We start from the raw sequence: 57,671 nt of genomic DNA, 5'->3' as shown, positions 1-57,671 counted from the left end.
ACCTAGAGAAAATTTTAGAATTGGAGATAGAATTAAAGGTCTTCTTTTTTCTATAAAAGTAGTATTACGTGGCCCTCAACTATTTATTAGTAGATCAAAAATTAAAATGTTAATTGAATTATTTAAAATTGAAGTTCCTGAAATAAATGAAGGATTAATTGAAATTATAGCTGCGGCAAGAGATCCTGGTTATAGAGCAAAAATAGCAGTAAAAACTAATGATAAACGTATAGATCCTGTAGGTGCATGTGTTGGAATGAGAGGTGCTAGAGTACAAGCTATATCTAATGAATTAAATGGAGAAAGAATTGATATTGTTTTATGGGATCAAAATCCAGCTCAATTTGTTATTAATGCTATGTCTCCAGCTGATGTATCATCAATAGTAGTGGATGAAGATAATCATGCCATTGATATTGCTGTAGAAGAGGAAAATCTGGCAAAAGCTATTGGTCGTAATGGTCAAAATATTCGTTTAGCTTCACAATTAAGCGGCTGGGAATTAAATGTTATGACTAATAATGAATTACAAAACAAACATAAAGAAGAAAATAATGCTATTGTAAATATGTTTATAAAAAATTTAAAAATTGATAAAAATTTAGCTATGCAATTAGTTGCATCAGGTTTTTCTACTATAGAAGAATTAACATATATACCTATTAATGAATTATATAAATTAACTAATAAGTTTAATTTATCTATAGATAAATTGAAAAAAATACAAGAATTAGCTAAATATAATTTACAAAATTTATCTTTAATAAATAATATACAATATAATAAACAGTTAGATAAAAATTTATTAAATATTGAAGGAATGAATAAAAAATTAGCTATTTTATTAAAGGTTAAAGGAATACTCTCTATAGAAGATTTAGCTGAACAAAGTATTGAAGATTTATCTGATATAAATAGTTTAAAAAAAGAACAAGCAGGGAAAATAATTATGTCTGCTCGTAATATTTGTTGGTTTAATAAAAAAAATAATGTATAACTAAATTACTTTTTTAAATAGAGGAGTAAACAGCATGATAGTTAATAATATAACTGTAAAATCTTTAGCTGTTGAAATTCAAATGTCAGTAAAAGATTTAATTCAAAAATTTTATGATATTGGTATTATTAAGTTAGAAAACGATTTTATAAATCAAAAAGAACAAGAAAAGTTACTTTTATATTTAAATAATATAGAAAATAAATTTATTAAAAAATTAACTTTACGAAAAAAAACACATAGTATTTTAAATATACAAAATAATAAAGGTCAAAATAAAACTGTAAAAGTTGAAATACGTAAAAAAAAATATTTCTTAAAAAATACTAAAATGGCAGCTCATGCTGAGAGTAATATAAAAAATATTATTGAAAACAAAGAAATTAAATCTATTGATAAAAAAAATAACTTGATAATAGAAAAAAAACAACAAATATCAAAAATTGATATACAAAAAAAAAATAAAATAAATTTTCAAAATAACATTCAACATAAAAAAAATAATACAATAAATAACAAAATAGAAAATAAGTTTAAAATAAATAATAGAAAATATTCTTTTGTAAAAAATTCTTATAATAAACAAAATTCAAATGAAAAAAATAAAAATTTAAATTATCATATGCAAAGTAATAAAATTACTCGTAAAAAAAAATTTTATAAAAACAATAAGATAGATAAAGAAAATCAAAAAATTTATTCTAATATTAGAAATATTACTAAAAATAAAAATAATTCTCATATTTTATATCAAAATTTTTATAAACCTACTAAAAATATAAATCGAGATGTTATTATTAATGAAACTATTAGCATAATAAAATTAGCTAATAAGATGGCTGTTAAAAGTTCACAAATTATAAAAACTATGATAGACATAGGAGAAAAATCATTAGATATTAACCAATTTTTAAATCAAAAAACTGCTAAATTAATAGCAGAAAAAATGGGTCATAAAGTTATATTACATAATGAAAATGATTTAGAAACTTCATTAATTAATGATCGTAATAATATAAATGAAATACCAATTACTAGAGCTCCTATAGTTACTATTATGGGACATGTAGATCATGGAAAAACTTCTTTATTAGATTATATTCGTTCTAGTAAAATAGTTTCTAATGAAATTGGAGGTATAACACAAAATATAGGAGCTTATCAAGTCCAATTAAAAAATAATAAAAATATTACATTTATAGATACTCCTGGACATTCTGCTTTTACCTTAATGAGATCAAGAGGAACACAAATTACAGATATTATAATTTTGGTAGTAGCAGCTGATGATGGTGTTATGCCACAAACTATAGAAGCTATTCAACATGCTAAATTAGCTCAAGTTCCAATAATTATTGCTATTAATAAAATAGATAAAACTACATCAAATATCGAAAATATTAAAAATCAATTAAGTAAACATAATATTATCTCTGAATCATGGGGTGGTAATAATATATTTATTAATATTTCTGCAAGATTAGGAACAGGAATTGATGATTTATTAAATGCTATTTTATTACAAGCAGAAATTTTAGAATTAAAAGCTATTAATAAGGGTATGGCCAAAGGTGTAGTTATTGAATCTTATTTAGATAAAGGAAGAGGATCTATAGCTAATATCTTAGTTAGAGAAGGTATTTTAAATAAAGGTGATATTGTATTATGTGGTTTTGAATATGGACGTATAAGAGGACTACGTAATGAAAAAGGAATAGAAGTATTACAAGCTGGTCCTTCGACTCCTATAGAAATTTTAGGTTTATCTGGTATGCCTTTTGCAGGAGAAACTTTAATAGTAGTTCAAAATGAGAAAAAAGCTAAAGAAGTTGCTATATATAGAAAAAATAAATCACGTGAATTTAAAATAGCTAATCAACAAAAAAAATTTAAAAATATTTTTTTAGAATTAGATAAAAATAAAATTTGTGAATTAAATATATTATTGAAAGGAAATTCACAAGGAACAGTAGAAGTTATTAAAGATATATTAATAAATTTATCTAATGATAAAATAAACATAAAAATTATTAGTTCAGGTGTAGGTTCAATTACTGAAACAGATGTTGCTTTAGCACTAGCGACATCAAATAATGTTATGATTATTGGTTTTAATGTAAAAGCTAATAATAGTGCTTGTAATATAATTAAAACAGAAAATATAAATATCAGATATTTTTCTATAATTTATAATTTAATTGATGAAATACAAAAATCTATAAATAATATTTTATCTCCTGAATATAAATATAAATTATTAGGATCAGCAAAAGTAAAAAATGTTTTTAAAATTACAAAAATTGGAGTAATTGCAGGATGCACTGTGTCAAAAGGAATAATTAAACGTCATAATTTAATACATTTAATAAGAAATAATAATATTATCCATAAAGGGATATTAGAATCTTTAAAAAGATTTAAAGATAATGTAAATGAAGTTCGTAATGGAATGGAGTGTGGTATTAGTATTAAACATTATAATGATATTTGTATAGGAGATAATATAGAGGCATATGAAAACATTGAAGTTAAATAAAATAGTTAATTAAATATTATAATAAAGGTAATATAAATAATGATAGAATATCTATATCGTCAATCAAGAATTTCTAAAGAACTAAAAAAAAAAATATCTGATATTTTACAACAAAATATTTCTGATCCTCGTATAAATAAATTTATAACTATTACCGATTTATTAATATCAAAAGATTTGTCTTTTGCAAAGATATTTATAATGTTACCATATAGAGATGAAATAAATAATAATTTTAAAAAAACAATTTATTACTTAAATAATATTACAGGTTATATTAGATACATTTTGAAAAAAAAAATAATATTACGTAATATACCAAAATTAATATTTCTTCCTGATTTTTCTTTAGAAAAAGGAAGACATATTATTAATATTATTAATAATATTAATATGCAAAAAATATAATATATTTAGATTTTTTACAATATGAAAAAAGTTATAAACAAACGCCATATTAATGGTTTATTATTATTAGATAAACCTATAGGATATACATCAAATAAAATTCTCCAATATATAAAATATATATATAAAGCTAAAAAAGCAGGACATACAGGAACTTTAGATCCATTAGCTAGTGGGTTGCTTCCTATATGTTTAGGAGAAACAACTAAATTTACAAGTTATTTAATTAATTCGGATAAAATATATATTGTTAAAGCTCGATTAGGTGAAAAAACAAATACTGCTGATAAAGATGGTATTATTATAAAAAAAAAAAAATTAAATTTTCTCAAAAAAAATTAGAAGATGTTTTATCTTTATTTCGAGGAAAAATAAAACAAATTCCAACTATGTATTCTGCAATAAAATATAAAGGTATTCCTCTTTATAAATATGCTAGAGCTGGAATTAATATATCATTAAATGAACGTGAGGTAACTATTTATCAGTTACAATTGATTTCTTTTAAATCAAATGAGATAAAATTAAAAATACATTGTTCTAAAGGAACTTATATTCGTACTATTATTGATAATATAGGAGATCAATTAAATTGTGGAGCACATGTAGTTACATTACGTAGAATTAAAATATCTCATTTTACTATTTTTAATAAAAATATTGTTACAATAGGAATATTAGATAATTTAATAAAAAATTGTAATAATATTTTATTATTAGATAAATTATTATTACCTACAGATTATATATTAAATAATTTTCCAAAGTTAATATTATCTGAAAATTTAATTGATAATCTTAAAAATGGTAAAAAAATGAAAATAAATATTAATATTAATAATAATAATATTTTTCGTATTTATAATAAATATAGATTTTTAGGAATTTGTAAAATTGATAATAACAATTACATAATAAAATATAAATTAATGAATATTAAAAATTAATTTTAATATGAATAGTTATTCATTTATAAATAATTTAATGGAGTTAGGTTATGTCTTTAAATAAAGAAAAAAAGATAAAAATTATTAAAAAATATGGAAATCATCATAATGATAAAGGATCAACGAAAATACAAATAGCTTTATTAACATTTAAAATTAACTATTTACAAAAACATTTTTTAATACATAAAAAAGATCATCATAGTCGTCATGGACTTTTAAATATGATTTCACATAGAAGAAAATTGTTAGATTATTTTAAAAAAAAGAATTTAATCAAGTATAACTTATTAATTGAAAATTTAAGCTTAAGAAAATAAATAATTTATTAATAATTATTAATATTTTTTTAAATTAAAATTTTTATATCTATAATAAAAAATTATTTTTAAGGATATTTATTTTGTTAAATCCAATTATTCATAGATTTCAATATGGTAATAATATTGTAACTATTGAAACAGGAATGATAGCACGACAAGCTACTTCTGCAGTAATGATAAGTATTGATGATACAACTGTTTTTGTTACTTTAATGGTAAATGAAAATATAAAATCAGATCAAGATTTTTTTCCATTATCTGTAAATTATCAAGAAAGATCATATGCAGCTGGACGTATTCCAGGTTCTTTTTTTAGAAGAGAAGGCAGACAAAGTGAAGGAGAAATATTAACTTCTCGTTTAATTGACAGATCTATAAGACCGTTATTTGTAAAAAATTTTTTCAATGAAGTTCAGATTACTGCGACTGTTATGTCTGTAGATCCATCTATTTACCCTGATATAGTAGCTATTATTGGTACATCAGTTGTTTTATCTTTATCTGGTATACCATTTAATGGACTTCTTGGTAGTTCAAGAGTTGGATATATTAATAATCAATATGTTTTAAACCCTACTACAGAAAATATGAAACATAGTCAATTAGATTTAGTTGTTAGTGTTACTAAAAATGAAATTTTAATGGTTGAAGCTCAAGCTTCTTCATTAAATGAAGATCAAATATTAAATGCAATAATATTTGGACATAATAAACAACAAATATTAATAAATAATATTCAAAAATTTATAGATAAAAATAATAAAAAGCATTTTGAATGTAAATTTACTAAAATTGATAAAGAAATAGAAAAAAAAATTATTTTTCTTTCTAAAAAATCTTTAAAAAATGCTTATTCTATTAAAGAAAAGAAAAATAGAATTAATGAAATTAATTCAATTAAATTAAATATAAATACATTAATACAAACTGAATACAATAATATTTCTAATAATCATATTAATGGAGTTTTTTATGAATTAGAAAGAGATATTCTTAAAAAGAAATTATTTAATGATGATTTACGTATTGATGGACGAAAACATGATATGATTCGTGATTTAGATGTACGTACAGGAATATTACCTCGTACTCATGGTTCTGCTTTATTTACAAGAGGTGAAACACAATCTTTAGTTAGTGCTACTTTAGGAACAACAAGAGATGCACAAATTTTAGATGATTTACTAGGAGATAGAACAAATAATTTTATTTTTCACTATAATTTTCCTTCTTATGCTGTAGGTGAAATTGGAATATTAGGATCGCCTAAAAGACGTGAAATTGGTCATGGACATTTAGCTAAAAAAGCAATAATTCCAGTTATGCCAAATATAGAAGAATTTCCTTATACAATAAGAGTTGTATCAGAAATAACAGAATCTAATGGATCTTCTTCTATGGCATCAGTATGTGGTGCATCATTAGCAATGATGGATGCAGGAATACCTATAAAAAATGCAGTTGCTGGTATATCTATGGGATTATTTAAAAATAAAAATAATTTTATTATATTATCAGATATATTAGGTGATGAAGATCATTTAGGAGATATGGATTTTAAAGTTGCTGGAACATATGAAGGAATTACAGCACTACAAATGGATATTAAAATTGCTGGTGTTACCTATGAAATAATTAAATTAGCATTAATTAAAGCTAAAATAGCTAGATTACATATTTTAGAAATTATGAAACAAGTAATTTCCTTACCTAAAAAAAATATATCAGAATTTGCCCCTAGAATACATACTGTAAAAATTAATCCAGAAAAAATTAAAGATATGATAGGTAAGGGAGGATCTGTGATTAGAGCTTTAACTGAAGAAACAGATACAATTATAGAAATTGAAGATAGTGGTATTATTAAAATAGCTGCTAAAAATAATTCACAAATTCAATTTGCTATTCGTCGTATAAAAGAAATTACAGCAGATATAGAAGTAGGTAAAATTTATAATGGTAAAGTAATACGTATTGTAGATTTTGGTGCTTTTATTGCTATAGGTAATGGTAAAGAAGGATTAGTTCATATATCACAAATTACCAATAAACATGTTACTAAAATTAGCGATTATTTAAAATTATCGCAAAAAGTTTTTGTAAAAGTTATGGAAATTGATAGACAAGGACGTATAAGATTAAGTATGAAAGCAGCTACAGAAAAAATCTAATATTAAAATAATAATTTATAAAATTATTATTTATAATAGATAATAATAATTATTTAATAATAATTATTATTTAAATAATTATTATTTAAATCAATAATAATTATATTATCATTTAATTTTATATTAATAATTTGAAATATTTGTGATTATGTTTTTATTTTTAATAACATAATTACAAATTATATTTTCAATTTTATTATTTTGAATATAAAAATTGTTATTTTATAAATTAATATATTTTTACAAAATAATTTATTTTTCATTATTTATTAAAAAAATAGTTTTTATTTATATTTTTTTTATATTATAAATTTAAGAGGCATGTGTATTACATGACTAATGTTGAAATTACTTTCGCTAAACTGGGTTTAAATAATTATCTCTTAAAAGCATTAAATACAATAGGATATATTAAACCATCTCCTATACAAAAAGAATGTATTCCTCCTTTACTTTTTAAAAAAGATGTATTAGGAATAGCACAAACTGGAAGTGGTAAAACAGCAGCTTTTTCTTTACCATTATTACATAATATTAATGTATCTAATAAAAATACTCAAATTTTGATTTTAGCTCCTACTAGAGAGCTAGCAATGCAAGTGTCAAAAGCTATATCTTTATTTAGTAAATTTATGATTGGAGTACATGTATTAGTGTTGTATGGAGGCCAATCATACAGTATTCAATTAAGAGGATTAAGATTGGGACCACAAATAATTGTTGCTACTCCTGGACGTTTATTAGATCATATAAAAAGAGGTACTGTAAATTTATCAAATTTAAAAAGTTTGGTTTTAGATGAAGCAGATGAAATGTTGAGAATGGGTTTCATTGAAGATGTAGAGTATATAATATCTATTATACCTAAAGGATATCAAATTGCATTATTTTCTGCAACTATGCCAATACAAATTAAAAACATTACAAAAAAATTCATGAATAATCCTCATGAAGTTAAAATAGCATCAAATATTAATACTATACCAGACATTAATCAAAATTATTGGACTGTTTATGGAAGGAAAATAGATGCTCTTAAAAAATTTCTTGAAACTGAAGATTTTGATGCAGCGTTAATTTTTGTACGTACTAAATATGCAACTATTGAAGTTTCTGAAATACTAAAAAATTCTGGTTATAATAGTGCAGCTTTAAATGGAGATATGAATCAAAAAATTAGAGAACAAACATTAGATAAATTTAAAAATGGTAATTTAGATATTTTAATTGCTACTGATATTGCTGCAAGAGGATTAGATGTAGAAAGAATATCTTTAGTTATCAATTATGATATTCCAATAGATGTAGAATCTTATGTACATCGTATAGGAAGAACTGGACGTGCTGGAAGAACAGGGAAAGCTTTAATGTTTGTAGAAAATAGAGAAAAAAGATTTTTAAGAAATATTGAACATAAAATAAAATTTCATATTTCAGAAGTATCTTTACCTAATGCTAGGTTATTAACAGAAAAAAGACTAATAAAATTTGGTATAAAAATAAATAAACAATTAGAATCTAATGATTTAGATAAATATAAAATAATTTTATCTAAATTACAATCTAAAAATAATTTAGATCAAGAAAAATTATCAATAGCTTTATTAAAAATTGCACAAGGTCTCAGACCTTTAATTGTGCCTCCTGATCCTATCTTTACTCAAAAAAAGATATTTTATAATAAACAATCAAGATTTATTAAATTTAATAGTAAATTAAAAAATAAAAATATTATATATAAAAAAAAATATAGAAATAAAAATAAAGATATGAAATTATATAGAATAAATATTGGCAAAAAAGATGGCGTTGAAATTCGTCATATTGTTGGAGCTATGATTAATGAAGGAGAAATTAATAGTCATTATATTGGTAATATAAAATTATTTTCTTTATATTCTACAATTGAATTATCTAAAGTTTTAAATAAAAATTTTAAAAAAATTAGAATTTTGAATAAAATTATATATATAAAATCATTAAACTAAAATTCTAAATTAGAATTGATAATATTTTAATAAAAATAAATTAATTTTTAAAAAGATTATTAATAAATTTAATTCTCAATAATATTATATTTTTATATATAAAAATATAATATTATTAAATAGTTTAAAAATTTTTAATAGTTTTTTAAAAAAAATTCTTTAATTTTTTTTAAAAAATCATTAATATTATATTTTTATGATATAGATAAATTTTTATAAAAATTTAATTTATTTTAAAGTTTTTATTTTAAATAAATATAAGATTAATTTAATTTATTAAATGATTTATAAAAATTTATTAATCCATTAGTTGAACTATCATAATTAGTTGTTTTTTTAATATTATCTAAATCTGATATTAATAAATTAGCCATTTTTTTTCCTAATTCAACTCCCCATTGATCAAAAGAAAAAATATTTAAAATTACTCCTTGCATAAAAATTTTATGTTCATATAAAGCAATTAATGATCCTAAATTATGTGGTGTTATTTCTCTTAAAAAAATTGAATTGCTAGGATGATTACCTGAACATAATTTATATATATTATTTTCTATATTTATACTAATATCATTTTTATTACCAAAAGCTAATGCTTGTGTTTGTGCTATATAATTAGATATTAATTTGTTATGATAATTATTTAAATAATTATGAGTAAGTATTGGTGCTATAAAATCACATGGAATAAATTTTGTACCTTGATGTAACATTTGAAAAAATGAATGTTGACTATTAGTACCTATATCACCCCATATAATTGGACTAGTTTGATAACTTATTATTTTACCATTTCTATCTATAGATTTACCATTAGATTCCATATTTAATTGTTGTAAATATTTTGGAAAATACCTCATATAATAATCATAAAGTATTACTGCTTCTGTTTCTGATTTCCAAAAATTATTATACCAAATACTTATTAAAGACATGATAATAGGCATATTATATCTAATAGGGTTATAAAAAAAATGATTATCCATTTTCTCTGCACCTTTTAATAACTTTTGAAAATTATTAAAACCAAGAGATAATGATATTGGCAAACCTATAGACGACCATAAAGAAAAACGACCACCTATCCAATCATATAATGGTAATATATTATCCTTATTTATTCCAAATTTTTGTGCATAATTAATATTAGCTGTTACAGCAATAAAATGTTTTGCTACATTATCATTAAAATTTATATTAAAAGTATTTTCTATAAACCATTCTTTTACACTTTTTGCATTAGAAATAGTTTCTTGAGTAGTAAAAGTTTTAGAAGAAATAATAAATAAACTATTTTCTGGTTTAATTTTTTTTAAAACATCTAGTAATTGATTACTGTCAATATTTGATATAAAATATAATTTTAAATGATTTTTATAAGATTTTAGTGCTTCTGTTACCATTAATGGACCTAAATTAGATCCTCCAATACCTATATTTATAATATTTTTTATTGTATGATTTTGATATCCTTTCCATTTTCCTGAAATTATATCATCAGAAATCTGTTTGATTTTTTTTAAATTAATAATTATATTGTTATATATATTTTCATTATTTAAAAAAGTACTTGTGCTATATTGATTACGTAATGCAATATGTAAAACTGGTTTTTTTTCTGTTATATTAATATCTTCACCATAGAACATAGAATTAATAGCATTATTATAATCAGTTTCTTTAGCTAAATTAATTAAATTTTTAATTGTTTCTTCATTAATTATATTCTTTGAAAAATCAAAAAGAATTTCGTTTTCAAAATTGATAGAAAATTTAGAGAATCTTTTTTTATCTTTTTTAAATAAATCAGTAAGTGTTATTTTTTTCATTTCTTGAAAGTGTTCTGCTAATATTTTCCAAGAAATTGTTTTAGTAGGATTTATGTTTTTCATAAAAAATATTATTTTTTTAATTATACGTTTTATTATGTGAATTAAATAATATTTTAATAAATTTTAATATTTTTATATTTAATAATAACTTAATATAATTAATATATAAATATTTATTTATTTTTAAAATAATATATATTTTAATATATCTTATATATTTTAAAATTTTAATTTAAATAGAATAAATTATAATATGATTCTAAATTACTCCATTATTCCTATAAATAATTTTAATCCCAAAATACATAGAACTATTATTACAATTCACGGATTATTTGGTAATATATGTAGTCTACATTATATTGCTAAAATTTTAAATAAAAAATTAAAATACAAAATTATTGAGATTGATGTAAGAAATCATGGTTTATCTCCTACTAATAATAGTATGGATTATATAATGATGGCTCAAGATATTTTAGATACACTTAAATATATTGGTATTAAAAAAAATATTATTATTATAGGACATTCTATGGGTGGTAAAATTGCTATGATTATGACTAAATTAATTCCTAATTACATAAAAAAAATTATTATTCTTGATATAGCTCCTGTTCATTATTATTTTAATAATAAAAATATTTTTTTTATATTAAATAAAATTAATAAATTAAAAATATTTACTAAAATAAAAGCTTTTGAAATAATGAGTTTTTATATAAAAAAAAAACATATAATTAAATTTCTTTTAAATTCTTTTTCTAATGGTGAATGGAAATTTAATTTACCTATATTAAGTAATGAATATAATACAATATTAAAATGGGAAACAATACCTTCATGGTTAGGAGAATCATTATTTTTAAAAGGAGAAAAATCACTTTATATTAATCATATATATTATGAAAAATTATTTAATCAATTTCCATTAGCTAAAATATATAATATTTCTGCTGGTCATTTTTTACATATTGAAAAAACTAATATAGTCATAAATAAAATATTTAATTTTTGTTTGAAATAAAATTATTTAAGGTAAATAATTCATATGTCTAAAATAGGTATTTTTTTTGGTAGTGATACAGGTCATACAGAAAACGTTGCATTAAAAATTCAAAAAGAATTAGTTAACTTTAATACTAAAATTTTTGATATTTCTAAAAGTAGTAAAAAAGATATTGAAAATTTTCCAATACTTTTATTTGGTATATCAACTTGGTATTATGGTGAAGCTCAATGTGATTGGGATGATTTTTTTCCTACTTTAAGAACAATAAACTTTCAAAATAAAATTGTAGCTTTATTTGGATGTGGTGATCAAGAAGATTATGGAGATTATTTTTGTGATGCAATTAGTTTAATTTATAAAATTATTAAAAAAAATAAAGCAAAAATAATAGGATATTGGCCTACTTTAGGCTATTATTTTGAAAATACTAAAAGTTTAAAAAATAAAGATTTTTTTTTAGGATTAACTATAGATGAAGATAGACAATCTCATTTAACTTCCTTGCGTATTAAACAATGGACTAAACAAATATCTAAAAAATTTTAACTTTTAAAAAATCAATTATATTATTTAATATAATTGATTTTTTATAAATAAATTTAAAATTATATTTTAAATTTATTTTTTAATGATGTTATTTGATTAAAAATTAACATTTTTTCATTAGAATCTTTTGTGTCTAAGCAGAAATAACCTTCTCTTTCAAATTGAAATGATTTATTTTGTTTTTTTTTTAAAATATTTTTTTCAATAAAACCATTATATATTAATAATGATTTTTTATTTATAAAATTAAAAATATTATTAATATTAATATTATCAATATTTTTTTTTGTAAATAAATTATTATATATTCGAAAGATAGCTGGAATAGAATGAGAAATTGATAACCAATGAATAACTCCTTTTACATTTCGATCTTTGTTTAATTTTTTACCTAATGTATTAGAATCATAAGTACAATATACACAAATAATTTTTCCTTTATTATTTTTTAAAATTTTATTAGCTTTTATTACAAAAGAATATCTTAATCGTATTTCTTTTTTTAAGGTCAATTTTTTATTATTTTCTGTATCTTTTTCAATAAAATCTGATTTATTTATATATATTTCTTTAGTAAAAAAAATATCTCTAAAACCCATAATCCTATTATTAGGATGATTAGGAGCAATAATTTGAATTTTTTCTTTTGTCATAGGAAAATTTGTAATAATTATTTTTAAAGGTTTTAATATAGCCATAATTCTATGAGCATTTTTATTTAATTCATCTCTAATACAAGATTCAAGAGATGCCATCTCTATCATATTATTTTGTTTTGTAACACCAATACGATAACAAAATTCTTTTAAAGATGATGCAGTATAACCTCTTTTTCGCAATCCTGAAATAGTTAACATTCTAGGATCATTCCAGTTATTTATAATTTTATTATTTATTAATAAATTCATTTTTCTTTTTGAGAGTATAGAATACTCTATATTTAACCTAGAAAATTCATACTGTTTAGGATGATGATTTATACTTATATGATTAATAATCCAATCATATAATAATCTATTATCTTGAAACTCTAATGTACATAATGAATGTGTAATTTCCTCAAGAGCATCTGCAATACAATGAGCAAAATCATACATAGGATATATACACCATTTATCTCCTGTTTGATGGTGTTGAATAAATTTAATTCGATATAAAACAGGATCTCGCAAAATAATAGTTTTAGATTGCATATTTATTTTTGCTCTTAAAGATGCACTACCTTCTGGAAATTTACCTAATTTCATTTTATTGAATAATTTTAAATTTTCTTTTATACTTCTATTTCGATATGGACTATTTTTGCCAGGGATTAATAAAGTTCCTCTATAATCACGTATTTCTTCTGATGTTAATTCATCAACATATGCCAATCCTTTATTAATTAATTCTATAGCATATTTATATAATTGATCGAAATAGTCTGATGAATATTTAATATTATTTGACCATTGAAAATTTAACCAAATTAAATCTTTTTTTATAGATTCTATATATTTAATATTTTCTTTAACAGGGTTAGTATCATCAATTCTTAAATTACATTTACCATTAAAATCTTTTGCTATTGTAAAATTTAAACATATCGATTTAATATGTCCAATGTGTAAATAACCATTAGGTTCCGGAGGAAATCTTGTATATATCATACCGTATTTTTTATTTTTTAAATCATTATTGATAATTTGATAAATAAAATTATTTTTATAAGTATTATTTTTTTTATACATAAGTTAAATACCATTTTTTTATAATATAGTTCATAAAAAATATTCATTTAAAGTAATAAATTAGTTGACGTTCTAATTTTATATTTACATAATATACTTATATAATTTTAGCTACGTAGCTCAGATGGTTAGAGCACAGCACTCATAACGCTGAGGTCATGGGTTCAATTCCCATCGTAGCTATAAAAATTTTAGCGGAAGTGGCGGAATTGGAAGACGCACCAGATTTAGATTCTGGAATTATTATAATATACGAGTTCAAGTCTCGTCTTCCGCAAATTTTTGTTTTATATATTTTTTGGGGTATAGCCAAGAGGTTAAGGCACCGGTTTTTGATACCGGCATCCCTGGTTCAAATCCAGGTACCCCAGTAATATTTTTTTAAAATAACTCTTATTTATATATATTTTATATATAAAATTAATAATAAATTCTTATGTTAAACAATAAATTATATATTAAAACTTGGGGCTGTCAAATGAATGAATATGATTCATCTAAGATAGCTGATTTGATGGTAAAAGAATTAAATTGTAAACTTACTCAAACTATAAATAATGCTAATATAATTATATTAAATACATGCTCTATTAGAGAAAAAGCACAAGAAAAATTATTTCATCAATTAGGAAGATGGAAAAATTTAAAAAAAATAAATCCTAACATTATTATTGGTGTTGGAGGATGTGTTGCTGTACAAGAAGGTAAAAAAATACTAAATAGAGCTAATCATGTAGATATTATTTTTGGTCCACAAACTTTACATAGAATTCCTATGATGGTTAAAAAAATTCGTATATTTAAAAAATATTTAATTGATATTAGTTTTCCAAAAATAGAAAAATTTAATTATTTTCCATTACCAAAAAAAAAGAATATTAGTGAATTTATTTCTATAATAGAAGGTTGCAATAAATATTGCACGTATTGTATTGTACCACATACAAGAGGAAAAGAAGTTAGTAGACCTTATCAAGATATTATTAAAGAAATAAAAATTTTATCTAAACAAGGAGTTAAAGAAATTCATTTATTAGGACAAAATGTTAATGCTTATAAATATACAGATTTAGAAAATAATGTATGTAATTTTTCCGAATTATTAAGAAAAGTTTCTAAAATTAAAGATATTAAGAGAATTAGATTTACTACCAGTCATCCACAAAATTTTTCTGATGAATTAATTCAAACATATTATAAAATACCTCAATTAGTTAGTTTTGTTCATTTACCTGTACAAAGTGGTTCTAATAAAATTTTATCATTAATGAAAAGAAGATATAATATTATTGAATATAAAAATATTATAAAAAAATTAAGAGTTGTTAGACCTAATATACAAATTAGTTCAGATTTTATTGTAGGTTTTCCTGGAGAAACACAAAATGATTTTTATCAAACTATTTCATTAATATTAGATATTAATTTTGATATGAGTTTTAGTTTTATATATTCTCCTAGACCAGGGACTCCAGCAAGTAAATTAACTGATAACATTAGTGAATATGAAAAAAAACAGAGATTATATATCTTACAATATTATATCAAAAAACAAATAAAAAAAAATAGTAAAAAAATGTTAAATACTATACAAACTATTTTAGTTGAAGGAATATCACCTCAAAATGAACAATTTTTTTTCGGTAGAACAGAAAATAATCGAGTTGTTTTTTTTCTAAATAAATATAATTTTATTGGAAAATTAGTTAATGTAAAAATTACTGCTTTTTATTTATATTCATTACATGGTAAATTTATTTCTTTAAATGACAATTAATATTAATAATTTATATTAATTTAAATAAATAAATAACTTTAAATATTATATATTTATTTGGTAAATAATAAATGAAAAAAATTATATTAAATTATAATAATTATTGTAAAAATAAAAATAATTTACCTTCAAAGAATAATTTATATAATTGGTTGTATATTATTTTTAATAATTATAAAAAAAAATTTGTAATAAATGTTAGTTTTGTAGAAAAGACAATAATTAAAAAACTTAATATTAAATTTTTAAATATTAATAAAACAACTAATGTTTTATGTTTTCCTTATGAAGATTACTTATTTAAAAAATTTTTCTTAGGAGATATTATTTTATGTAAAGATATTATTGAATATGAAGCTTATATATATAATAAAAAAATAGAAGAATATTGGGCACATATGATTATACATTCCAGTTTACATTTATTAAAATTTGATCATTTTAACAAAAATAAAAAAAAAATAATGCAATTAGAAGAAATTAAGTTACTTACTATTCTTGGATATTCTAATCCTTATAAATAATTTTTTATATATAAATTTATATTATATAAAAATAATATGTAAATATTAATTTATATAAAAAAATTTTTTATTATATAAATATAATTTGATATTATTAATAATTATTTTATTTTAAAAAATTAAATATTTATATTTAAAAATTAATAATATTAAATATCTTTATTACATATGTTATTTATTTCAAATAATTTTATTATTTTTATACAAAAAATGACATATTATACTTATAAAAAACAATACTTATTTATTAATAAGTAGTCTAAATAAAATAGATAAGGTATTCATAAATATGAAAAAAGAATATTTACCTGAAGAAATAGAATTGTATGTACAAAAAATATGGGATATAAATAAAACATTTAAGGCTACTGAAGATAAACATAAAAAAAAATTTTATTGTCTTTCTATGTTACCTTATCCTTCAGGAAAATTACATATGGGACATGTACGTAATTATACGATTGGAGATGTGATTGCTAGATATCAACGTATGTTAGGTAAAAATGTTTTACATCCTATAGGTTGGGATGCTTTTGGTTTGCCTGCAGAAACAGCAGCTATGAATAATAATATTAGACCAGACGTATGGACTAATAATAATATTAACTATATGAAAAAACAACTAAAATTATTAGGTTTTAGTTTTGATTGGGATAGAGAAATAACAACTTGTCATTCTGATTATTATCGTTGGGAACAATGGTTTTTTTTAAAATTATATAATCATGGATTAGTTTATAAAAAAATTTCACCTGTAAATTGGTGTCCAATAGATCAAACTGTATTAGCTAATGAACAAGTACATAATAATCGTTGTTGGAGATGTAATAGTAAAGTTATAAAAAAATCTATTTCTCAATGGTTTCTTAAAATTACTAATTATGCTGAAGAATTGTTAAATTCATTAAAAAAATTACATGGTTGGCCACAAAAAGTTAAAACTATGCAAATTAATTGGATAGGTAAAATAGAAGGATTAGAAGTAAATTTTAATATTTTTAATAGTAATGATAAAATTCAAGTTTTTATAAAAAATATTTATTTTTATATAAATATTTGTTTTATAAAAATATTATTTAATCATTCTTTATTTTCAAAAATTTCTTATGTAAATACTAAAATTAATAATTTTATAAAATTATGTAATTTGTCATTACAAATTAATTCTATTGAAGAAAAATCTATTAACAGTGAATTATTTGCTATTGATTCAGTGACAAAAAAAAAAATACCAATATTAATTGTTAATAAAATTTCTAATCATTATGATATTCAAGCTAGTATTGGAATGCCTACACATAATAAACCAGATCTAATATTAGCTAAAAAATATAATATACCTATTATTATAAATAAAAATATAAATTTAACAATTAATAATTTTAATTATAATAAAAATAATATTCAATTATTAATACAATATTTAATTAAACATAATATAATAAAAAAAAAAAATTATTATCGCTTAAAAGATTGGAGTATTTCAAGACAACGTTTATGGGGTACACCTATACCTGTTATTATATTAAATAATAAAAAAATTCTTCCTTTAACAGAAAAAGATTTACCAATATCATTTCCTAGTAGAATATTTAGTAATAATACACAACAAAATTATAATAAAAAAATTAATGATAATTTAAATTGGTTTAAATACAATTTAAATGGCAAAAAAGGAATTAGAGAAATAAATACTTTTGACACTTTTATAGAATCTTCTTGGTATTATGCAAGATATACCTGTCCTAAAAATAATAAAGAAATGTTAAATAAATCTTCAGTAAAATACTGGCTACCAGTTGATCAATATATAGGTGGTATAGAACATGCTACTATGCATTTAATATATTTTAGATTTTTTCATAAATTAATGAGAGATTTTAATTTATTAGAAAATGATGAACCTGTAAAAAATTTATTATGTCAAGGTATGGTATTAGCTGATTCATTTTATTATATAGATCAAAATAATAAATATCATTGGATATCACCTGATAAAGTTATTATAAAAAAAAGAGATAAAAATAATAATATCATTGATGTTGAGGATAATACAGGTAAAAAACTAATATACAATGGTATGATTAAAATGTCTAAATCTAAAAATAATGGTATAGATCCAAAAAATATCATAAAAAAATATGGTGCTGATGTTTTACGTATTTTTATAATGTTTGCTGCTCCTCCTAGTATATCTTTAAAATGGAAAGAATCAGGAATTAAAGGAATGTCTAGATTTTTAAAAAAAATATGGAAATTTATATTTCAACATAATAAATTTAATTGTAATATAGAAAATATAAATAAAAAAGTTTTTTATTCAAAAATAAATTTAAAACAAAAATTGTTACAAGAATATATAAATAAAATAATAATTAAAGTTTCAAATGATATCGAAAAAAAACAAATTTTTAATACAGCAATCTCATCAATAATGTTATTAGTTAATAAAATAATAAAATATAAAATTTCTTCTTTAGAAGATCATATTATTATTCATGATGCATTAATGGTTATAATTAAAATGTTATATCCATTTACACCACATTTTTCTTTTGTATTATGGAAATATATTGGAAATAATAATGATATCGATCACGAAACATGGCCTACAGTTATTAATACTCAACTTGATATGAAAAATTCATTTAATATTGTTGTACAACTTAATGGAAAAAAAAAATATATAATAAATATACCCTATAGTTATAAAAATTCTAAAGATAATATCAAAAAATATATATTTAATCATGATAAAATATCAAAATTTATACTAAATTATAATGTAATTAAAACAATTTATATACCAAATAAAATATTTAATATTGTTACAAAAAAATAAAATATTAATAATATTTTTTGTTATATTTTTTTATTAATGATATTATTAAAATAATTAGAATTATTCAATTTTTAAAATAATAAATAATATTTTTTATGAATCAAATTTTAATAAAAAATATAGATATTGAGATTTATCAAAATAAATATAATTGCTATATATTAGCTGGTAATGAACCTTTTTTTATAAAAAAAACTATTATTACATTACGTAATAAAATGAAAACATTAGGTTTTATAGAATATAATTCTATTATTATAGATAATAATACTGAATGGAATAATATTTTTCATAAGTTTTTAGAAAGAAATATTTTTTATAAAAATGAAATAATAAATTTTATTTTTCTTGATAAAAAAATATTTATTAATTGTAAAAAAAAAATAATTAATCTTTTTAAAATTATTAATATCGATATTATTCTTATTTTAGAAATTCATACAGATATTGCTATTTCTTCTAGTTTTATATTTAAAATCATCAATAATCAATGTATTTTTTTAGGAATATGTAATAAACTAAATAATATTCAATTAATTAATTGGTTATTTATTGAAATTAAAAAATTAAATTTATTATTAAATCATTCTTGTTGTAAATTATTGTGTTATTTATATGAAGATAATTTAACGTTTTTATATCAAACACTTAAGGATATATCTTTATTATATCCTAAAAAAAGTAATATTAATGTAAAATTTATTTTAGATATTACAAATAATTTTTTATTTATAAAATATTATGATTTAATTGATTTAATATTTTTAGAAAAAACACAACATAGTATTAATATAATAAAAAAATTAAAATATGAAGAAATAAGTCCTTATTTAATATTATCTAAAATAGAAAAAAATATTTTTTTACTTTTAATCTTAAAAAGAAATATGAATAAAGATAATTTTTATTATTTATTAAAAAAATCTTTAATACCTAAAAATAGATATTTTATTATAAAAAAAATTTTAAAAAAAATTACTCACAATCAATTATATTTGTCAATTAAATTATTATTAGAAATAGAAATAAATATAAAATCATTTATAATTAATGATTATATAAAAAAATATTTTTGGATAGATTTAGAAAAATTAATTTTGTTATTTTTATAAAAATAATTATTAATTATAAATTTTAGTTTTTTTATTTAAAAAAGGAAATAATTATATAATGACATTAGATTCTAATATTATTCAAAATAATATTAAAAAAACTCAAAAATTTTTTCGAAGAATTATATTATTACTAATAATTATTATATTACTTTTATCTGTTTTATTATTTAATTTATATAATTTACAAATAACAAAATTTAATTTTTATGAAAGAAAAGCTAAAAAAAATTATGTTAAATTATTACCTTTAGAACCTACGAGAGGATTAATTTATGATAGAAACGGAATATTATTAGCTATGAATAAAACTTATTATAAACTAGCTTTTCTACCTTTTCAAAATAAAGATGTTGTAAAAAAAATAATAACGATACGATCTATAATACATATATCTGATAAAAATATTAAGTTTTTTTTAAAAAGATTACAAAAAGATACAATTCATCCAATAATTGTAAAATCAAATTTAACTGATATTGAAGTAGCAAGATTTTTTTTAAATAAATATAAACTTTCAGGTTTTTTTTTACAATCTTATGAAAAAAGATTTTATCCTTATAGTAGAATATGTGCTCATTTTCTTGGATATATGTCAGGAATTAGTGTTGAAGATTTACGTAAATTAATAAAAGAAAAACAAAGAAAAAACTATATTTATAGTCAAAATATCGGTAAATCTGGAGTTGAAAAATATTATGAAAACGTTTTACATGGTATTACTGGATATAAAAAAGTAGAAGTAGATAATAGAAGACATATTATAAGTCAAATTTCTCAAAAAAATCCGTATGCAGGTTATGATATTTTTTTAACTATAGATATTAAATTACAAAGATATATTACATCATTAATACCTCATAATGTGCGTTCTGCTCTTATTGTTTTAAATTCTAAAGATGGTAGTATTTTAGCTATAGTTTCTACACCAAGTTTTAATCCAAATTTATTTTCACGTAAAATTACTTACAACGTTTTAAATCATTTATTAAAAAATAAAAATAAACCATTTATTAATCGTGCTATTCAAGGAATATATCCACCGGCATCAACAGTTAAACCATATATGTCTATAGCTGCTTTGCAATTAGGATTAATAGATGAAAAAACTATTATTTTTGATCCTGGATGGTGGGAAATACCAAAATATCATAAACGTTATAAAGATTGGAAAAAAACAGGACATGGTTATTTAGATCTTATTAAATCATTAGAAGAATCTGCTGATACTTTTTTTTATCAAATAGCTTTTAATATGGGAATTAATAAAATACATCATTGGATGAAAAAATTTGGTTATGGAGAACTTACAGATGTTGATTTAGCTCATGAAAAATTAGGTAATTTACCAACAAAACAATGGAAGTTAAACAATAGACAAGATTCTTGGTATGTAGGAGACACTATATCAGTAGGTATAGGACAGAGTTATTGGTATACAACACCTATACAAATAGCTAAAGCATTAATAATATTAATTAATAATGGAATTGTAAAACAACCTCATATTTTGAAACAGATAAAAATAAATGATAAATATTATCCTTTTAAATCTAAACATTATACTTCAATTAAAAATGTATCTAGTCAATATTGGAAATTAGTAAAAAGAGGAATGTATGGAGTAGCTAATCATAAAAATGGTACTGCCTATAAAAATTTATCATTTGCAAAATATATAATAGCAGCTAAATCTGGTACAGCACAAGTCTATAATTTAAATAATAAAAAAAAATCTAATATTCATGTAATAAAAGATAATTTAAGGGATCATAAACTTATGATAGCTTATACTCCTTATAAAAATCCGCAAATAGCTATTGTAATTATTATTGAAAATAACAAAGATTTAGTAATAGGAGATATTATGAGAAAAATTTTTGATTATATTTTTTCACATGATAAAGATTTTTTAAAAAAATAATATATTTATAAAAATGAAAATATGAAAAATAAAAAATTTTTTAATAATTTTTTTGTTACAAAATTACATATTGATATAATATTATTAATATGTATTATGTTAATTTTATCTTTAAGTATTATAGTTACATGGAGTGCTACTGGAGGAAATGAGTATATATTTCAAAACAAATTAATACAAATATTATTAGGATTTATTATAATGGTAATATTTACTCAAATACCTCCAAAGTATTATGAGAAATATGCATTTATATTATATTTTTTTTGTATTTTTTCATTAATAATTGTGTATATCATAGGACATGTTAGTAAAGGTGCACAAAGATGGTTAGATTTAGGATTTATAAAATTTCAGCCATCAGAAATAATAAAAATAGCCATGCCTTTAGTTTTAGCTAAAATAATAAATAAAAGTATTCATCCTATGTCTCTAAAAACATACTTTCAAATAATGGTTTTAATTATTATTCCTACTATCTTAGTAATTAATGAACCTGATTTAGGAAATGGTGTTTTAATTTTTATTTCTGGATTGTGTATTTTATTCTTATCAGGTTTGTCATGGAAAATTATTATTAATAATTTATTAATAATATTATTATTCATGCCTGTGTTATGGTTTGGATTTATTCATGAATATCAAAAAGAAAGAATTTTAATGTTATTTCATCCTGAAAGTGATCCATTAAATAAAGGATATCATATTATTCAGTCTAAAATAGCTATTGGATCAGGCGGATTGATAGGTAAAGGATGGTTAAATGGCACTCAGAATCAATTAAATTTTTTACCAGAAAAATATACAGATTTTATCTTTGCTGTTTTAGCAGAAGAATTTGGATTTATAGGAGTGGTATTATTAATAATTTTATATACAATATTAATATTTAGAGGAATGACTTTAGCTTTAAAAGCAGAAAATTTTTTTGGAAAAATTATAATTAGTGGTATAATGTCGTCATTATTTTTTTATATTTTTGTTAATATTGGTATGGTTAGTGGTTTATTACCTGTTGTTGGTATACCTTTACCTTTATTTAGTTATGGTGGTTCTTCTCTTATAGTTGTTTTTGCTAGTTTTGGTATTATAATGTCCATTTATACTCATAAAAAAAATTATACCTAAAAAATATACCTAAAAAATATTATTTAAATATAATATATATATTAACAATATTAAATTTTATGGATATTATTAATGAAAAAAATATTCAATTTTAGTCCAGGTCCAGCAATTTTACCTCATCAAGTATTATTAAAAGCACAAAATGAATTAATTAATTGGAATAATTTAAATTTTTCAGTCATGGAAATTAGTCATCGTAGTAAATATTTTATAAATTTAGTTGAAGAATTTGAAAATAATTTACGTATATTAATGAATATACCTAATACATATAAAATATTATTTTTTCAAGGAGGAGCAAGAACACAATTTTCTGCTATTCCAATGAATTTACTTAATTATAATCAAAAAGCTGATTATGTAAATATTGGTTATTGGTCTTATAAAGCAATGGAAGAAGCCAAAAAATATTGTAAACCTAATATTATTCATGTTAGAAAAATAATTAATAATATTTTATATATAAAACCCATTAATGAATGGGTATTAGATAATAAATCAATATATGTTCATTATTGTTCTAATGAAACTATAGAAGGTATAGCTATCAATGAAGATCCTAATCTTAAAAATACAATTGTTGTTGCAGACTTATCTTCTACTATACTTACAAAAAAAATTAATATAGCAAATTATGGGATAATATATGCTAGTACTCAAAAAAATGTTGGTCCGTCTGGATTAACTATTGTAATAATTAGAGATGATTTAATTATTAAAAATAGTTATCGTAAAGAACTACCATCTGTTTTAAATTATAAAATTATTTCTGATAATAATTCAATGTATAATACACCACCAACATTTTCATTATATTTATCTAGTTTAGTTGTCAAATGGTTAAAAAAAAAAGGAGGAATAAAATATATTAGTAAAGTAAATCAAAAAAAAGCAAAATTATTATATTCTACTATAGATAATAGTAAAATATATATAAATAACATATCTATTAAAAATAGATCTCTAACAAATATTGTTTTTAAAATTAATAAAAAAAATATAGAAAATATATTTTTACAAGAAGCAGAAAAACAAGGATTATATTTTCTTAAAGGACATAGTGTCATAGGTGGTATAAGAGCTTCAATATACAATGCTATGCCCCTAGAAGGGGTACAAGCATTAATAAAATTTATGAATAATTTTGAAAAAAAATATACATAAAAATATTAATAACAATATAATTTTCTATAAAAAGAATAATTTATTATGAAAAATATTTTAACTTTAAATCCTATTAATAAAATTAATGGTTGTATTCAATTGCCAGGATCCAAAAGTATTTCTAATAGGGCATTATTATTATCTGCATTATCAAAAGGACACACTAGATTAATTAATTTATTAAATAGTGATGATATTAATTATATGCTTAATGCATTAAAATTATTAGGTATTAAATATTACTTATCTAGTAATAATACTATTTGTGATATTATAGGAAATAATGAATTTTTCAAATGTAATAAAAAATTAACATTGTTTTTAGGAAATGCAGGAACAGTTATAAGACCATTAACTGCTCTTTTATCTTTAAATAAAAATTGTAATATTACATTAACTGGTGAACCCCGTATGTTAGAAAGACCCATTGGACATCTTGTTGAATCTTTACGTATGGGTGGTGCTAAAATAGAATATTTAAATAATAAAAATTATCCTCCTATTCATTTAAAAGGAGGTTTTACTGGAATAAATAATATTGAGATAGATGGATCAATATCTAGTCAATTTTTAACATCATTATTAATGATTAGTCCTTTATTAAAAATAAATACATCAATTTTTATAAAAAATACTTTAGTTTCTAAACCATATATTGATGTAACAATTAAATTAATGAAAATTTTTGGTGTAACTGTATATAATAATAATTATAATAATTTTATTATTAATGGTAACCAAAATTATTTTTCTCCTGGAGAATATATAATTGAAGGAGATGCATCATCTGCTTCTTATTTTTTAGCAGCAGCTGCTATTAAAGGAGGAAAAATTAAATTAATTAATATTAATAAAAAAAGTATCCAAGGAGATATTAAATTTATTGATGTACTAAAATATATGGGCGCAAAAATACATAATGGAAAAAATTATATTTCTTGTTCTCGTAATCAATTAAATTCTATTAATATGGATATGAATCATATTCCTGATGCCGCTATGACTATAGCAGTAACTAGCTTGTTTGCTAATGGTATAACTACTATTAAAAATATTTACAATTGGCGTGTTAAAGAAACTGATCGTATTTCTGCTATGGTTACCGAATTACGTAAAACTGGAGCTTTTATAATAGAAGGTCAAGATTTTATTACTATAATTCCTCCAAAAAATATACAAAGTACTATCATTGAAACTTATAATGATCACAGAATAGCAATGTGTTTTTCGTTATTATCACTATCTAATAAACCAGTAAGTATTATCAATCCTAATTGTATTAGTAAAACATATCCTAATTATTTTGAAGATTTTAAAAAAATTAGTTATTATTAAATAATAATTTAGAACATTTCTTACTCATATAATTAAAAAAATTAAATTACAAATTAATCATTATATGTATAGTTGCAGTTAAATAATATTAATGTTAGATTTAAATAAATATATAAATATATATAATATATTTTAATATTTTTTTCTATAATTCTAATTAACTTCTCATAATATGGATTATATGAGTTTTTTAAAAAAATAATACTTAATAGGATTTAAGTGGATATTTATTTTATATAGTTAAAGTTATCAATATGACTGAATGTTTTGCTCAATTATTTGAAAAATCTTTAAAAAGTAATATTAATATAGGTTCTATAATTACTGGAATTATAATTTCTATTGAAAAAGATATGGTATTGGTAGATGCTGGTTTAAAATCAGAATCTTATATTCCTATAGAACAATTTAAAAATTCTCAAGGTAATATTGAAATTAAAATAGGAGATAAAATAGATGTTGCATTAGATGCTATAGAAGATGGATTTGGAGAAACTATATTATCTAGAGAAAAAGCTAAAAGACATGAATCATGGTTAATATTAGAAAAATCATATAATAATATTAGTAACATTACTGGTATTATTACTGGTAAAGTCAAAGGAGGTTTTACTGTTGATTTAAATGGAATTAGAGCTTTTTTACCTGGTTCTTTAGTCGATATTAGACCAATAAGAGATACTTTTCATTTAGAAGGGAAAGAATTAGATTTTAAAGTTATTAAATTAGATCAGAAACGTAATAACGTAGTTGTTTCTAGAAAAGCAGTAATAGAATCTGAAAATAGTGCTGAAAGAAATCAATTATTAGATAATTTACATGAAGGTATAAAAATTAAAGGATTAGTTAAAAATCTTACTGATTATGGTGCGTTTGTAGATTTAGGTGGAGTTGATGGATTATTGCATATTACTGATATGGCATGGAAAAGAGTAAAACATCCTAGCGAAATTGTTAATATAGGGGAAGAAATTTTTGTAAAAGTATTAAAATTTGATAGAGAAAAAATTAGGGTTTCATTAGGATTAAAACAATTAGGAGAAGATCCTTGGATATCTATTTCTCAACGTTATCCTGAAAATCAAAAAGCATTAGGAAGAGTAACTAATTTAACAGACTATGGATGTTTTGTTGAAATAGAAGAAGGAGTTGAAGGATTAGTACATATATCTGAAATGGATTGGACTAATAAAAATATTCATCCTTCAAAAGTAGTGAATGTTAATGATAAAGTAGAAGTTATGGTATTAGATATTGATGAAGAAAGAAGAAGAATTTCTTTAGGACTAAAACAATGTACTATTAATCCATGGCTAGAGTTTTCAAAAAACCATCATAAAGGAGATAAAGTTAAAGGTAAGATAAAATCTATAACAGATTTTGGTATTTTTATTGGTTTAAGTGGAGGTATTGATGGTTTAGTTCATTTATCTGATTTGTCTTGGATTAATAATGGTGAAGAAGAAGTACATAATTATAAAAAAGGGAACGAAATTACAGCTGTAGTTCTTCAAGTAGACTCTGAAAGAGAAAGAATATCTTTAGGGATTAAACAATTAAAAGATGATCCATTAAATAATTATATTATAGCACAAAAAAAAGGTTATATTATTAATGGTATTATTACTAATGTTGATCCTAAAATAATAACTATAAAATTTTCAGATGGTATATTAGGTAATATAAAATTATCTGATCAAGTAAATTGTAAAATTGAAAATTTTATGAAATATTTTAAGGAAAACAATAGTATTGAAGGTAAAATAATTAATATTGATAGAAAAAATAGATTAGTAAATCTTACTTTAAAAATTAAAGAAGTAGAAAAAAAAATTTTTAAGAAAAATAAAAAAGAATCATCTTTTGATAATGCTATGACAGAAGCTTTTAAAGCGGCAAAATGCGAATAAAATTTTATTTTAATAAAAAACTATATCAAAAATTTTTAATATAAAAATGGTGTATATTAATGAATAACTCTGAATTAATTAATAAATTAATATCAGAAAACAAAAATAATAAAATTCCGACTAATATTATTAAAAATGTAGTAAGAGAAATATTATATTATATGAATATAAATCTTTCTCAAGGACATAAAATAGAAATTAGAGGTTTTGGAAGTTTTTCTTTATATTATAAAGCTTCAAGAATATGTCTACATCCTAAAACTGGTAATGTATTAAAATTAAAATCTCAATATATCACATATTTTAAACCAGGAAAACAATTAGAGATAAAATAAATATTAAATAAATTTATAATATATATTATTTTATAATACATAATGAATTATATAATTATACCCGTAACAGATTTTTATCAGAATTGTTGTATAATATGGTGTCCTATTACTTTACATGCAGCAGTAATTGATCCTGGTGGAGAACACTATAAAATTATAGATAATATTATTAAATATAATTTATCTTTAAAAAAAATATTAATAACTCATGGACATTTAGATCATATTGGTTCTGCATATATATTATCTAATATATATAAAATACCTATTTTAGGACCTCATAAAAAAGATGATTTTTGGATAAAAAATATTGAATTTCAAAAAAATATTTTTCAATTACCTAATTGTGTTTTTAAAAATAATCAATGGTTAAAAAATAACGATCAAATTACAATAGGTAATATCTTACTAACTGTATATCATTGTCCAGGTCATACTCCTGGACATATAGTATTTTTTAATAGATCAAATAATATTTTATTATCAGGAGATATAATTTTTAAAAAAAGTATTGGTAGAACTGATTTTCCATTAAGTAATTATAATATTTTATTATACTCGATAAAAAATAAAATAATAACATTAGGCAATAATGTTATTATTATTCCGGGACACGGATCTATAACTACTATAGGATCTGAAATATCAAATAATCCTTTTTTAAAATAAAATTTTTATTTTTAATGAAATAAATAAAATAAAATACTAACTAACTATCTATCTATCTATTAATAATATTTAGATAGTTAATTAATATTTATAAATTTTTTAAAAATAAAAAATTAATTACTTTAATTAAAAATGATATGTTAATCCACAACCTACCATATCATCATGTGGTATATAAGTACTTACTACATAATCTGTAAGATTTAAAAAATTAATTTTATAGCCTACATAAGCTAAGAAATTTTTACCTAAAGAATATGTAGTGCCAATAGTTAAATATTTAGCTAAATCAATTCTTCCAGCAGGATAATCAATTCCAGCAGGTATATTATACCCTTGCGATTGTAAATAAGATATTGAAGCTTTTACATTATCATTAAAAGTGTATTGACCTAAAATTTCTAAGCTTTTAGTTTGATTAGCTAATAAAATATTATTATTAGCAATATATTTCATTGAATGATTAGTTTCACTAAAAACTGTTGATAAATAAATATTTTCTTTATTATATTTTATACCTAATGCATAAGCATTAGCATTATCATTAGATATTTTTTTATCATCAGGTTCAATTTTAATCTTTTTATTTTTCTCATCTTTATCAAGAAAAAATTTATGAAATAATGATTTATTATGAATACTAGGAGTTCTATAAGAAGAAAAATAAGATCCAATAATATTGATTCCAAAACCTAAATTATATTCAATTGATGATCCCCATCCTTCACCATTTTGTTCTATTTTTTTAGAAAAATCATTATTTCCTTGATATTGTAAAGCAACATTTAATCCATTTACTAATCCAAAAAAATTTTTATTTCTATATGTTATTAAATTATTTGCTCTACCAAACATAAAATTATCATTAAAATAATATATTCCATCATTTAAAACAGGAAATTTATTTATATATGAAATAGTATCGTATAATATACCATAATTTCTACCATAACTTATAGTTGTATTATAGTATTGCAAACCTAAAAATCCTAAATGTATTATAGGATAATTAGTTTGAGATTCAGTTTTATTTATTTTTATAGTATATTCAAACTGTCCAAATGCTTTCAAATCACTATTAATTTTTGTTGTGCCTTTTAAACCTAAATCAAAATTATATTGTCTATTATGTTTAACTGGTTTATTATTTTTTTTAGCAAAAACATCATAAACGTTTAAATTACCATATAAATCTAATGTATGATCTTTTTTATCATAAATTTCATTAGCATATACAGTATTAAATAATAATAAAAATGGTATTAATAATTTCAATATATTAAATTTCATAATTATCCTCAATAATACATTATTTATAATATTTTTAATTATTTATATATAATATTACTTTATTTTTTTATTTCAGAAAACTAATTTTAACATTATTTATAATTCTTTCAATTAAAACTTAGCATTATATGGAGTTCTTGGAAAAGGAATAACATCTTTAATATTACACGATCCTGTAATATATGCTATAAACCTTTCAAAACCCAAACCAAAACCAGAATGTATAACAGTTCCGTATTTTCTTAAATCACGATACCACCAATAATCTTTCTTATTTAATTTTAATTCATTAATTCTATTATCTAATATATTAATTCTATGTTCTCGTTGAGAACCACCTATAATCTCTCCTATATCTGGAAATAAAACATCCATAGAAGAAACTGTTTTTTTATCTTTATTAAGATACATATAAAAAGCTTTTATTTCTTTTGGATAATTATATACAATTACTGGTGCATCAAAATAATCATTAGTTAAATATTTTTCATGTTCTATAGATAAATCTTTACCCCATAAAATTTGATTATTAAATTTTTTTTTATTTCTTATTAAAATATTAATAGCATTAGTATAATCAATAATTATAAATTTATTTTTAATAATTTTATTGATTTTATCAAATAAATTAATGTTATTTTTTTTTGATAAAAAATTAATTTCATCTATATGATTATTTAAAATTTTTTTACATAAATATTTTAATAATTTTTCTGCTAAACGCATAATAATTTTTAAATTTGCAAATGACATTTCTATTTCTAACATCCAAAATTCAGCTAAATGACGATTAGTATTAGAATTTTCTGCCCGAAAAGTAGGGCCAAAAGTATATACTTTAGACATAGAACACGCATATGATTCTAGATTTAATTGTCCAGATACAGTTAAAAAAGCTTCTTTACCAAAGAAATCATTTTTAAAATCTATTTTTTTTTCTTTATTTAAAGATAAATTTTTAGAATTAAGAGTAGAAACTCTAAACATTTTTCCTGAACCTTCAGTATCTAAAGTAGTAATCAATGGAGTATTTATCCAAAAAAAATTATTTTTATGAAAAAAATTATGAATATATAAAAATATATTATGTTTTATTCTGGTAATGCTGCTGATTAATTTAGTACGTGAACGTAAATGAGATACTTCTCTTAAATATTCTAAACTATGTTTTTTAGGTGAAATAGGATATTTCTCAGGATTTTTAACCCATCCTAATATTTTTATCTGTGAAGCACATATTTCATATTTTTGTAATTTTTTAGGAGATTTTAATAATTTTCCTGTAACTGTTAAAGAACAACCACTGGTTACTAATAATATTTCTTTTTTATAATTATCTAATGATGAATATGCTATTATTTGAATATCATTAATATTTGAACCATCATATAAACTAATAAAAGCTATTCCTGCTTTAGAAATTCTTTTTGTACGAACCCATCCACTTATAGTTATTTCACTATTAATTTTAATTTTATCTTTTATTAATTGAGAGATACTAGAAACTAAAATCATAATTTTTCTCTTTATTTAAATATTTTTTTATAAGACTAAAATCTATAAAAATTAAATTTTAAAATATTACAAATATTTATTATATTATTTTTTCTTTTTTCAAATAATAAAAAAAGAATTATTTTCTATTAAAAATAATTTTTAAAATTAATTTAATATTATTTATTTAGTTTTTTAAAATGGAGAAATAATTTTTAATTAAAAATTAAAAATATTATAGTAATATAAAAATATAAATATAAATAAATTTAATGTTAATTGAATATTAAATTTAAATAATAAATCTTTATAAAAATTTACTATTTAATAATAAATTTAATTTTACTCAGAACAAATATTCTTTTATTTCTAAAAAAATATAATAAATATTATTCAATATTCTTTTTCTTATAAAAAAAGATAAAAAATGATATTAATCGTTTTCTATATATTTTTTACTTATTTTATTAACTACTTCAATACCTAAATTTCTAAAATTTTCTGCTTGAGAAATAATATTACCTTTTCCTGTAAATAATTTTTTTTTTACTGAATTATAATTATCTTGTAATTTATTTAAACTTTTTTCAATATTATATATATCGTCTATAAAAAGTCTAATTTTATCATATAATTTTGCAGCTTTATTAGCTATAATTAAAGAGTTTTTATTTTGTTTGTCAAAACGCCATAAATTACTAATAGTTCTAAGAGTAACCATTAATGTTGTTGGACTAACTAACATAATATTTTGTTTTAATGCTTCATTTAGTAATGAAGGTTTATAACCTATAGCTATTAAAAATGCAGGTTCTATAGGAATGAACATAATAATATAATCTAATGATTTCATATTAGGTAAATTTTGATAATTTTTACTACTTAATAAACGCAAATGATTTCTAATAGCTAAAATATGTTCATCTAAAGCTTTATTTTTCATTTTATTATCATCAGAATTAAAATAACGTTCATAAGCTACTAAAGTCATTTTAGAATCAATTATTATATTTTTATTATGAGGTAATTTTATTATTATATCGGGTTGTATTTTTTTTTGTTTATCTTTTAATCTAATAATTTTTTGAATTTCATATTCATGTCCTTTTCTTAATCCTGATGATTCTAATATTTTATTTAAAATTAGTTCACCCCAATTTCCTTGAATTTTATTATTCCCTTTTAAAGCATTTGTTAAATTAATTGCTTCTTGAGAAAGATGATTATTTAATTTTTGTAAAGTACGTAATTCATAAGTTAATATATTTCTTTCAGAAGATTCTTGATTTAAATTATTTTGAAGTTGATTTTTAAAATCATTTAATTCATTTTTTAGTGGATTAATTATATTTTTTATATTTTTATTATTATTTTCATTAATACGTTTTTCATTGTTTTCAAATATTTTATTAGCTAAATTTATAAATTCAGAATTTAAATATTTTTTATTTTTCGTTATTAATATATCTTTTTTTTCAGAATAAATAATTGAGTCTTGTAATTGAGTTTTAACTTTACTTATTTCAGATTTTAAATCAGATATAATTTCTAATTGATTTAAAATTTGTATTTTTAAATCATTATTTTCTAATTTTAAAAATTTTAAGTTATTATTTTTTTCTATTGTAAGAACTAATTGAATTTCTAATTTTTTTAAATTATTATTTAAATAATCTTTTAAATGTAAATTTTTTTTTAATTTAATATGTAATTTGATATTTTCTTTTATTTTGTGTTCTAAAGTTTTTTCAGTAATTTTAATTTTTAAGTTTAATTTATTAACTTTTTTTATATATAAAAATATAAAACTAAAAAGTAATACAAATTCTAAAAATATAAATATATTATAATATAACATATAATCTTATTTCATATAATAAATAAATAATAATTATTTTATAATAAATGAAATAAATATTTTTTTAAAATAATTAAAATATTTTATTTGACTTTTGATATAAATATGAATAAATTATTTAATAGTTAATAGGCTTGTAGCTCAGATGGTTTAGAGCACACCCCTGATAAGGGTGAGGTCGGTGGTTCAAATCCACTCAAGCCTAAAAAAGGGGCTATAGCTCAGATGGTAGAGCATCTGCTTTGCACGCAGAGGGTCAGCGGTTCGATCCCGCTTAGCTCCAATAAGTTTATCAATGTTTCATAAAAAGAAAATATATCATATTTTTTTTTAAAAAATTGAAATGTTTTTCATTTATCATATTTAAATTATTTTCATTAATTAATTTAGTTTGTTTAATTAACCATTGATTCCATGCTTCTTGAGATATTTGATTAAAAATAATTTCACCTATGTATTCAGGATATATATGATAATCTAATCCTTTCATTTCGCATTGGTAAAATATACAAAAAATTTTTCTAGACATATAAAATATTTCCAAATATGGGATTTTATTATTTTATTTAATATAATTTAAATTATTTAATTAAATTTAAAAAAAAATTTACTATATAATATATAAATATAACAAAAATCATTAAAATGAAAAATAATATTAAAAGTTTTATTTGTCGTTATAGAAAATTAAGTCAATTACAAAAAAAAATATTAGAAAAATATTCATGTATATTTAATATTAAATTTCAAACAATTCCTATAAATTTTCATTTAATATTTCATAATAATTTACCTGTTATAATTGATATTGGTTTTGGAACAGGAGAATTACTTATTAATATTGCTATGAATAATCCTCAATACAATTTTATTGGTATTGAAGTATATATACCAGGAATAATTCATTGTTTGAAAAACATTAGTATAAATAAAATAAAAAATTTAAAATTAATTAATTATAATGCTGTAGATGTTTTACAAAAAATGATTCCTCATAACTTAATAAAATTAATTCAAATATATTTTCCTGATCCTTGGCCAAAACTAAAACATAAAAAAAGGAGATTATTAAATAATCATTTTCTAAAACAAATATTTTTGTTATTACAAAATAAAGGAATATTATATATTAATACAGATGATACACAATATAAAGACAACATAATAATTAATATTAATAATATTAATTATAATAATTATATTATTCCATCAAATAAATTTAAAAAAATATATAAAAATTTTCATAATTTGCTGTCAACTAAATTTTCGAATAAAGCAAAAAAAAAAAATAGACAAATATGGATTTTAGAATATACAAAAATTAGTTAATTTAACTAAATAAAGATTTCCAATAAATTATTTAAAAATAAATAACCTTTTTTAGTAATTATTAAATAATTTTTATTATGTTTCATATATCCTAATTTTATTGATTTTTCTATATTAGAATTGATAGAATTTATTTTTATTCCTGTAGTTAAAGTAAAATCTTTTTTAGAAATTTTTTCAAATAAACGAAATCTATTTAAAAAAAATTCTAATATTTTATCACAATCTTTAACTTTTTTATGAGTAAATAAATAATTGCCATCCATATATTTTATAATATTATTATTTTTAATAGTACGAATAATACTACCATCATTCATAGTAAATTTTCCATGAGCAGAACAACCTATACCAATATAATCTCCAAAATTCCAATAATTTAAATTATGTTTACATTTAAAAATATCTTCTTTTACAAAAGAAGATATTTCATAATTTATATATCCATATTCTTTTAAAATTTTTTTTCCTTCTTTAAAAATTTTCCATAAAGTATTAAATTTTGGTAAATTTATTGGTTTATATTTATTAAAAATTGTATTTGGTTCTATTGTAAGTTGATACCATGATATATGCTTAGGATTAAATAATAATGTTTGGTATAAATCATTTTTTGCTTCTTTTAAAGATTGTCCTGGTATACCATACATTAAATCTATATTAAAATTTATAAAACCATTATCAATTACTGTGTTAATAGAATTAATGGCATCTTGAGCGGAATGAATTCTTCCTAACAATTTTAAACTAATATCATGAAAACTTTGAACACCTATAGAAACACGATTAATGCCACTTTTTTTATATTCTAAAATATTTTTTTTATTAATAGATGAAGGATTTGTTTCTATAGTAATTTCAGCTGATTTTTTTATATATACTTTTTTATTTATTTCATTTAATAAATAATCAATTAATTTTCCATTTATTAAACTAGGTGTTCCTCCACCAAAAAAGATACTTTTAATATAAATATATTTTTCTTTTAAAAAAAACAAATCATTTTCTAAATCAAATAATAAATTATTTATATATTTTTTTTTTATATTTTCACTAGAATTATTATTAGAAATAATCAAAGAATAAAAATCACAATAAGGACATTTTTTTAAACACCAAGGAATATGAATATATAAACTATAATATTTTTTTTTCATATGTTATAAATTATATTGTTGACCAAAATGAAGGAAACATATCTTGACCTAGATAATATAATAAATATAAAAAAATACTGAGTATAAAAGGTGACATATCAATATTATAAATAGGTGAAATAAATTTTTTTATAGGTTCTAGAAATTGATCTGTTAATTCATTTAATACAATATCAAAATCATTGTAATTTCTATTAAACCAACTAAATATAGAACGTATTGTAACTAACCAAAATAACAAATATCCAAAAGATTTTAATAAAGCTATAAAACCTATAATAATATACATTATAAATGATATACAAGGTGGATAATCTTTTTGAAAATATCTTAACAGAGGATATTTTATTATACATACAATTATTAATATAATAAATGATGATAATTCAAAATTTTTTATATCAGGAATAAATAGTTTTATTGGTTTAATAATAGGTTGTGATATTATATTAATAAATTGTGTGAAATAATTATAAGTATTACTTATAACTAAAAAAATCCAGACTCTCAATAATAATATAATAATAGTAATTTCACATATACTCTTAGCTAAAAACATTAATGTTAACATAGATTCCTCAAAATAATGAATATTTATATTAATAAAATTATATTATAGAATTATGTTACTAAACAATAATATTGCTTATAAATATTCATATTTAGTAATATATTTTTAAATAAAATATTAATCAAATATAATTTTATTTTTTTATTTTATTAGTAGAATTTATTATTTAATTGTATTTAATAACAAATATTATTAATAATATTTGTTATTATTTTCAAACCAACTTTGAAGAATAACTGATGCTGATACAGAATTTACGTCATTTTTTTTTAACATTTTCCATCCTCCAGTTGTAAATAAAATGTTTTTAGCTTCAATAGTACTTAAACGTTCGTCATGTAATTCTACATCTATATTAAATTTATTTTTGATTAAATATGCAAATTTTTTAGTTAATATTGTAGTATTTTGTTCACTACCATTCATATTTAATGGTAATCCTACTATTATTTTTTTAGGTTTCCAATATTTTATTATTTTTTTAAATTTATTCCAATTAGGTTTACCTTTTTTATTATTTTTTATTTTTTTTAATGTATGTGCTATACCAATAATAGTATGTCCAATCGCTACACCTATGTTTTTAGTTCCGTAATCAAAAGCTAACAAAGTTATATTTTTTCTATTTAAAAACATATTTTAATAATTTTTAATTTTAAATTATCTAATTTAATTATTATATAAATATTTATTAAAATTATTAATAAGAATAATATATTTGTTAAAAAAATTTAATAAAATTCTTTTTCTTAAATATATTATTTTTTAAAATTTTATAAATTAAATATATTGCTTTCTATATATTTTATCAGTCATAATGTATTATTATGTCATGATAATTTTATAAATAATAAACATTATAAATATTATAATATCACATAGGTCCTCTCAAAGCTATTTTAAAGTTTGTTGAAGGTTATTTTAATTTTTTAATTAGAGGCTCTGGTCTAATAATGCAGAACCAAAGAATCCGTATTCGTCTGAAAGCTTTTGATCATCGTTTAATAGACCAATCAACTACTGAAATTGTTGAAACTGCTAAACGTACTGGTGCACAGGTACGTGGTCCTATACCTTTACCTACACAAAAAGAACGTTTTACAATTTTAATTTCTCCTCATGTTAATAAAGACGCTCGTGATCAATATGAAATTCGAACTCATAAACGTTTAGTTGATATTATACAGCCTACAGAAAAAACTGTAGATGCATTAATGCGTTTAGATTTAGCAGCTGGTGTAGATGTACAAATTAGCTTAGGTTAATTAATACTATTTTAAATATTATGTAAGGTTATATAATCATGATTAATTTAATTGGTAAAAAATTAGGTATGACTCGTATTTTTACTGAAGATGGAATATCTATTCCTATAACAGTAATAAAATTTGAATCTATTAGTGTTACACAAATAAAAACTGTTATAAATGATGGTTATAATGCTATTCAAATGACAACTGGTACAAAAAAAGTTAGTCATATAAATAAAGCTGAAGCAGGTCATTTTGCTAAAGCAAAAACTTCAGCTGGATATATATTATGGGAACATCGTTTTTTTTCTAATAATCAAAATACATTTTATATAGGTCAAAATATAACAATTGAAGTTTTTAATAAAATAAAAAAAGTAGATATAACTGGTATCTCTAAAGGAAAAGGTTTTTCAGGAACTGTTAAAAGATGGAATTTTAAAACTCAAGATGCCAGTCACGGTAATTCATTGTCTCATAGAGTACCTGGATCTATTGGACAAAATCAAACTCCAGGAAAAGTTTTTAAAGGTAAGAAAATGGCTGGTCAATTAGGAAATCAAAAAGTTACAATCCAAAATTTGGATATAATTAAATTAAATATAAAAAAAAATTTATTATTAATTAAAGGAGCTATTCCTGGATTTTCTGGAAGTAATGTTATTGTTAAACCTGCTATTAAAACTTATCTTAAAAGTTAAAAATTTAACTTTCAGGAATAAAAATGGAAATTATAACAAAAGATACAAAAAATACAGTAATATTATCAGATAATATTTTTAATAAACATTATAATAGATCTTTAATACATCAGGTATTAGAATCTTATAGAACAATTGGTAGACAAGGAACTAAAGCACAAAAAACAAGAGGGGAAGTTAAAGGATCTGGGAAAAAACCATGGAGACAAAAAGGTACAGGAAAAGCTAGAGCAGGTTCAGCTCAAAGTCCTATTTGGCGTTCTGGTGGTGTAACTTTTGCAGCTAAAAATAAAATATATTACAAAAAAATTAATAGAAAAATGTATCGTAATGCATTAAAAAGTATTTTTTCAGAACTTATTAGAAAAGATAGAATAATTTTGTTAAGTGATTTTATTATAGAAAAACCTAAAACTAAAATCTTAGTAGATAAATTAAAAAATTTTATTTTTAAAAAAGCAACTATTATTACTGTTTCTATAGATAATAATTTATTTTTAGCATCTCGTAATCTATATTATATACAAATAAAAAATTCAATGAATATTGATCCAGTTAGTTTAATTAATAATGATAAAGTTATTATTACTATAAACGCAATTAAACATATAGAGGAAATATTAACATGATTTTAACAGAAAATTCTTTTAAAATTTTAGAATCTCCTCATGTATCTGAAAAATCTTCTTTAGCAATAGAAAAAAGAAATACTTTTACTATTAAAGTATTAAAAAAAGCGACTAAAAAAGATATTAAAACAGCCATTCAAAAAATTTTTAATATTAAAGTTAAAAATATAAATACTTTAATAGTAAAAGGAAAAACAAAAAAAAATAAAAATTATAAATATCATCGTAATAATTGGAAAAAAGCATATATTTCTTTACAAAAAGGTCAAAATATAGATTTTAATATAAATAAAAATTAATATAATAAAAAGTGTAAATATGACAATTATTAAGTGTAAACCTACATCTCCTGGTAGAAGACATATGATTAAAGTAGTTAATCCATTTTTGTATAAAGGAAAACCACTTAAATCTAAAATTGAAAAAAAAAATAAATCTGGTGGGCGTAATAATCATGGACATATAACAACTAGACATATTGGAGGTGGACATAAAAGATTATATCGTATTATAGATTTTAAAAGAAATAAAGATTCTGTTTCAGGAATTGTTGAACGTATTGAATATGATCCTAATCGTTCTGCAAATATTGCATTAATTAAATATAAAGATGGAGAAAAACGTTATATAATATCACCTAAAAATTTGAAAATAGGGGATATTATTCAATCAGGAACTAATGTAGATATAAAAATAGGTAATTCATTACCAATGAATAATATTCCCATAGGATCTATTATACATAATATAGAAATGAGACCAGGAAAGGGAGGACAAATAGCTCGAGCTGCTGGAACATATGTACAATTAATAGCTAAAGAAGGTTTTTATGTTACTTTACGTTTAAGATCTGGAGAAATAAGAAAAATTTCATCTAATTGTAGAGCAACATTAGGAGAAATTGGAAATAATGAACACATGTTAAAATCTTTAGGAAAAGCTGGAGTTAAAAGATGGATGGGAATTAGACCTACTGTAAGAGGTACTGCAATGAATCCTATAGATCATCCACATGGTGGAGGAGAAGGTAAAAATTTTGGTAAACATCCGGTAACTCCATGGGGAGTCCAAACTAAAGGTAAAAAAACCAGAAAAAATAAACGAACAAATAAATATATTATTCGTAATCGTAGTAATAAATAATAAAAAAGGTAATTTTATATGTCTCGTTCTTTAAAAAAAGGTCCTTTTATCGATTATCATTTATTTAAAAAAGTAGAAAAAGCAATAGAACAAAGTTCTAAAAAACCATTAAAAACCTGGTCAAGAAGATCTACTATATTTCCTAATATGATTGGTTTAACAATAGCTGTCCATAATGGACGTCAACATATTCCGGTTTTTATTTCAGATGAAATGGTAGGACATAAATTAGGTGAATTTTCTCCAACTCGTACTTATAGAGGACACAGTGCTGATAAAAAAATTAAAAAAACAATAAAAAAATAAATATTTAATTTTATTAAAGGATAAAAATGGAAGTTTTAGCAAAACATCTATATTCACGATCTTCTGCTCGAAAACTAAGATTAATTGCTAATCTTATAAGAGGAAAACAAATATCAAAAGCTTTAGATATTTTAAATTTTTCTAATAAAAAAGCATCTATTCTTATTAAAAAAGTATTAAATTCTGCTATATCTAACGCAGAAAATAATAATGGTATGGATATTGATAATTTAAAAATATCAAAAATTTTTATAGATATAGGATCTAATATGAAACGTATTATGCCTCGTGCTAAAGGACGTTCAGATCGTATTTTTAAATATACAAGTCATATAACTATAATTGTATCTGATGATAATATTAATTAATTAAGATAAGGAAATATAAATAATGGGTCAAAAAACACATCCTAATGGTTTAAGATTAGGAATTATTCAAACATGGAATTCTACTTGGTTTGCTAATACAAAAGACTTTGCAAATAATTTGTATAGTGATTTTAAAGTAAGAAAATTTTTAAATAAAAAATTAATAAAAGCATCAGTCTCTCGTATTACAATTGAAAGACCTTCTAAAAGTATTAGAGTAACAATACATACATCTAGACCAGGTATAGTCATAGGTAAAAAGGGTGAAGATGTAGAAAAACTTAGAAAAATGATTTTTAAAATTTCTGGAGTACCTACACAAGTTAATATTACTGAAATCCGTAAACCAGAATTAGAAGCTAAATTAGTTGCTGATAATATTTCGATACAATTAGAAAAAAGGGTTATGTTTAGAAGAGTTATAAAAAGAGCCGTACAAAATTCAATGAGATTAGGAGCATTAGGAGTTAAAGTAGAAGTTAGCGGACGTTTAGGAGGAACTGAAATAGCTCGTACAGAATGGTATAGAGAAGGTCGTGTACCATTACATACCTTACGTGCTAACATTGATTATAGCTTAGCAGAAGCTAATACTACTTATGGAATAATTGGAATTAAAGTCTGGATTTTCAAAGGAGAAATATTAGGTAATATTATTGATTATAATCAAAAATTAAATAAGATAATTTTAAATTCTAAAAAACAACGTACTAGAGGAAGAAAATAAAAGAGGATTTTATATGTTACAACCAAAACGTACAAAATTCAGGAAAATGCATAAGGGTAGAAATAAGGGAATTGTTGTAGGAATGAATATTGATTTTGGCTCTTATGCATTAAAAGCAGTTCATAGAGGAAGAATTACTGCAAGACAAATAGAATCAGCAAGGAGAGCTATTAGTAGATCTATGAAAAGACAAGGTAAAATTTGGATTAGAATTTTCCCTGATAAACCCATAACAGAAAAGCCATTAGAAGTTCGTATGGGAAAAGGTAAAGGTAATGTAGAATATTGGGTAGCATTAGTACAACCTGGAAGAATATTATATGAAATAGATGGTATATCAGAAAAATTAGCTCAAAAAGCCTTTAAATTAGGATCGGCAAAATTACCAGTAAAAACAATTTTTTTAAATAAAAAAAATATAATACAAATATTATGAATACAAATGAATTATTAAAAAAAAATCATAAAGAATTAAATAAAGAATTACTTAGTTTATTTAAAGAACAATTTAATTTAAAAATACAATTAAAATCAGGAAATCTTAAGCAAACTCATTTGTTAAAACAGTCTAAAAAAAATATAGCTAAAATTAAAACAATTTTATCACAAAAAAAAGAGATTATGAATAATGCAAAACAAAAAAAAAATTTTAAAAGGAAAAGTTACAAGTAACAAGATGAATAAAACTATTGTAGTACATATTAATAGATTTATAAAACATCCAATTTACGGAAAATTTATAAAAAAAACAACAAAACTACATGTTCATGATGAAAAAAATACATGTAATATAGGTGATTTTATTGAAATAAAAGAATGCAGACCATTGTCAAAAACTAAATCTTGGATTTTAGTAAATATTCTTAAAAAAGTAATAGTTTAAAATGTATTTTTTCATAAATTTTAATCAATTAATATTAATTATTAATTATTAATTTTTCACAAAAAATTTATTATTCACTAAAAAGATAATTATGATACAGGAACATACTATATTAAATGTTGCAGATAATTCTGGAGCTCGTAGAGTAATGTGTATTAAAGTATTAGGAGGTTCACGCCGTCGTTATGCTAATATTGGGGATATAATTAAAATAACTATAAAAGAAGCTATACCAAAAGGTAAAGTCAAAAAAGGTGATGTATTAAAAGCTGTTATAGTAAGAACTAAAAGAGGAATACGTCGTTTAGACGGTTCAGTTATCCGTTTTGATAATAATGCATGTGTATTATTGAATGATACTAATGAACAATTAATAGGAACAAGAGTTTTTGGTCCTGTTACCAGAGAATTAAGAAATGAAAAATTTATGAAAATCATTTCATTAGCTCCAGAAGTAATTTAAATAGGATGGTAGAAAATTATGGCATCTAAATTACATTGTAATGATGAAGTTATTATTTTAACAGGTAAAGATAAAGGTAAAAAAGGCAAAATAAAATATTTTTTAAATTCTACATTAGTTATTATAGAAGGACTAAATTTAATAAAAAAACACATTAAACCTAATCCTTCTAACTCTAATTCAGGTGGAATAATAGAAAAAGAAAATTTTATTCATATTTCTAATATAGCTATATTTAATACTCAAACTAAAAAACCTGATCGTATAGGTTTTAAATTTATAAAAGGTAAAAAATTACGTTTTTTTAAATCTAATAATAAAATTATTTAATAAATAGGTAATATGTTATGTCAAAATTATATAATTACTATAAAAATAAAATAGTAAAAAATTTAATATATAGTTTTAAATACTACTCTATTATGCAAGTTCCTCGTATAAGTAAAATTACTTTAAATATGGGTGTAGGAAAAGTTATTTCTAATAAAAAACATTTAGAAAATGCCATAAATGATTTAACCGTAATTAGTGGGCAAAAACCTTTGATTACTAAAGTTCATAAATCAATAGCAGGATTTAAAATTAGACAAGGTTATCCTATAGGATGCAAAGTTACTTTGCGTAGTAAAAGAATGTGGTATTTTTTTGAACGTTTATTATTTATTGCAATACCTAGAATAAGAGATTTCAGAGGATTATCTAAAAAATCTTTTGATGGATATGGTAATTATAATATAGGAATTAAAGAACAAATAATTTTTCCTGAAATTAATTTTGATAAAATTGATTATATTCGTGGATTAGATATTTCTATCTCTACTACAGCTAATTCTAATAAAGAAGGCTATGCTTTACTTCATGAATTAAATTTTCCATTTCGTAACTAAGGATTTTATTGTGGCTAAAGAATCTATAAAAGCTCGTGAAATTAAAAGAATAAAATTAGCAAAAAAATTTTTTATAAAAAGACAAAAATTAAAAAAATTAATATCTAGTTTAAATGTATCAGATAAAGTTCGTTGGGATGCAATTTTTAAATTACAATCTCTTCCAAGAGATTCTAGTCTTTCTAGACAAAGAAATAGATGTAAACAAACAGGTAGACCTCATGCTTTTTTAAGAAAATTTGGTTTAAGTAGAATTAAAGTACGTGAATCTGCAATGAAAGGAGAAATTCCTGGATTAAAAAAAGCTAGTTGGTGATGAATAATATAAATATATTATAGGATATAAAATATGTGTATACAAAATCCTATTGCTGATATGTTAACAAGAATTCGCAATGGTCAATTATCAAAAAAAATAAAAATTATAATGCAATATTCAAAAATTAAACAATCAATTGCAAATATTTTAAAAAATGAAGGATATATTAAAAATTTTAAAGTTATTAAAAATAATATATCTCAATTAGAAATTTACTTAAAATATTTTAGAGGTAAAGCTGTAATAGAAAATATTAAATGTGTAAGTCGCCCTGGATTAAGAATTTATCAAAGAAAAAAAAATTTACCTAAAGTTATGGCAGGATTAGGAATTGCTATTATTTCTACATCAAAAGGAATAATGACTGATTATACTGCACGTAATTATGGAATAGGTGGCGAAATAATTTGTTATATTTCATGATTAATTAATAAGGTATTAAAATGTCTCGAATAGCTAAAAACCCTATTTTTATTCCTGATAATGTCAAAATTATCATAAATAAACAAAAGATAATTGTTAAAGGAAAAAATGGTATATTAAAAATATTAATTAATCCTTTAATAAAAATTAAAATTAATAATAAACAGTTATTATTTTTACCTAAAAGAAATAATAATAATGTTTGGTCATATGCTGGAACATCAAGATCTATATTAAATTCTATGATTATAGGGGTAACTAAAGGTTTTTTTAAAAAACTTATTTTATTTGGTATAGGTTATAGAGTTACTCTTAACAAAAATATTTTAAATTTAATGTTAGGATATTCTCATCCAATTTATTATACTTTACCTGAAGGAATTAAAGCAGATATAAATCAAAATGAAATACTTTTAAAAGGATCAAATAAACAATTATTAGGTCAAGTAGCTGCTAATATTAGATCTTATAGAACTCCTGAACCGTATAAAGGAAAAGGTATTAGATATAGTTATGAAAAAATAAAAATTAAAGAAATAAAGAAAAAATAAGGATAAATAAATTAAATATTATGAATAAAAAAAAAATTATTCGTATTAGAAGAATAACTAAATTACGAAAAAAACATTATGAACTAAAAACTACACGTTTAGTTATACATCGTACTTCGCGTCATATATATGCTCAAATTATATCTTATAAAAATAAAGTTTTAATAACTGCTTCTACTTTAGAAAAAAATATTCGTGAAAAACTATCATATACGGGTAATATAGAAGCTGCTATTATAACAGGAAAAGAAATTGCAAAAAGATCAATTAATAAAGGTATCACTATTGTTTCATTTGATCGTTCAGGATTCAAGTATCATGGACGTATTAAAGCATTAGCAAATGCTGCACGTGATTCAGGTCTACAATTTTAATTATTTAATTTTAAAGGAATGATTTAATGCCTATTTATGATAATAAAAATCAAAATAATGAATTGAAAGAAAAACTTATTTCTGTAAATAGAGTATCTAAAACTGTCAAAGGAGGGCGAATATTTTCATTTACAGCATTAACTGTTGTTGGTAATGGTAAAGGTCGTGTGGGATTTGGTTATGGTAAATCTAGAGAAGTTCCTAATGCAATACAAAAAGCTATGGAAAAAGCAAGAAAAAATATGATTAATATTGTACTAAATAATAGTACACTACAATATCCTGTTAAAGGTAATCATACAAGTTCTTATATATTTATGAAACCAGCTCATGAAGGTACTGGTATTATAGCTGGGGGAGCTATGAGAGCTGTTTTAGAAGTAACTGGAATTTATAATGTTTTAGCAAAAGCTTATGGTTCAACTAATCCTATTAATATAGTTAGAGCAACTATAAAAGGTTTATCTAGCATGAAATCATTAAAAATGATTGCAGCCAAAAGGGATAAAACAGTCGAAGAAATAGAAAGGAATATGAAAAATGTTAAAAAATATTAAAATTACACAAATTAAAAGTTCTATAGGTAGATTACCAAAACATAAAGCAATTTTAAGTTGTTTAGGTTTAAAACATATAGGTCATACAGTAATTAAGACAAAAACTCCTATTATTATAGGTATGATAAAAAAAATTTTTTATATGATAAAAATAGGTAATTAAAATGTATTTAAATACTTTAATTCCTTCTTTAGGATCTAAACATTATAAAAAACGTTTAGGAAGAGGTATTGGTTCAGGATTAGGAAAAACTAGTGGTAGAGGGCATAAAGGACAAAAATCTCGTGCTGGTAGTAAAATAAATAAATCTTTTGAAGGGGGACAAACTCCTTTACATAGAAGATTACCAAAATTTGGTTTTCAATCACGTAAAAAAAAATTTTATAAAGAAATTACATTAAATAATTTAAATAAAATAAAAAGTAATATTATTGATTTAAATACTTTAAAACAATTTAAAATTGTTAGTAAAAAAATTAAATATGTTAAAATTATAAACACTGGGAAAATTTTTATACCAGTGAAGCTTATTAAATTACGTTGTACAAAAAATGCAAAACTTTTTATTGAAAAATTAGGTGGCAAAATAAAGGAATAAAAAATCAATGATAAAACCATTTTCTAAATTAGATTTTCAAAGTACTAAAAAAGGTTTTAGTGAATTAAAACAAAGATTCATATTTTTAATTAGTGCTTTAATTATTTTTCGTATAGGATCTTTTATTCCTATACCTGGTATAAATTTAAATATATTAAATAAATTAATTCAACATCAAAATGGTACTATTATTGATATGTTTAATATGTTTTCTGGTGGAGCTTTAAGTAGAGCTTCTATTTTAGCTTTAGGAATTATGCCATATATTTCAGCATCAATTATTTTACAATTATTAAGTGTTCTACATCCTAAATTAATTGCTTTAAAAAAAGAAGGAGAATCAGGTAGACGTAAAATTAGTAAATATACCAAATATACTACATTAATTTTATCTGTTATACAATCCATAGGAATTGTAACTGGATTACCTAAAATGTCAGGTATGCATAATTTAATTATAAATCCAAATATCTGTTTCTTTTTTGTTTCTGTGTTAAGTTTAGTTACAGGAACTATGTTTTTAATGTGGTTAGGAGAGCAAATTACAAAAAAAGGAATTGGTAATGGTATTTCTATGATTATAGTTGTAGGTATTATTTCAGGATTACCAACTGCTATTGGACATACGATAGAACAAATTAACGAAGGTGATTTAAATTTTTTTATAATATTAATATTATTAATAATAATTTTTATTATTACTTTTTTTGTTGTTTTTATGGAAAGAGGTCAAAGAAAAATAATAGTTAATTATGCTAAAAGATATAGCGGAAGAAACTTATATAAACAACAAAATACTCATTTACCATTGAGAATTAATATGTCAGGGGTAATACCCGCAATATTTGCTTCAAGTATTATTTTATTTTTTGTTACAATAACTTCTTGGTTTGGTAATAGTACAGGATGGGAATGGCTTAAAAATATTGCTATTATTTTACAACCTAAACAAATATTTTATATGATATTATATGTATCATTAATTATGTTTTTTTGTTTTTTTTATACACTTTTAGTATTTAGTCCAAAAGAAACAGCAGATAATTTAAAAAAATCAGGTGCCTATATTTCTGGTATACGTCCAGGAGAACAAACAGCTAAATATATTAAAAAAATCATTTTACGATTAACATTAACAGGAGCACTATATGTTAGTTTTATATGTTTAGTACCTGAATTTTTGCGTAACATAATAAATGTTCCTTTTTATTTTGGAGGAACATCATTACTAATAGTAGTAGTTGTTACTATAGATTTTATAACTCAAATACAAACATTAATTATGTCAACTCAATATGAATCTATGTTAAAAAAAATTAATTTAAAATCATAAATTTTAAAAATTTCATTTTTTTATAAAATAGTTTTTATCAAAGGATATATATTATAATATGAAAGTACGTACTTCTGTTAAAAAATTATGTCGTGATTGTAAAATTGTTCGTCGTAATAGAGTAGTTCGTGTTTTGTGTAAAAAAGATCCTAAACATAAACAACGTCAAGGTTAAATAAAATTAATAATAAAAAATTATTAATTTTATTTTTACAAATAAAGGAGTTAATGTGGCTCGTATAGCAGGAATTAATATTCCTAATAATAAACATATTAAAATAGCATTACAATATATTTATGGTATTGGTAATTCTCATTCTATACGTATTTGTAAAATTATTAATATTAATGAATATACTAAAGTAAATTTATTATCAGAAAAACAAATAGATCTACTAAGAGTAGAAGTATCTAAATTTACAGTAGAAGGAGATTTAAGAAGAAAAGTTAATTTAGATATTAAGAGATTAATTGATTTAGGATGTTATCGTGGATTAAGACATCGTAAGGGTTTACCAGTAAGAGGACAACGTACTAAAACAAATGCACATACTAGAAAAAAATTTCGTAAAATTTTTAAAAAACAATAATTTTATTGAGTTATTAATATGAAAAAAAAACAAAATTCTAAATTTAAAAAAAATATTAAAAAACAAGTTATTGATGGTATAGCACATATACATGCATCATTTAATAATACTATTGTTACTATTACAGATAGACAAGGAAATTCATTAGGGTGTGCTACAGCGGGAGGTTCTGGTTTTAGAGGTTCTCGTAAATCAACACCATTTGCTGCACAAGTAGCAGCAGAACGCTGTGTAGAATCTGTAAAAGATTATGGTATAAAAAATCTTGAAGTTATGATAAAAGGACCAGGACCAGGAAGAGAATCAACAATTAGAGCATTAAATAATGCTGGCTTTCGTATTACAAACATTACTGATATAACACCAATACCTCATAATGGTTGTCGTCCTCCAAAAAAAAGACGTGTATAGTATATACATTATTATAAATAATATTAAAGAGTATAAAGAATACAATGGCAAAATATTTAGGACCTAAATTAAGATTAAGTAGAAGAGAAGGTACAGATTTATTTTTAAAATCTAATGTTCGTAACATTGATTCAAAATGTAAATTAGAACAAGCTCCTGGACAACATGGAATGAAAAAATCCAGATTATCTGATTATGGTATACAATTAAGAGAAAAACAAAAAGTACGTCGTATATATGGTGTTTTAGAAAAACAATTTCATAATTATTATAAAAAAGCATTAAGATTGAAAGGAAATACAGGATTGAATTTATTATGTTTATTAGAAAAAAGATTTGATAATGTTTTATATCGAATGGGATTCAGTGTTACCAGGTCAGAAGCAAGACAGCTTATATGTCATAAATCTGTAAAAATTAATAATAATATTGTTAATATACCTTCTTGTCAAATAAATATTAATGATAAAATAGAAATATGTGAAAAATCAAAAAAACAAATAAGAATAAAAGCTGCTATTGACCTTTCTAGTCAATTTGAAAAATCAAATTGGTTAGAAGTAGACACTAATAAAATGACAGGTGTATTTAAACGCATTCCAGAACGTTCTGATTTATCATCAGATATTAATGAACATTTAATAATTGAATTATATTCAAAATAATTTTATAAAATTGAGAGATTATAAATGAATAATTCTGTAACTGAATTTTTGAAACCCCGTTTAGTTAATATTAAAAAAATTAATAAAACTACTGTTAGTGTTACTCTTGAACCTTTAGAAAGAGGGTTTGGACATACATTAGGTAATGCATTAAGACGCATTTTATTATCTTCAATGCCTGGATATGCAGTTACTGAAGTAGAAATTGAAGGAATATTACATGAGTATAGTACTAAAGAAGGAGTTCAAGAAGATATTATTGAAATTTTATTAAATTTAAAAAAATTAGCTATAAAAGTTAAAAGTAATAAACAAGAATTTTTTTTAACTTTAAATAAATCAGGAATTGGTCCAGTCATAGCAGCTGATTTAAATCATGGAAATGATATTGAATTAATAAATCCAAATTATATTATTTGTAATTTAACAGATCAAAATACTTCAATTAACATGAAAATTAAAATTGAATTAGGTAGAGGATATGTTGCTGCATATACTAAAATTAATTCTGAAAAATATAATGATCGTCCAATAGGTCGACTATTAATTGATGCATGTTATAGTCCAATTGAAAGAATAATATATAATGTTGAAGCTGCAAGGGTAGAACAAAGAACAGATTTAGATAAATTAATAATAGAAATGGAAACTAATGGTACTATAGATCCAGAAGAAGCAATAAGAAAAGCTGCTACAATTCTTTCAGAACAATTAGAAACTTTTGTTTATTTACGTGATATACCTCAACAAGAAATTAAAGAAGAAAAGCCTGAATTTGATCCTATTTTATTACGTCCAGTAGATGATTTAGAATTAACTGTTAGATCTGCTAATTGTTTAAAAACAGAATCGATACAATTTATAGGTGATTTAGTACAACGTACTGAAGTTGAATTGCTTAAAACACCTAATTTAGGAAAAAAATCTTTAACAGAAATTAAAGATATTTTAGCTTCTAAAGGTTTATCATTAGGAATGCGTTTAGAAAATTGGCCTCCAATTATAATTGATAAAAAATAATTATTTAATTTTTTTAATATTAAAGGTAACATAATATGCGTCATCGTAAAATAGGTCGTCATTTAAATAGAACTAGTAGTCATCGTAAATCTATGTTTAAAAATATGGCTAATTCTTTAATTAAATACGAAATTATTAAAACAACAACTGTAAAAGCTAAAGAATTAAAAAGAACAATAGAACCATTAATAACAATTGCAAAAAATAATAATATTTCTAATAAAAGATTAATTCGTTCTCGTATAAATAATAAAAATAATTTAATTAAATTATTTAATTTCATAGCCCCAAGATTTAAAAATAGATTAGGAGGATATACACGTATAATAAAATGTGGATTTCGTAATGGTGATAAAGCACCAATGTCATATATAGAATTATTAGAGCGAAAAATAATAATTAAAAAAAAAACATAATTTAAATTATAAATTATTTTAAAATTTTACCTTTAGAAAAAAGTTTAATATATTTTTTATTGTTAAAAAAATCTCTAATATTCATTGGTATTCTTCCACTAGGTTGAATAACTTTAATTTTTAAAATTCCATTAATTGTATTTATATTAATACTACTATTAATATTAACATATAATATTTCACCTGGAACCGATATTTTTTTATTAAAATTATTATCTACTATTTCTGCATACCATATTTTAAATCTTTCATTTTTTAATAAAAAATATGTTCCTGGGTATGGATTGAAAGCACGAATAATACATTCGATTTTTTTAGCTGAAAGAGACCAATTGATTTTACTTTCTTTTTTTAAAATTTTTTTAGCATATGTTGTTTTTATATCATATTGATTTTGAGGTTTAAGTATAATATCTTTTCCTTTAGAAAAAATATTTAAAACATATAAAAGACCTTTTAAACCTAATATACATAATCTATTATGTAAAGTACCATATGTCTCATTTAAATGAATATCACATTTTTTTTGATAGATAATATCTCCAGCATCTAAATAACTATTCATTTTAATTATACTTATACCAGTTTGAGTATCATTTTCATATAAAGCTCTTTGTATTGGCGCAGCACCTCTCCATCTAGGTAATAATGACGCATGTACATTAATACATCCTAAACTTGGTATATTTAAAATTGATGGAGGTATTAATAAACCATAATCTACAACAATAATTATATTAAATTTATATTTTAGTATTGAATTTAAAAATTCTTTATTATTTAAAGATGAAGGTTGTAAAATATTTATTTTATGTTGTAAAACCAATTTTTTAATAGGGTTAAAAGTTAATTTCTGTCCTCTATTAGAGTAATTATCTGGCTTAGTAATAACACAAACTATTTTATAGTAATTTAATAATTCTTTTAAATGAAATACTGCAAAATGAGAAGTACCCATAAAAATAATTTTAATTTTATTTGCATTCATTATAATTATATATAATTTTATTTTTTTTATGACGTATTATTTTTTGATGAAATTTTTTCATTTTTTTATAAACTCTTTGATATTTTAAATTAGATAAATAATCAATAAATAAAATACCATTTAAATGATCTATTTCATGTTGTAAACAACATGATAATAAATTATCAGCTTCTATTTCAAAATTTTCATTAATTAAATTTTTTGCTTGCACTTTAACTGTTTTATATCTAAAAATAAAATATTTTTGTTGAGGTATTGATAAACATCCTTCTTCATTGCTAATTTGGTTTTTATTTTGTATAGTTAATTTTGGATTAATAAAAATTAACGGATTATTTTGTTTTTTTGATATATCTATAACTATAATACGTTTATGTATTCCTATTTGTGTTGCTGCTAAACCTATACCTTTATAAGCATACATAGTTTGGATCATATTATTAATTAATAAATTAATTTTATTATCTATTTTTTTTACATTTTTAGCTATAGTACGTAATTCATTATTTGGAAAATATAATAATTTTAATATTGACATAAATTTTTATAAAAATTATTTATTGTTAAATTATTATTTTAAATTAAATATATTATTTATAATACTTATAAATAATATATTTATATATTTTTTAAAAATATTTTTTATTAAAAGATGATTATATGATAAAATAAAACTTAATACAATTAATAATTATATGACTATTAATATTAATCTATCAAATTAATTACGTTATGAATTTTAATATATTTATTGATGCATTAAAACTAGGTAAAATAATTGCTTATCCTACTGAATCTTCATTTGGATTAGGATGTGATCCTGATAACAAAAATGCAGTATATAAATTATTATCTATAAAAAAACGTAATATTAATAAAGGATTTATTTTAATAGCTTCAAGTTATAAACAGATATTATCTTATATAGATGAAACTAAATTATCTTTAAAACAAATTAATATGATTTTATCATGTCAAAAATTTATAACATGGACAATTCCTATATCATTAAATACTCCTTATTGGTTAACAGGAAATTTTAACTCAATAGCTATTCGTATAACTAATTATTATCCTATTAATCAATTATGTCATTTTTATGGAAAACCTATTATTTCTACTAGTGCAAATATAACAGGTTGTAAACCATGTTTATATTCTCATGAAATTAATTCTCATTTTAAAAAAAAAATATTAATTTTAAATGGTTTTGTTGGAAGATATAAAAAACCATCTGAAATTAGAGATAGTATAACAAATACAATTATTAGAAAAGGATAATAATAAACAAGTGATAGAATATGAAAATGTTTGCTATTTTTGGAAATCCTATAAAACACAGTAAATCTCCTATAATACATAAACTTTTTGCAAAACAATTAAATATTTTACAACAATATAAAAAAATATATGTTCCAATTAACAAATTTAATAATATAGTTAATTATTTTTTTAAACATGGAGGTTTTGGAGCTAACATCACAATACCATTTAAAAAAGATGCATATGATATATGTGATTTTTTAACGGAAAGAGGAATAAAAAGTGGAGTAGTAAATACATTAAAGATTATTGAAAATAATAAAATATTAGGAGATAATACTGATGGTATTGGTTTATTAAAAGATTTACAAAAAATTAATTTTATACATAAAAATAGTAATATCTTGTTATTAGGTGCAGGAGGAGCAGCTAAAGGTATTATATATCCTCTTATTAATTTTGGTTGTAAAATTACAATAACTAATCGTACTTATAAAAATTCCTGTAATCTTTTAAAACATTTTAACAATATAAAACATATTGATGTTCTCAAAATAGAAGATATTAATAATATAATTAATAAAAAAAAAATAAATTATGATTTAATCATAAATGCAACATCTAGTAGTATTAAAGGTGAAATTCCAAATATTTCTTCTAATATTATACATTCTAATATTTTTTGTTATGATTTATTTTATGATTCTAGTATTACACCATTTTTAAAATGGTGTTTACATCATGGAGCTAAAAAAATATCTGATGGTATAGGGATGCTAATAGAACAAGCAGCTTATTCATTTTTTTTATGGCATGGAATTATGCCTAATACTACATTAATTTTAAAAGAATTTAAAAAAAAATATTCATAAAGGAATTATTTATATGGTTTATAAATTACCATCTTTATCATATAGTTATTCTGCATTAGAACCATTTTTTGATAAAGAAACAATGGAAATCCATTATACAAAACATCACCAAAATTATGTAAATAATACTAATTTAATTATTGATAAAATTAATTTAAAAAATATTTCAATAAATGAATTATTATCTATGATAGATGTAATACCATTATCAACTTCACAAAGAAATTTTTTACGTAATAATGCAGGTGGTCATGCCAATCATAGCTTTTTTTGGAAAATTTTAAAAAAAAATACTCAACCTAATAATATAATTAAAGAAGCTATAGTAAAATCATTTGGTAGTTTTAAAAAATTTCAAAAAATTTTTGAAAATATTGCTACAAATTTTTTTGGATCAGGATGGATTTGGTTAATTAAAAAAAATAACATTTTAAGTATAGTTACTACTAAAAATCAATATAATCCATTAATGGGAAAAAATATTAATGGTTTTTTTGGTTATCCTCTAATAGCTTTAGATTTATGGGAACATGCATATTATTTAAAATATCAAAATCAAAGATCTTTATATATAAAAGCCTTTTGGAATGTATTAAATTGGGATGAAGTACAAAATTTATTTTTAAAAAGTGAAATATAATTTTTTTATTTTTATAAACGATATGTTTTATTATATCTTAATATAAAACATATCGTTTGAAATTTTTAATTAATATATTAAAATTATAAATATAATATTATTATATAAATTAAAAATTAATAATTTATTTAAAATTTATTTAAATAAAAATGTAAATATTTAAAAAAATAATTTTATATTTTACTTAAATCTAATATCTTTATTGTAATAATTATTGTAAAATTCTTAGTTCATTAATAAATAAATTTATAGGTAATATTCAATTTTTTAGTTGCAATTTAATAAAAAATAATTTTAAATTAAAAAATTAATATGTCTAGTAATTTAAAATTTTAATCTTTTAAAACTATAGTAGATATTGATAACTTAAGAAGTTTATTATTGAATAAAGAAAAATATTATATTAAAAATTGAAAATATATTAATAAATTAAATTTATAAAAATAAAAAAACTATATAGATTAAATATTATCAGAAGAAATTAAAAGATGTTTTATGATAATAAAATTTTTTATATATGATCATTTACAATTATTAATTTTAAATATACTAATAGTCAAAATTGTTATTAAATTAAAATATTACATATGATTATTTTTAAAGATTTGAACTATAAAAAAATATTATTTTAATTAAATTATAAATTTATAATAATAAATTATTTTTATATTTTATAAATTTAAATATAAGTTAATTAGTAAAATTAAATAAGATTATAAGTATTAATAATAAATATTCTAAACTAAAAAATTATTTCTAAATTTTGTTACTTAAAAATATAAGAATATTTTATCATATTTAGTCAAATTATTAGATCATAAAGAAAAAATATTTTAGAATTTAATTCTATATAATTTATAGTTCTAGATTTAATTAAAATTAATATTATTAAATCACTTATATTCAAATATTATTTCATCATTTAAAAAATTTAAATTTAAACATAATATTGAAAAATTATTAATTATTTTATATTAATATTTTTTCTTACATATTTATTTTTAATTTTTATTTATTATTATAAGTATTTTAATTACTATATTATTTTTTTGCTGAATTATTAAATACCATTTTATTAAAAATATTAGTATTATTAATTTAATTTTACATTTTTTAAATTCTTTAAATTTATTCAAAAGGAGTTTTTTTTATTTACTTTTTTTACTATAATTATTTTGAACAAAAATATAAAAAATAAGATTTATTTTTTATATTATTTCCAGAAATTATTCTAATTTATAAATATAAATTTATAAATTATTGTTTATCCTGCTATTTGTTTTTCACGAATTTCGGCTAAAGTTTTACAATCAATACATAGATGCGCAGTAGGACGAGCTTCTAGCCTTTTTAAACCAATTTCTATTCCACAAGATTGACAATAACCAAAATTATTTTGTTTAATTTTTATTAAAGTTACTTCAATTTTTTTAATTAATTTTCTTTCTCTATCTTTATTTCTTAAATTAAAATTAAATTCTTCTTCTTGTACAGCTCTATCTATTGGATCAGAAAATTTTGACATTTCATTTGGAATATAAGAAATATTATGACTATTTTCATTTATTAATTGTTTTCGCCAAGATTGTAATATTTTTTTAAAATGAAATAATTGTTTTTCATTCATATATTCTTCTTCTGGTTTTAATTTATAAGGAGAAACTCCAGCAATAGATAAAATATTTAAAGAAGATAAAATTTTATTTTTTTTTTTCATATTTACTCCAATATGTATTTAATTATATTTACTAATGATAGTATAGATAAAGTTAAGTTTTATTAAATTTTTTCTAAAGATATTTTTAAAAAATTTTTAAAATTTATAAACAAATTTTTATATTAATTTTTTATATTATATATTTAATATATTAATGTAATTAAAATTTATTTTAATTAATTTATTTGTATTTATCTTAAATCAATTTTATTTAATAAATAAATATATAAAAATATTTTATATTTATCTAAAACTAAAAAACTATTTGAGTTTTAATATATTCAGAAATATATAAATTATATTTAATAAATAAAATTTTACTTAAAATATCTAAATTTAATTTTTTTTATTTATACTATATATTTTATAATTATAAAAATATATTTTAATGTATTAAATAGACAATTATATAATAATAATATTTACTTATGAGTAAAATAAAAAGATTTTTTACTATAAAATTAATCATATATTTCAAAATTATCAATTTTATAAAAAATATAATATAATTAAAATATAAGATTAGCAACTAAAATATATTAAATATAAATTAACAAATATTTAATATTTAATACTTTTATTTATTATAAAGAATTTAATGAAAAAAATTTTTTTTTATTATATAGAAAAAAATATAAAAAGAATGCATATATTAAATCAATTGAGA

63 protein-coding genes, 5 tRNA genes and 3 pseudogenes (2 of these 71 only partly in view) are annotated in these 57,671 nt (G+C 20.6%); 59 read left to right on the top strand and 12 right to left on the bottom strand.

The genetic code is table 11. The features are described from left to right. The 8 genes and pseudogenes from nusA to GJT80_RS01650 all read left to right on the top strand — a co-directional run. Nucleotides 1–997 carry the 3' portion of a transcription termination factor NusA gene (nusA, locus tag GJT80_RS01680; protein ID WP_168867656.1) on the top strand. 503 nt of this gene lie to the left of the window's left edge, so 997 of the gene's 1,500 nt are visible here — the last part of the coding sequence; the start codon falls outside the window, past its left edge; its stop codon occupies nucleotides 995–997. A gap of 34 nt (nucleotides 998–1,031) precedes the next feature. Continuing rightward, nucleotides 1,032–3,533, top strand: coding sequence for a translation initiation factor IF-2 (infB, locus tag GJT80_RS01675; RefSeq protein WP_168867655.1), 2,502 nt, complete (start codon nucleotides 1,032–1,034; stop codon nucleotides 3,531–3,533). A gap of 39 nt (nucleotides 3,534–3,572) precedes the next feature. After that, nucleotides 3,573–3,941: a 30S ribosome-binding factor RbfA gene (gene rbfA / locus GJT80_RS01670; protein WP_168867654.1), complete on the top strand. Its 369-nt coding sequence runs from the start codon at nucleotides 3,573–3,575 to the stop codon at nucleotides 3,939–3,941. A 21-nt stretch (nucleotides 3,942–3,962) separates the two neighbouring features. Beyond that, a pseudogene (gene truB, locus GJT80_RS02555) lies at nucleotides 3,963–4,633 on the top strand (tRNA pseudouridine(55) synthase TruB); the annotation flags it as partial. 123 nt (nucleotides 4,634–4,756) lie between these two features. Next, complete coding sequence (locus GJT80_RS02550; protein WP_425482262.1) at nucleotides 4,757–4,888, top strand: hypothetical protein; 132 nt, start codon at nucleotides 4,757–4,759, stop codon at nucleotides 4,886–4,888. Nucleotides 4,889–4,938: 50 nt separating this feature from the next. Further along, nucleotides 4,939–5,208, top strand: a complete 270-nt coding sequence (gene rpsO / locus GJT80_RS01660; RefSeq protein ID WP_168867653.1) for a 30S ribosomal protein S15 — start codon at nucleotides 4,939–4,941, stop codon at nucleotides 5,206–5,208. Nucleotides 5,209–5,291: 83 nt separating this feature from the next. Beyond that, complete coding sequence (gene pnp, locus GJT80_RS01655) at nucleotides 5,292–7,382, top strand: polyribonucleotide nucleotidyltransferase (RefSeq protein WP_168867652.1); 2,091 nt, start codon at nucleotides 5,292–5,294, stop codon at nucleotides 7,380–7,382. A 332-nt stretch (nucleotides 7,383–7,714) separates the two neighbouring features. After that, nucleotides 7,715–9,370 (top strand): DEAD/DEAH box helicase, encoded by a 1,656-nt coding sequence (locus GJT80_RS01650; RefSeq protein WP_168867651.1) that lies wholly within the window; start codon nucleotides 7,715–7,717, stop codon nucleotides 9,368–9,370. A 263-nt stretch (nucleotides 9,371–9,633) separates the two neighbouring features. Here GJT80_RS01650 and pgi read toward each other — a convergent pair whose 3' ends face one another. Further along, on the bottom strand, nucleotides 9,634–11,262 hold the full coding sequence (gene pgi / locus GJT80_RS01645; protein ID WP_168867650.1) for a glucose-6-phosphate isomerase: 1,629 nt from the start codon (nucleotides 11,260–11,262) through the stop codon (nucleotides 9,634–9,636). 193 nt (nucleotides 11,263–11,455) lie between these two features. On the opposite strand from pgi, the gene GJT80_RS01640 reads away from it, so the two are divergent. Together GJT80_RS01640 and fldA are read left to right on the top strand one after the other, a co-directional pair. Further along, complete coding sequence (locus GJT80_RS01640; RefSeq protein ID WP_168867649.1) at nucleotides 11,456–12,229, top strand: alpha/beta fold hydrolase; 774 nt, start codon at nucleotides 11,456–11,458, stop codon at nucleotides 12,227–12,229. 24 nt (nucleotides 12,230–12,253) lie between these two features. Then, the gene (gene fldA, locus GJT80_RS01635; RefSeq protein WP_168867648.1) at nucleotides 12,254–12,760 is read left to right on the top strand and encodes a flavodoxin FldA; all 507 of its coding nucleotides are present in this window, start codon (nucleotides 12,254–12,256) and stop codon (nucleotides 12,758–12,760) included. A gap of 59 nt (nucleotides 12,761–12,819) precedes the next feature. Here the strand turns inward: fldA and glnS are convergent, their stop codons facing one another. After that, the gene (glnS, locus tag GJT80_RS01630) at nucleotides 12,820–14,490 is read right to left on the bottom strand and encodes a glutamine--tRNA ligase (RefSeq protein WP_168867647.1); all 1,671 of its coding nucleotides are present in this window, start codon (nucleotides 14,488–14,490) and stop codon (nucleotides 12,820–12,822) included. 109 nt (nucleotides 14,491–14,599) lie between these two features. On the opposite strand from glnS, the gene GJT80_RS01625 reads away from it, so the two are divergent. The 14 genes from GJT80_RS01625 (at nucleotide 14,600) to GJT80_RS01560 (ending at nucleotide 29,210) form a co-directional block, all read left to right on the top strand. Then, nucleotides 14,600–14,673, top strand: a tRNA-Met gene (locus GJT80_RS01625). Nucleotides 14,674–14,684: 11 nt separating this feature from the next. Beyond that, a tRNA-Leu gene (locus tag GJT80_RS01620) sits at nucleotides 14,685–14,767 on the top strand. 22 nt (nucleotides 14,768–14,789) lie between these two features. Continuing rightward, a tRNA-Gln gene (locus GJT80_RS01615) sits at nucleotides 14,790–14,861 on the top strand. A gap of 65 nt (nucleotides 14,862–14,926) precedes the next feature. Then, the gene (miaB, locus tag GJT80_RS01610; protein WP_168867646.1) at nucleotides 14,927–16,267 is read left to right on the top strand and encodes a tRNA (N6-isopentenyl adenosine(37)-C2)-methylthiotransferase MiaB; all 1,341 of its coding nucleotides are present in this window, start codon (nucleotides 14,927–14,929) and stop codon (nucleotides 16,265–16,267) included. Between the two features lie 71 nt (nucleotides 16,268–16,338). Next, nucleotides 16,339–16,791, top strand: a complete 453-nt coding sequence (gene ybeY, locus GJT80_RS01605; protein WP_168867645.1) for an rRNA maturation RNase YbeY — start codon at nucleotides 16,339–16,341, stop codon at nucleotides 16,789–16,791. A 289-nt stretch (nucleotides 16,792–17,080) separates the two neighbouring features. Next, nucleotides 17,081–19,633, top strand: a complete 2,553-nt coding sequence (gene leuS, locus GJT80_RS01600) for a leucine--tRNA ligase (RefSeq protein ID WP_168867644.1) — start codon at nucleotides 17,081–17,083, stop codon at nucleotides 19,631–19,633. A gap of 95 nt (nucleotides 19,634–19,728) precedes the next feature. Beyond that, nucleotides 19,729–20,745 (top strand): DNA polymerase III subunit delta, encoded by a 1,017-nt coding sequence (gene holA / locus GJT80_RS01595; protein ID WP_168867643.1) that lies wholly within the window; start codon nucleotides 19,729–19,731, stop codon nucleotides 20,743–20,745. A 58-nt stretch (nucleotides 20,746–20,803) separates the two neighbouring features. After that, entirely contained in the window at nucleotides 20,804–22,669 is a 1,866-nt protein-coding gene (gene mrdA / locus GJT80_RS01590; protein WP_168867642.1) for a penicillin-binding protein 2, read from the top strand. 21 nt (nucleotides 22,670–22,690) lie between these two features. After that, nucleotides 22,691–23,797, top strand: coding sequence for a rod shape-determining protein RodA (gene rodA, locus GJT80_RS01585; RefSeq protein ID WP_168867641.1), 1,107 nt, complete (start codon nucleotides 22,691–22,693; stop codon nucleotides 23,795–23,797). Between the two features lie 72 nt (nucleotides 23,798–23,869). Further along, nucleotides 23,870–24,961 carry a 3-phosphoserine/phosphohydroxythreonine transaminase gene (serC, locus tag GJT80_RS01580; protein WP_168867640.1) on the top strand — a complete coding sequence of 364 codons (1,092 nt, stop codon included), beginning with the start codon at nucleotides 23,870–23,872 and terminating at the stop codon, nucleotides 24,959–24,961. 45 nt (nucleotides 24,962–25,006) lie between these two features. Beyond that, a complete protein-coding gene (gene aroA / locus GJT80_RS01575) occupies nucleotides 25,007–26,296 on the top strand; it encodes a 3-phosphoshikimate 1-carboxyvinyltransferase (protein ID WP_168867639.1) in 1,290 nt (429 codons plus the stop codon). 254 nt (nucleotides 26,297–26,550) lie between these two features. Continuing rightward, nucleotides 26,551–28,206 carry a 30S ribosomal protein S1 gene (rpsA, locus tag GJT80_RS01570; RefSeq protein ID WP_168867638.1) on the top strand — a complete coding sequence of 552 codons (1,656 nt, stop codon included), beginning with the start codon at nucleotides 26,551–26,553 and terminating at the stop codon, nucleotides 28,204–28,206. 59 nt (nucleotides 28,207–28,265) lie between these two features. Next, a complete protein-coding gene (locus tag GJT80_RS01565) occupies nucleotides 28,266–28,541 on the top strand; it encodes an HU family DNA-binding protein (protein WP_168867637.1) in 276 nt (91 codons plus the stop codon). A 42-nt stretch (nucleotides 28,542–28,583) separates the two neighbouring features. Then, the gene (locus GJT80_RS01560) at nucleotides 28,584–29,210 is read left to right on the top strand and encodes an MBL fold metallo-hydrolase (RefSeq protein WP_168867636.1); all 627 of its coding nucleotides are present in this window, start codon (nucleotides 28,584–28,586) and stop codon (nucleotides 29,208–29,210) included. A gap of 126 nt (nucleotides 29,211–29,336) precedes the next feature. Here GJT80_RS01560 and GJT80_RS01555 read toward each other — a convergent pair whose 3' ends face one another. The 3 genes from GJT80_RS01555 to rmuC all read right to left on the bottom strand — a co-directional run bounded on the left by GJT80_RS01555 (nucleotide 29,337) and on the right by rmuC (nucleotide 33,852). Further along, complete coding sequence (locus GJT80_RS01555; RefSeq protein WP_168867635.1) at nucleotides 29,337–30,500, bottom strand: porin; 1,164 nt, start codon at nucleotides 30,498–30,500, stop codon at nucleotides 29,337–29,339. A gap of 111 nt (nucleotides 30,501–30,611) precedes the next feature. Further along, nucleotides 30,612–32,012 (bottom strand): asparagine--tRNA ligase, encoded by a 1,401-nt coding sequence (gene asnS / locus GJT80_RS01550; protein WP_168867814.1) that lies wholly within the window; start codon nucleotides 32,010–32,012, stop codon nucleotides 30,612–30,614. A 415-nt stretch (nucleotides 32,013–32,427) separates the two neighbouring features. Continuing rightward, nucleotides 32,428–33,852, bottom strand: a complete 1,425-nt coding sequence (gene rmuC, locus GJT80_RS01545) for a DNA recombination protein RmuC (RefSeq protein WP_168867634.1) — start codon at nucleotides 33,850–33,852, stop codon at nucleotides 32,428–32,430. A gap of 130 nt (nucleotides 33,853–33,982) precedes the next feature. Between rmuC and GJT80_RS01540 the strand changes: the two genes are divergently transcribed. Beyond that, nucleotides 33,983–34,057, top strand: a tRNA-Ile gene (locus GJT80_RS01540). A 5-nt stretch (nucleotides 34,058–34,062) separates the two neighbouring features. Further along, nucleotides 34,063–34,135 (top strand) — tRNA-Ala (locus GJT80_RS01535). A 9-nt stretch (nucleotides 34,136–34,144) separates the two neighbouring features. Here the strand turns inward: GJT80_RS01535 and GJT80_RS01530 are convergent. Continuing rightward, nucleotides 34,145–34,381 (bottom strand): oxidative damage protection protein, encoded by a 237-nt coding sequence (locus GJT80_RS01530; RefSeq protein WP_168867633.1) that lies wholly within the window; start codon nucleotides 34,379–34,381, stop codon nucleotides 34,145–34,147. Between the two features lie 116 nt (nucleotides 34,382–34,497). Between GJT80_RS01530 and trmB the strand changes: the two genes are divergently transcribed. Further along, a complete protein-coding gene (gene trmB / locus GJT80_RS01525) occupies nucleotides 34,498–35,181 on the top strand; it encodes a tRNA (guanosine(46)-N7)-methyltransferase TrmB (RefSeq protein WP_168867632.1) in 684 nt (227 codons plus the stop codon). 5 nt (nucleotides 35,182–35,186) lie between these two features. Here the strand turns inward: trmB and hemW are convergent, their stop codons facing one another. The 3 genes from hemW to ruvX form a co-directional block, all read right to left on the bottom strand. Continuing rightward, a complete protein-coding gene (gene hemW, locus GJT80_RS01520; RefSeq protein WP_168867631.1) occupies nucleotides 35,187–36,338 on the bottom strand; it encodes a radical SAM family heme chaperone HemW in 1,152 nt (383 codons plus the stop codon). Nucleotides 36,339–36,348: 10 nt separating this feature from the next. After that, entirely contained in the window at nucleotides 36,349–36,909 is a 561-nt protein-coding gene (locus GJT80_RS01515; RefSeq protein WP_168867630.1) for a YggT family protein, read from the bottom strand. Nucleotides 36,910–37,101: 192 nt separating this feature from the next. Beyond that, nucleotides 37,102–37,545, bottom strand: coding sequence for a Holliday junction resolvase RuvX (gene ruvX, locus GJT80_RS01510; protein WP_168867629.1), 444 nt, complete (start codon nucleotides 37,543–37,545; stop codon nucleotides 37,102–37,104). Between the two features lie 317 nt (nucleotides 37,546–37,862). Here ruvX and rpsJ point away from each other — a divergent pair, with 317 nt between their 5' ends. The 28 genes and pseudogenes from rpsJ to rplQ all read left to right on the top strand — a co-directional run bounded on the left by rpsJ (nucleotide 37,863) and on the right by rplQ (nucleotide 51,524). After that, entirely contained in the window at nucleotides 37,863–38,174 is a 312-nt protein-coding gene (gene rpsJ / locus GJT80_RS01505; RefSeq protein WP_168867628.1) for a 30S ribosomal protein S10, read from the top strand. Nucleotides 38,175–38,212: 38 nt separating this feature from the next. After that, the gene (gene rplC, locus GJT80_RS01500) at nucleotides 38,213–38,860 is read left to right on the top strand and encodes a 50S ribosomal protein L3 (RefSeq protein ID WP_168867627.1); all 648 of its coding nucleotides are present in this window, start codon (nucleotides 38,213–38,215) and stop codon (nucleotides 38,858–38,860) included. Between the two features lie 23 nt (nucleotides 38,861–38,883). Next, nucleotides 38,884–39,489 carry a 50S ribosomal protein L4 gene (rplD, locus tag GJT80_RS01495; protein ID WP_168867626.1) on the top strand — a complete coding sequence of 202 codons (606 nt, stop codon included), beginning with the start codon at nucleotides 38,884–38,886 and terminating at the stop codon, nucleotides 39,487–39,489. After that, entirely contained in the window at nucleotides 39,486–39,788 is a 303-nt protein-coding gene (gene rplW, locus GJT80_RS01490; RefSeq protein ID WP_168867625.1) for a 50S ribosomal protein L23, read from the top strand. Before rplD ends, rplW begins: the two co-directional genes overlap by 4 nt. A gap of 19 nt (nucleotides 39,789–39,807) precedes the next feature. Continuing rightward, the gene (gene rplB / locus GJT80_RS01485; protein WP_168867624.1) at nucleotides 39,808–40,632 is read left to right on the top strand and encodes a 50S ribosomal protein L2; all 825 of its coding nucleotides are present in this window, start codon (nucleotides 39,808–39,810) and stop codon (nucleotides 40,630–40,632) included. 18 nt (nucleotides 40,633–40,650) lie between these two features. Beyond that, nucleotides 40,651–40,938 (top strand): 30S ribosomal protein S19, encoded by a 288-nt coding sequence (gene rpsS / locus GJT80_RS01480; protein ID WP_168867623.1) that lies wholly within the window; start codon nucleotides 40,651–40,653, stop codon nucleotides 40,936–40,938. Between the two features lie 26 nt (nucleotides 40,939–40,964). Then, nucleotides 40,965–41,306, top strand: coding sequence for a 50S ribosomal protein L22 (gene rplV / locus GJT80_RS01475; protein WP_168867622.1), 342 nt, complete (start codon nucleotides 40,965–40,967; stop codon nucleotides 41,304–41,306). 22 nt (nucleotides 41,307–41,328) lie between these two features. Next, nucleotides 41,329–42,033, top strand: a complete 705-nt coding sequence (gene rpsC / locus GJT80_RS01470) for a 30S ribosomal protein S3 (protein WP_168867621.1) — start codon at nucleotides 41,329–41,331, stop codon at nucleotides 42,031–42,033. Between the two features lie 13 nt (nucleotides 42,034–42,046). Beyond that, entirely contained in the window at nucleotides 42,047–42,469 is a 423-nt protein-coding gene (gene rplP / locus GJT80_RS01465; RefSeq protein WP_168867620.1) for a 50S ribosomal protein L16, read from the top strand. Then, nucleotides 42,466–42,645 (top strand): annotated as a pseudogene (gene rpmC, locus GJT80_RS01460) (50S ribosomal protein L29); the annotation flags it as partial. The gene rplP and the pseudogene rpmC, both read left to right, overlap by 4 nt. A gap of 16 nt (nucleotides 42,646–42,661) precedes the next feature. Further along, a complete protein-coding gene (rpsQ, locus tag GJT80_RS01455; protein ID WP_168867618.1) occupies nucleotides 42,662–42,916 on the top strand; it encodes a 30S ribosomal protein S17 in 255 nt (84 codons plus the stop codon). Nucleotides 42,917–43,007: 91 nt separating this feature from the next. Further along, nucleotides 43,008–43,379 (top strand): 50S ribosomal protein L14, encoded by a 372-nt coding sequence (rplN, locus tag GJT80_RS01450; protein ID WP_168867617.1) that lies wholly within the window; start codon nucleotides 43,008–43,010, stop codon nucleotides 43,377–43,379. A gap of 18 nt (nucleotides 43,380–43,397) precedes the next feature. Further along, nucleotides 43,398–43,709 (top strand): 50S ribosomal protein L24, encoded by a 312-nt coding sequence (rplX, locus tag GJT80_RS01445; RefSeq protein WP_168867616.1) that lies wholly within the window; start codon nucleotides 43,398–43,400, stop codon nucleotides 43,707–43,709. A gap of 17 nt (nucleotides 43,710–43,726) precedes the next feature. Beyond that, complete coding sequence (rplE, locus tag GJT80_RS01440) at nucleotides 43,727–44,266, top strand: 50S ribosomal protein L5 (protein ID WP_168867615.1); 540 nt, start codon at nucleotides 43,727–43,729, stop codon at nucleotides 44,264–44,266. A 10-nt stretch (nucleotides 44,267–44,276) separates the two neighbouring features. Beyond that, entirely contained in the window at nucleotides 44,277–44,582 is a 306-nt protein-coding gene (gene rpsN, locus GJT80_RS01435) for a 30S ribosomal protein S14 (RefSeq protein ID WP_168867614.1), read from the top strand. A gap of 33 nt (nucleotides 44,583–44,615) precedes the next feature. Next, on the top strand, nucleotides 44,616–45,008 hold the full coding sequence (gene rpsH, locus GJT80_RS01430) for a 30S ribosomal protein S8 (protein ID WP_168867613.1): 393 nt from the start codon (nucleotides 44,616–44,618) through the stop codon (nucleotides 45,006–45,008). Between the two features lie 20 nt (nucleotides 45,009–45,028). Continuing rightward, on the top strand, nucleotides 45,029–45,559 hold the full coding sequence (gene rplF, locus GJT80_RS01425; RefSeq protein ID WP_168867612.1) for a 50S ribosomal protein L6: 531 nt from the start codon (nucleotides 45,029–45,031) through the stop codon (nucleotides 45,557–45,559). Nucleotides 45,560–45,579: 20 nt separating this feature from the next. Continuing rightward, entirely contained in the window at nucleotides 45,580–45,933 is a 354-nt protein-coding gene (gene rplR, locus GJT80_RS01420; protein ID WP_168867611.1) for a 50S ribosomal protein L18, read from the top strand. A gap of 26 nt (nucleotides 45,934–45,959) precedes the next feature. Continuing rightward, nucleotides 45,960–46,490 carry a 30S ribosomal protein S5 gene (gene rpsE, locus GJT80_RS01415; RefSeq protein ID WP_168867610.1) on the top strand — a complete coding sequence of 177 codons (531 nt, stop codon included), beginning with the start codon at nucleotides 45,960–45,962 and terminating at the stop codon, nucleotides 46,488–46,490. Continuing rightward, nucleotides 46,474–46,653 (top strand): 50S ribosomal protein L30, encoded by a 180-nt coding sequence (gene rpmD, locus GJT80_RS01410; protein WP_168867609.1) that lies wholly within the window; start codon nucleotides 46,474–46,476, stop codon nucleotides 46,651–46,653. The genes rpsE and rpmD overlap by 17 nt, the downstream gene beginning before the upstream one ends. A 1-nt stretch (nucleotide 46,654) precedes the next feature. Beyond that, entirely contained in the window at nucleotides 46,655–47,089 is a 435-nt protein-coding gene (gene rplO, locus GJT80_RS01405) for a 50S ribosomal protein L15 (protein ID WP_168867608.1), read from the top strand. 7 nt (nucleotides 47,090–47,096) lie between these two features. Continuing rightward, nucleotides 47,097–48,422: a preprotein translocase subunit SecY gene (secY, locus tag GJT80_RS01400; protein ID WP_168867607.1), complete on the top strand. Its 1,326-nt coding sequence runs from the start codon at nucleotides 47,097–47,099 to the stop codon at nucleotides 48,420–48,422. 58 nt (nucleotides 48,423–48,480) lie between these two features. After that, entirely contained in the window at nucleotides 48,481–48,597 is a 117-nt protein-coding gene (gene rpmJ, locus GJT80_RS01395; protein ID WP_168867606.1) for a 50S ribosomal protein L36, read from the top strand. A 55-nt stretch (nucleotides 48,598–48,652) separates the two neighbouring features. After that, nucleotides 48,653–49,012: a 30S ribosomal protein S13 gene (rpsM, locus tag GJT80_RS01390; protein ID WP_168867605.1), complete on the top strand. Its 360-nt coding sequence runs from the start codon at nucleotides 48,653–48,655 to the stop codon at nucleotides 49,010–49,012. A gap of 18 nt (nucleotides 49,013–49,030) precedes the next feature. Then, nucleotides 49,031–49,423, top strand: coding sequence for a 30S ribosomal protein S11 (rpsK, locus tag GJT80_RS01385; protein ID WP_168867604.1), 393 nt, complete (start codon nucleotides 49,031–49,033; stop codon nucleotides 49,421–49,423). Nucleotides 49,424–49,467: 44 nt separating this feature from the next. Next, entirely contained in the window at nucleotides 49,468–50,088 is a 621-nt protein-coding gene (gene rpsD / locus GJT80_RS01380) for a 30S ribosomal protein S4 (RefSeq protein WP_168867603.1), read from the top strand. A gap of 24 nt (nucleotides 50,089–50,112) precedes the next feature. Next, nucleotides 50,113–51,108 (top strand): DNA-directed RNA polymerase subunit alpha, encoded by a 996-nt coding sequence (locus GJT80_RS01375; RefSeq protein ID WP_168867602.1) that lies wholly within the window; start codon nucleotides 50,113–50,115, stop codon nucleotides 51,106–51,108. Between the two features lie 35 nt (nucleotides 51,109–51,143). Further along, nucleotides 51,144–51,524, top strand: coding sequence for a 50S ribosomal protein L17 (rplQ, locus tag GJT80_RS01370; protein ID WP_168867601.1), 381 nt, complete (start codon nucleotides 51,144–51,146; stop codon nucleotides 51,522–51,524). A gap of 13 nt (nucleotides 51,525–51,537) precedes the next feature. Here the strand turns inward: rplQ and fmt are convergent, their stop codons facing one another. Together fmt and def are read right to left on the bottom strand one after the other, a co-directional pair. Continuing rightward, nucleotides 51,538–52,512, bottom strand: a complete 975-nt coding sequence (gene fmt, locus GJT80_RS01365) for a methionyl-tRNA formyltransferase (protein ID WP_168867600.1) — start codon at nucleotides 52,510–52,512, stop codon at nucleotides 51,538–51,540. Then, nucleotides 52,499–53,050, bottom strand: coding sequence for a peptide deformylase (gene def / locus GJT80_RS01360; RefSeq protein ID WP_168867599.1), 552 nt, complete (start codon nucleotides 53,048–53,050; stop codon nucleotides 52,499–52,501). The genes fmt and def overlap by 14 nt, the downstream gene beginning before the upstream one ends. A gap of 194 nt (nucleotides 53,051–53,244) precedes the next feature. On the opposite strand from def, the gene tsaC reads away from it, so the two are divergent. The 3 genes from tsaC to GJT80_RS01345 are packed head-to-tail and all read left to right on the top strand — an operon-like array spanning nucleotide 53,245 to nucleotide 55,287. Further along, a complete protein-coding gene (tsaC, locus tag GJT80_RS01355; RefSeq protein ID WP_168867598.1) occupies nucleotides 53,245–53,793 on the top strand; it encodes an L-threonylcarbamoyladenylate synthase type 1 TsaC in 549 nt (182 codons plus the stop codon). Between the two features lie 20 nt (nucleotides 53,794–53,813). Beyond that, nucleotides 53,814–54,647 carry a shikimate dehydrogenase gene (gene aroE, locus GJT80_RS01350; RefSeq protein WP_168867597.1) on the top strand — a complete coding sequence of 278 codons (834 nt, stop codon included), beginning with the start codon at nucleotides 53,814–53,816 and terminating at the stop codon, nucleotides 54,645–54,647. Between the two features lie 13 nt (nucleotides 54,648–54,660). Continuing rightward, nucleotides 54,661–55,287 (top strand): Fe-Mn family superoxide dismutase, encoded by a 627-nt coding sequence (locus tag GJT80_RS01345; protein ID WP_168867596.1) that lies wholly within the window; start codon nucleotides 54,661–54,663, stop codon nucleotides 55,285–55,287. Nucleotides 55,288–56,551: 1,264 nt separating this feature from the next. Here GJT80_RS01345 and dksA read toward each other — a convergent pair. Further along, nucleotides 56,552–57,004 carry an RNA polymerase-binding protein DksA gene (gene dksA, locus GJT80_RS01340; RefSeq protein ID WP_168867595.1) on the bottom strand — a complete coding sequence of 151 codons (453 nt, stop codon included), beginning with the start codon at nucleotides 57,002–57,004 and terminating at the stop codon, nucleotides 56,552–56,554. A 598-nt stretch (nucleotides 57,005–57,602) separates the two neighbouring features. On the opposite strand from dksA, the pseudogene GJT80_RS02500 reads away from it, so the two are divergent. Beyond that, nucleotides 57,603–57,671: pseudogene (locus GJT80_RS02500) on the top strand (hypothetical protein); it runs 681 nt beyond the window's last position.

Origin of the sequence: Enterobacteriaceae endosymbiont of Plateumaris braccata (assembly GCF_012563325.1) — a bacterium.
GTDB lineage: Bacteria > Pseudomonadota > Gammaproteobacteria > Enterobacterales > Enterobacteriaceae.
Note: the sequence above shows the minus strand (reverse complement) of the source record. Positions and strands in the feature narration are given on the sequence as shown.

What these genes read in the sequence shown, in the direction of transcription:
- GJT80_RS01640 (WP_168867649.1), top strand. Translation starts at nt 11,456, where the DNA reads ATGATTCTAAATTACTCCATTATTCCTATAAATAATTTTAATCCCAAA.
- mrdA (WP_168867642.1), top strand. Translation starts at nt 20,804, where the DNA reads ATGACATTAGATTCTAATATTATTCAAAATAATATTAAAAAAACTCAA.
- rplP (WP_168867620.1), top strand. Translation starts at nt 42,047, where the DNA reads ATGTTACAACCAAAACGTACAAAATTCAGGAAAATGCATAAGGGTAGA.
- pgi (WP_168867650.1), bottom strand. Translation starts at nt 11,262, where the DNA reads ATGAAAAACATAAATCCTACTAAAACAATTTCTTGGAAAATATTAGCA.
- infB (WP_168867655.1), top strand. Translation starts at nt 1,032, where the DNA reads ATGATAGTTAATAATATAACTGTAAAATCTTTAGCTGTTGAAATTCAA.
- GJT80_RS01530 (WP_168867633.1), bottom strand. Translation starts at nt 34,381, where the DNA reads ATGTCTAGAAAAATTTTTTGTATATTTTACCAATGCGAAATGAAAGGA.
- rplR (WP_168867611.1), top strand. Translation starts at nt 45,580, where the DNA reads ATGAATAAAAAAAAAATTATTCGTATTAGAAGAATAACTAAATTACGA.
- rpsD (WP_168867603.1), top strand. Translation starts at nt 49,468, where the DNA reads ATGGCAAAATATTTAGGACCTAAATTAAGATTAAGTAGAAGAGAAGGT.
- rpmD (WP_168867609.1), top strand. Translation starts at nt 46,474, where the DNA reads ATGTTAAAAAATATTAAAATTACACAAATTAAAAGTTCTATAGGTAGA.
- GJT80_RS01375 (WP_168867602.1), top strand. Translation starts at nt 50,113, where the DNA reads ATGAATAATTCTGTAACTGAATTTTTGAAACCCCGTTTAGTTAATATT.
- rplD (WP_168867626.1), top strand. Translation starts at nt 38,884, where the DNA reads ATGGAAATTATAACAAAAGATACAAAAAATACAGTAATATTATCAGAT.
- rpsS (WP_168867623.1), top strand. Translation starts at nt 40,651, where the DNA reads ATGTCTCGTTCTTTAAAAAAAGGTCCTTTTATCGATTATCATTTATTT.
- rbfA (WP_168867654.1), top strand. Translation starts at nt 3,573, where the DNA reads ATGATAGAATATCTATATCGTCAATCAAGAATTTCTAAAGAACTAAAA.
- rplE (WP_168867615.1), top strand. Translation starts at nt 43,727, where the DNA reads ATGTCAAAATTATATAATTACTATAAAAATAAAATAGTAAAAAATTTA.
- miaB (WP_168867646.1), top strand. Translation starts at nt 14,927, where the DNA reads ATGTTAAACAATAAATTATATATTAAAACTTGGGGCTGTCAAATGAAT.
- GJT80_RS01565 (WP_168867637.1), top strand. Translation starts at nt 28,266, where the DNA reads ATGAATAACTCTGAATTAATTAATAAATTAATATCAGAAAACAAAAAT.
- dksA (WP_168867595.1), bottom strand. Translation starts at nt 57,004, where the DNA reads ATGAAAAAAAAAAATAAAATTTTATCTTCTTTAAATATTTTATCTATT.
- aroA (WP_168867639.1), top strand. Translation starts at nt 25,007, where the DNA reads ATGAAAAATATTTTAACTTTAAATCCTATTAATAAAATTAATGGTTGT.
- GJT80_RS01555 (WP_168867635.1), bottom strand. Translation starts at nt 30,500, where the DNA reads ATGAAATTTAATATATTGAAATTATTAATACCATTTTTATTATTATTT.
- rplV (WP_168867622.1), top strand. Translation starts at nt 40,965, where the DNA reads ATGGAAGTTTTAGCAAAACATCTATATTCACGATCTTCTGCTCGAAAA.
- GJT80_RS01650 (WP_168867651.1), top strand. Translation starts at nt 7,715, where the DNA reads ATGACTAATGTTGAAATTACTTTCGCTAAACTGGGTTTAAATAATTAT.
- GJT80_RS02550 (WP_425482262.1), top strand. Translation starts at nt 4,757, where the DNA reads ATGAAAATAAATATTAATATTAATAATAATAATATTTTTCGTATTTAT.
- rpsO (WP_168867653.1), top strand. Translation starts at nt 4,939, where the DNA reads ATGTCTTTAAATAAAGAAAAAAAGATAAAAATTATTAAAAAATATGGA.
- rpsC (WP_168867621.1), top strand. Translation starts at nt 41,329, where the DNA reads ATGGGTCAAAAAACACATCCTAATGGTTTAAGATTAGGAATTATTCAA.
- ybeY (WP_168867645.1), top strand. Translation starts at nt 16,339, where the DNA reads ATGAAAAAAATTATATTAAATTATAATAATTATTGTAAAAATAAAAAT.
- GJT80_RS01345 (WP_168867596.1), top strand. Translation starts at nt 54,661, where the DNA reads ATGGTTTATAAATTACCATCTTTATCATATAGTTATTCTGCATTAGAA.
- trmB (WP_168867632.1), top strand. Translation starts at nt 34,498, where the DNA reads ATGAAAAATAATATTAAAAGTTTTATTTGTCGTTATAGAAAATTAAGT.
- fldA (WP_168867648.1), top strand. Translation starts at nt 12,254, where the DNA reads ATGTCTAAAATAGGTATTTTTTTTGGTAGTGATACAGGTCATACAGAA.
- ruvX (WP_168867629.1), bottom strand. Translation starts at nt 37,545, where the DNA reads ATGTTTTTAAATAGAAAAAATATAACTTTGTTAGCTTTTGATTACGGA.
- def (WP_168867599.1), bottom strand. Translation starts at nt 53,050, where the DNA reads ATGTCAATATTAAAATTATTATATTTTCCAAATAATGAATTACGTACT.
- serC (WP_168867640.1), top strand. Translation starts at nt 23,870, where the DNA reads ATGAAAAAAATATTCAATTTTAGTCCAGGTCCAGCAATTTTACCTCAT.
- rplX (WP_168867616.1), top strand. Translation starts at nt 43,398, where the DNA reads ATGGCATCTAAATTACATTGTAATGATGAAGTTATTATTTTAACAGGT.
- rplO (WP_168867608.1), top strand. Translation starts at nt 46,655, where the DNA reads ATGTATTTAAATACTTTAATTCCTTCTTTAGGATCTAAACATTATAAA.
- glnS (WP_168867647.1), bottom strand. Translation starts at nt 14,490, where the DNA reads ATGTATAAAAAAAATAATACTTATAAAAATAATTTTATTTATCAAATT.
- rplC (WP_168867627.1), top strand. Translation starts at nt 38,213, where the DNA reads ATGATTAATTTAATTGGTAAAAAATTAGGTATGACTCGTATTTTTACT.
- rpmJ (WP_168867606.1), top strand. Translation starts at nt 48,481, where the DNA reads ATGAAAGTACGTACTTCTGTTAAAAAATTATGTCGTGATTGTAAAATT.
- rplQ (WP_168867601.1), top strand. Translation starts at nt 51,144, where the DNA reads ATGCGTCATCGTAAAATAGGTCGTCATTTAAATAGAACTAGTAGTCAT.
- rmuC (WP_168867634.1), bottom strand. Translation starts at nt 33,852, where the DNA reads ATGTTATATTATAATATATTTATATTTTTAGAATTTGTATTACTTTTT.
- rpsK (WP_168867604.1), top strand. Translation starts at nt 49,031, where the DNA reads ATGAAAAAAAAACAAAATTCTAAATTTAAAAAAAATATTAAAAAACAA.
- rpsA (WP_168867638.1), top strand. Translation starts at nt 26,551, where the DNA reads ATGACTGAATGTTTTGCTCAATTATTTGAAAAATCTTTAAAAAGTAAT.
- rodA (WP_168867641.1), top strand. Translation starts at nt 22,691, where the DNA reads ATGAAAAATAAAAAATTTTTTAATAATTTTTTTGTTACAAAATTACAT.
- leuS (WP_168867644.1), top strand. Translation starts at nt 17,081, where the DNA reads ATGAAAAAAGAATATTTACCTGAAGAAATAGAATTGTATGTACAAAAA.
- GJT80_RS01560 (WP_168867636.1), top strand. Translation starts at nt 28,584, where the DNA reads ATGAATTATATAATTATACCCGTAACAGATTTTTATCAGAATTGTTGT.
- holA (WP_168867643.1), top strand. Translation starts at nt 19,729, where the DNA reads ATGAATCAAATTTTAATAAAAAATATAGATATTGAGATTTATCAAAAT.
- rplB (WP_168867624.1), top strand. Translation starts at nt 39,808, where the DNA reads ATGACAATTATTAAGTGTAAACCTACATCTCCTGGTAGAAGACATATG.
- tsaC (WP_168867598.1), top strand. Translation starts at nt 53,245, where the DNA reads ATGAATTTTAATATATTTATTGATGCATTAAAACTAGGTAAAATAATT.
- rpsE (WP_168867610.1), top strand. Translation starts at nt 45,960, where the DNA reads ATGCCTATTTATGATAATAAAAATCAAAATAATGAATTGAAAGAAAAA.
- rplN (WP_168867617.1), top strand. Translation starts at nt 43,008, where the DNA reads ATGATACAGGAACATACTATATTAAATGTTGCAGATAATTCTGGAGCT.
- secY (WP_168867607.1), top strand. Translation starts at nt 47,097, where the DNA reads ATGATAAAACCATTTTCTAAATTAGATTTTCAAAGTACTAAAAAAGGT.
- aroE (WP_168867597.1), top strand. Translation starts at nt 53,814, where the DNA reads ATGAAAATGTTTGCTATTTTTGGAAATCCTATAAAACACAGTAAATCT.
- hemW (WP_168867631.1), bottom strand. Translation starts at nt 36,338, where the DNA reads ATGAAAAAAAAATATTATAGTTTATATATTCATATTCCTTGGTGTTTA.
- rpsQ (WP_168867618.1), top strand. Translation starts at nt 42,662, where the DNA reads ATGCAAAACAAAAAAAAAATTTTAAAAGGAAAAGTTACAAGTAACAAG.
- fmt (WP_168867600.1), bottom strand. Translation starts at nt 52,512, where the DNA reads ATGAATGCAAATAAAATTAAAATTATTTTTATGGGTACTTCTCATTTT.
- rpsJ (WP_168867628.1), top strand. Translation starts at nt 37,863, where the DNA reads ATGCAGAACCAAAGAATCCGTATTCGTCTGAAAGCTTTTGATCATCGT.
- rplW (WP_168867625.1), top strand. Translation starts at nt 39,486, where the DNA reads ATGATTTTAACAGAAAATTCTTTTAAAATTTTAGAATCTCCTCATGTA.
- rpsH (WP_168867613.1), top strand. Translation starts at nt 44,616, where the DNA reads ATGTGTATACAAAATCCTATTGCTGATATGTTAACAAGAATTCGCAAT.
- rplF (WP_168867612.1), top strand. Translation starts at nt 45,029, where the DNA reads ATGTCTCGAATAGCTAAAAACCCTATTTTTATTCCTGATAATGTCAAA.
- GJT80_RS01515 (WP_168867630.1), bottom strand. Translation starts at nt 36,909, where the DNA reads ATGTTAACATTAATGTTTTTAGCTAAGAGTATATGTGAAATTACTATT.